The organism is Rhizobium sp. BK312 (assembly GCF_014193605.1).
Taxonomy (GTDB): domain Bacteria; phylum Pseudomonadota; class Alphaproteobacteria; order Rhizobiales; family Rhizobiaceae; genus Rhizobium.
In genome coordinates this window covers 286,005-342,043 of the sequence record NZ_JACHZP010000008.1, presented here as the reverse complement: position 1 = coordinate 342,043, position 56,039 = coordinate 286,005, and the positions used below count along the sequence as shown (strand labels likewise).

Here is a 56,039-nt window from a genome sequence, read left to right as displayed (position 1 = left end):
GCGGCCAAGGCACCGGCTTGGCGGCGCATACCCGCACACATCTTCCGAACCGTGGATTTCTTTCGGCGTATCGCCTACGTACTGACGACGCCGTAAGCCTCGGGTTTTACCAAGTAGTGATCCGCAAGCCCACGCGAATCTCATGGCGCGACAACGCGCCGTCCCGGCCTGCCGTGCCACCGGCGCCTGCAGCCGAATCTGCGGCGGAATAGCCGAATATGTCACCACCCGCGATATGGGAGAAGCGGTAGCCAAGATCGACCTTGATATTCGGCGCAACCTCATAAGCCACACCCGCCATCAACGCGTAGGTCAGGCGCCAGTCACTGTCACCAGGATAGCGTGCGCTGACTGAGGCAGCACCGCCGCAGCCCGACGTGCCATCGACACAGGAGCCGATGGCGTTGACGCTACTCCAGGAAACCCGCGTGGCGCCGAGCCCGGCACCGACATAGGGCGTGAAACCGGCCAGCGTCCCGAGATCGACATAACCATTGACCATCAGGCTGCCGGCCCTGAAGGAAGACCGAGCCCTCGTGGAGCATCCCGTGCCGCCAGCCCCGCCGGAACAAGGCGAATCGCTCGAAATGCGGCCATTGAAATCACCGCTGAAGAAATCGCCCGTCACATCCGCGCGGAACAGATCGTTGAACTGATAGCCGACACCGAGACCGCCGGAAAAATCCCCGCCGAACCGGGTCGAATCAAAGCTGCTCGAACTGTAGTCGCCACCCGCAGGATCATAGGCGCGAAATTTCGTGTCGGTGCGGCTGGCATTGACGGCATAGCCGACATCGCCGCGCACATACCATCCCTTGGCATCCTTGACATTCACCTCCGACATCTTGATTTCCGGCGGTGTCGCATCGGCCGCAAACGCAACACCAGCCGATGCGCCTGCCATCGCCGCGGCCAGCGCCAAAGCGTCAAAACGGATCATTACCCCTCGCCTTCCATCCTCGGGCTCGCGCCCGAATGTCGAACCGGCTAGCTCCCCTTGATATCTCATATGTCTGGGTCTGAGCGGGAAGGCTGCCATTCTCATTTCATTAACCATAAGGAATTCGTGGTTAATGAAGCTTTAAGGCGACGGAGAATTGCTTAACGGGATAGAGGAAAAACAAAAACCGTCCGGCGAGAAACCGGACGGCTTTTCAATAACTTGAATGGATATTGCTTACTTGTAGACCGGTGCCTGGACCGGGATGTCGGCCGGCGGCATGTAGCTTGCCGTCTGGCAGCCTCCGAACGTATAGCGGGCACCGATGCGGGCTTCGTGCAGGTTCAGGCCCTTGTCGTAACCGGGACCGCCATTCTCGTTGTAACCGAACATGTCGCCGCCCTGAACGTGGCGATAACGATAACCGACATCCGCCTTGAGGTTGCAGGTCAGATCGATGGAGGTACCGGCCATCAGCGCATAGGTAAAGCGCCAGCTGCCGCGGCCGTTATGCGAGACCGTTCCGTCGCAGGAATCCGGGTTGGCGTCGGAGCAGGACGTGTTCTTCAGATTGCTCCACTTGACGTAAGTGCCGCCGAGACCGCCGCCGACATAGGGAGTGAAGATACCGTAGGTGCCGAGATCGACATAAGCGTTGGCAAGCAAGCTATAGGCCGTCAGGGAGGCGAGATCGCGCGAGGTTGCCGCAGTCGGAGTAAAGCCCGGGCCGCAGGCACCGCAATCGCCCTTCGTGGAGCCCTTGAAGTCGGACTTGAAGAGATAGTCGAGCGTCAAGTCCGTGCGAAGGTAGTTGTTGATCTGGTAACCGACACCGCCACCGAGCGTGACATTGCCATCCAGCTTGGCGCGATCGAAATCGACTAGGCTAGCATTGGAGCCCTGGAAGTAGTTTGCGCCGCGCAGGTTCGTGAAGGCATAGCCGACATCGCCGCGCAGATACCAGCCGCTGGATTGAGCGACCGTCACTTCCGGCGCCGGCTGTACCGGTTCGGGCGTATAAAGATCAGCAGAAAAGGCCGACGTGCCGACAAGCAAAGTGGCAAGTGCCCCAATCAGGGTTTTCATCATGGCTTTGGCTCCAAATTTCTTGCCCTTGGCACAGCAAAAGCTTGCCAATTGAAATGACATGACGGGAATAATGATGAAAAGGAGTTAAAACCTGATTAACTACGAATATTTACCGTGTTTATTTAGGAATTATACTTTGTTTCATATATTAGAAAAAATTGATACTTGAATGAAGAGAGCGAGATAAGAAGCGGCGTCCACCTCCTTTTTTAACTCAAGCACCGGATCTGTGGATGGAGCCAGAGGCGGCAGTTCCTAAACCGTTTGGCAAGAATCGAACCATTACATTGCTGTCGCCGGAGAGATAACTCAGGAGGAAGTCATTGACTTACCATCGCATAATATCGGCCGGCCTGGGCATTGCTCTCATCTTTCTGAGCTCCGCCGTCATGGCAGGCGCGATGCCCGTAAAGCCGATCGCCGCCACAGCCTCCGCATGGAACAAGGGGCGTGAAACCGGCTTGCCGATCCCGCGCTATGTTTCCCTTCGCGCCCAAAAGGCGCGCATGCGCGTCGGCCCGTCGACGATCTATGCCACGAAATGGATCTATATGAAGCCGGGTCTTCCCCTGGAGATCATCGACGAATACGGCCATTGGCGACAGGTTCGTGACGATACGGGCGTTACCGGCTGGATGCACAGCGCCCTGCTTTCCGGAGCGCGTACGGCCCTGATCGCCCCCTGGCTGGCGAAGAATGCCACGCTGCGCGCCGATCCGAATCCCACCGCCACGACGATCGCTGAGCTACAGCCCCGCGTACTGGTTTCACTGCAATCCTGCACCGGAACATGGTGCCGCGTCTCCGTCCGCGACCACGCCACCAAGGGTTATATCCGGCAGGACAAGCTCTGGGGCGCTTATCCCGGAGAAATGTTCCAGTAGAACTGCCGTCAATCCGAAACTGAAACCATAATGGCCGCCCGATAGGACGGCCATGCTATTTTATCCGCAATTACGTCGTTTGCCTGCTCAGGCAGCCGAACGCACGCTCGAGATCACGTCGATCAATCCGCCGACGATGCGCTCGATCTGGCCGCGATCGTCCCCCTCCGCCATGACGCGGATCAAGGGTTCCGTGCCGGAGGGGCGGATCACCAGCCGGCCGTTGCGGGACAGCTCGCTTTCTGCATCGGCGATCGCCTGGCGCACATGAATATCCTCCAGCGGCTTGCCGCCGGAAATACGGACATTGCGCAGCAGCTGCGGCACCGGCTCGAAACGGCGACAGACTTCGCTGACCGGCTTGCCCGTGCGCTTCACTGCGGCAAGGATCTGCAGCGCAGCCACCAGACCGTCGCCCGTGGTGCCGTAGTCGGAAAGCACGATATGGCCCGACTGTTCGCCGCCGACATTGTAATCGTGCTGGCGCATATGCTCGACGACATAGCGGTCGCCGACAGCCGTGCGCGCAAGCGACATGCCGCGATCGTCGAGGAACCGTTCCAGTCCGAGATTGGACATGACGGTTGCGACAATGCCATTGCCGCGCAACGTCTGACTCTCGGCCCAGCTTTCGGCAATAACGGCCATCAGCTGGTCGCCATCGATGATCGTGCCGGTTTCATCGACAATGATGACGCGATCGGCATCGCCATCCAGCGCAATGCCGATATCGGCACGCACTTCGTCCACCTTCTTCTGCAGGGCGACCGGGCTGGTGGAGCCGCAATTCAGATTGATATTCGTGCCATTCGGCTCATTGCCGATGGTCACGACATCGGCGCCAAGTTCCCAAAGGGCGGCCGGGGCAACCTTGTATGCGGCACCATTAGCGCAATCGATTGCGATCCGAAGCCCCTGCAGCGTCACATCGCGCGGCAGCGTACGCTTGGCATGCTCGATGTAGCGATCGTGGACACCGTCGATACGCTTGGCGCGGCCAATATTCTCCGACTTGGCCAGATGCTCCGACATGTCCTTGTCGAGCATGTCCTCGATCTTCATTTCGAGATCGTCGGAGAGCTTATAGCCATCAGGGCCGAAAAGCTTGATGCCATTATCCTGATAGGGATTGTGCGAAGCCGAGATCATGACGCCGATATCGGCGCGCAGCGAGCGCGTCAGCATCGCGACTGCTGGCGTCGGGATAGGTCCGAGAACGAAGGCATCGACGCCGGCTGCGGTAAAGCCTGCCACTATGGCATTTTCCAGCATATAGCCCGAAAGGCGCGTATCCTTGCCGATGACGACCCGATGGCGATGGCTGCCTCGATGGAAGATCGTGCCGGCAGCGATACCCACGCGCATGGCAAGATCTGGCGTCATCGGATAGATGTTGGATTGACCGCGAATTCCGTCAGTTCCGAAATAACGGCGTTTCATATGCACTCCTGTCGTTGCCGCGTCCTCGCGAGGAATACGGCGGCATCGATATCGCCGCTTGGAAACCCGCGGCACTGCAAACATCGATGCTTCTGGCTCATGCCATAGATTGTAAAATTCGGCACTTAAATTACCGAGAACGCCTATTACACCGCGTTACCATTAATAAGCACTAAAAAACTGCATCACATCGTGACGGACATGGTCCGATCCACAGCCTGCCGCGTCTCCGTTATTTCAGACTGATGTGGCAATATGCAAAGGGTCTGCAGCTCGGCCCATTGCCTCCCCCTGGACCTTTCAGCAAAAAGGCCAACCGCATTTTCATGGGCTGGCCTTTCAATTTCGAGGTTTGAACCTCTCACGCCTTAACGCGGCTGCGGTTCGAAACCGCCTTCGGGCTCGTCACCCTTGGCACCGAGCGAGCCGTCCTTTTTCGCGCCGGTCTTCGGCACGGCCGAGCCACGGCTCGGCGGCGTATCGTCACCGAGATCGCGCGCCGGCTTTTCGCCACGAAGCAGAGCTTTGATTTCGTCGCCACTCAGCGTCTCATATTCGAGCAAGCCCTCGGCGATTGCCACGAAGCCGTCGTGATGCTCCGTAAGGATATCCTTGGCCTGCTGATAAGCCTGATCGATCAGGCGGCGGACTTCATTATCGATCGTCTGCGCGGTCGCCTCGGACACGTTCTTCGACTGCGAAACCGAGTGGCCGAGGAATACTTCCTGCTGGTTTTCGCCATAGGCAACCTGACCAAGCTGATCGGAGAAACCCCATTGCGTGACCATGGCACGGGCAAGCTTGGTCGCCTGCTCGATATCCGAGGATGCACCGGAGGTGATGTTTTCCTTGCCGAAAGTCAGTTCTTCAGCAACGCGGCCACCCATCATGATGCAGAGCCGCGACACCATCCACGTATAGCTCATGGAGTAGCGATCGCCTTCCGGCAACTGCATGACCATGCCGAGCGCACGGCCGCGTGGGATGATCGTCGCCTTGTGCAGCGGGTCGGCGACGGCAACCTTGAGTGCCGTGATGGCGTGACCGGCTTCGTGATAGGCGGTGAGCTTCTTTTCCGCCTCGGTCATGGCCGAAGAGCGGCGCTCGGCGCCCATCATGATCTTGTCCTTGGCGTCTTCGAATTCCTGCATGGTGACCAGGCGCTTGTTGCGGCGGGCGGCCATGAGGGCAGCTTCGTTGACGAGGTTCATGAGATCGGCACCGGAGAAGCCGGGCGTACCGCGAGCGAGCGTCTTCAGATCGACGTTCGGCGCCAGCGGCACGTTGCGGGCATGAACCTTGAGGATGCGTTCACGTCCGACGATATCCGGGTTCGGCACCACGACCTGACGGTCGAAGCGGCCCGGACGCAGCAGCGCAGGGTCGAGAACGTCGGGACGGTTGGTCGCGGCGATCAGGATGATGCCTTCATTGGCCTCGAAGCCGTCCATCTCGACCAGCAGCTGGTTGAGCGTCTGCTCGCGCTCGTCGTTACCGCCGCCAAGACCGGCGCCACGATGGCGGCCGACGGCGTCGATTTCGTCGATGAAGATAATGCAAGGTGCATTCTTCTTGGCCTGCTCGAACATGTCGCGGACACGGCTTGCGCCCACGCCGACGAACATTTCGACGAAGTCGGAGCCGGAGATGGTGAAGAACGGCACATTGGCTTCGCCGGCAATGGCGCGCGCCAGAAGCGTCTTACCAGTACCGGGAGGGCCGACAAGAAGAACGCCGCGCGGGATACGGCCGCCGAGACGCTGGAATTTCTGCGGATCGCGCAGGAATTCAACGATTTCTTCCAGATCCTGCTTGGCTTCGTCGACACCAGCAACGTCATCGAAAGTGACGCGACCATGCGCCTCCGTCAAAAGCTTTGCCTTCGATTTGCCGAAGCCCATGGCACCGCGCGAGCCGCCCTGCATCTGACGCATGAAGAACAGCCAGACGCCGAGGATCAGGAGCATCGGCAACAGCGTGCCGAGATAGCTCAGGAAGCTCGAGGAGCCATCCGATTCCGGACGGCCGACGATGTTGACGTTCTTGCTTTGCAGGCGCTCAAGCAGGCTATCATCCACGACCGGAGCATAGGTCTGGAAGGGCGTGCCGTTTTCGACATAGCTGCCGACGACGCGGTTGCCGGTGACGGTAACGTCACGAACGCGGCCGGAATCAACTTCCCGAAGGAACTGCGAATACGGTATTTCCCTGGAGCCTGTTTGTGCCGGCGCGTTCTGAAACATGCTGAACAGGGCAATCAACAGCAAGGCTATGATTGCCCACAGAGCGAAATTACGAAAATTAGGGTTCATCGAACTCCCCAGCACTGAAACTCCCGCCGTCAAGCGGCGGTATTACTTGATCCCTAACATAGGGTTGCGCCAAGCCCTTGCCAAGGCAAACCGCATCGCCGCATGTTTTTTCCGTCTATAGGACCGAAATCGGCAGCCGCCTATAGGCTTCACGCCCGAAAGCAACTGAGAGGCTGTTGGCAAATGTGAGATCAAATCGTGTCAAAAAGCGGTCGAAGGGCGCGAGACGGGGTAGAAGCGCGACGCTCGCCGCCTTGCCCCCTCCTTCCGGCACGATCGACGGCATCGCCGCCTGAGCGCGTTTCACCACGCCTCCCGGCAGATTTGCCGGAAAAATCGTCGCATTCCCCGCCCCCGGAGCGCTGACGCGGACTGCGGTCGGGCCGAAATTCTCTATTTCAAAGCGGCCATCCCAATTGACTTTTTTCCCAGGCAGGACCGAAACCGGAGCGATATTGCGGCTCTCCCGCATAAGATAAAGCGCATCGCGCCGCAGATCGAAGATCACGCCTCCCGCCGTACGCCGTCCGAGGTTCGCACCGTTCACAAATTCGAGAACACGCTCCATTTGCGTACGCCCCGGCGGATAGGAACTGCCACCGAAGATGGCGGCAAGATAAGACAGGGCATAGGTAACGATCGCTGCATCAGTGGAAAGACCGGGCCGCGCAACGGCGCAGAGCGCACCTGCATGGATTGCGACATGCTCGTCCAGCCACCCCGCAGCCCGCTCGCAAAGCGCGGCACGATCGGCGCCACCATCAGCCGGCATTTCGGCCACCGGCTCCCTTGCAAGCTCCATGCGGGTGCGTACGCGCTCGTACCGCACATCCTCGTTGCTGGGGTCGTCGAGCCAGGATACATCGCGCGTCTCGAGATAGGTCCTGATTTCAGCCCGCCGGCAGGAGAGAAACGGCCTGACAATCCAGATACGCCGATCGAACATAACCGCATCGGCGATGCCCGTGCCATAACCGCCCTGCCCCCGCCGCGCGCCGCGCATGGCAATCGTCTCGCGCTGATCGTCCCACGTGTGGGCGGTTACGATCGCATCGGCCGAAATCTCGGAGGCGAGCTCCGCAAGCAGCGCGTAACGCGCTTCACGTGCTGCAGCCATGATGCCGGTTCCGGGCTTTTCCCCCTCCCAGCGACGGATAAAATGGGAAATACCGCGCGAGGCGCAGAGGGCCGCGACTTCTCGCGCTTCGCCCGCTGATGCGGCACGCAATCCATGGTCGATCGTTGCTGCGGTAAGGGTAATATCGTCGTGAGGATGGGATTTCAGCCGCTCGGCAAGGGCAATCAGAAGCCCGATGGAATCGCTGCCGCCCGAAACGGCGACGAGAATATGAGCAGGCTTCGAGAGAGAATGCAGAAATTCGCTGATTGCGGCTTCAGGCGTAGTGGCTGTGGCATTGCCGGTCACAGCATCAATGGACATGGCGGTCAGCAGGCAAGTCGCTTCTGTTCGCTGGCAACCTTGCCGGTCACAGCCTTAGAGGCCTTCGGGTAACGCTTGGTGACCTCGCGAAGCGTGGCGCAGGCGGTATCCTTGTTGTCGAGAGCGGCCAGGGACATACCGAGCTTCAGGAGCATTTCGGGCGCCTTTTCCGAAGTGCTATATTTCTGATGAGCATTCAGGAAAGTCTTGGCAGCATCATTGTACTTGCCCTGCGAATAAAGCGCTTCGCCGAGCCAGAAATTCGCATCCGCGGCCCGCGAGCTGCTGGGATAACTGTCGAGATATTGGCGGAATTCCTGTTCGGCGACGCTATAGTCGCCGGACAGGACGTGGCCGTAGGCAGCCTTGTATTGATCGTTCTCGCTGCCGAGCGATGCCGTCTGCGAACCGGAGCCTGCACTTGGCGGCGCACCCGAACCGTTGTTGGCCCCTGTAATCGAGGAGCCGATCTGGTCGCCGCCCTGATCGAACTGGATAGAGCCAAGCTCGCTCGGCGGCTTGCCAGCGCCGGCGCCGCGTGCACCGGCAGTGCTGCCATTCTGCGAGTTGCTGATAACGCCGGCAATATCGTCCTGCTTGCCGCCGCTCTGCGCGGGGACATCGGCCTCGCTCTTCTTCATCGTGCCGCCCGATGCGGGCGCGCTGCCACCGCCGCCGCGCTTTTCCAGCTGCTGGAAGCGGAATTCGTTGTCCTCCTGTGCCTTGCGGATCTGCTCCTGCATCTGGAGAAGCTGGTAGCTCATCTCCTCGACGCGGCCGTTCAGCTGGCGCATCTGGTCTTCGAGCTGCTGCAGGCGCATTTCGGCATCGCTGTTTTGAACGTTGATGACAGGTGCTTGGCGGTATTGCGCTTGTCTTTGATTTGCATTGCCGGGAGCTGCCTGCGCGGAGGCATCGCGGCCGCCGAGATGCATTCCAAACAACGACAAGGCAGAAGCATCGCGCTCGCTACCCACGATGGCAGCGAGACAAAGCATGCTCGCCACGACAAGTTTTCTCATATGGATCGTCCTGTCCTATTGATTCTTCGGGCCGGAGGGCTCGAACAGGAGATTTTTACAATTGCTCTCAAAAAGCAACGGAGTTCGGCCAAAGTGTGGTCAAAAAAGTAAAGGCGGCACGAGGCCGCCTTTTGCATTTCGACTGGTCTTTGACGATCAGGAGCCGGCGCCGTTGAGCACGGTGACCGCGCGGCGGTTCTGCGACCAGCAGGACTCGTTGTCGCAGGTAGCGACCGGGCGCTCCTTGCCATACGAAATCGTCTTCATGCGGTTCGCCGGGACACCACGCGAAGCGAGATAGCTTTTCGCGGCGGCAGCGCGGCGCGCGCCGAGAGCAAGGTTGTACTCGCGGGTACCGGTCTCGTCGGCATGGCCTTCGACCGTGATGGAATAGTTCGGATAGCGGGCGAGCCACTGAGCCTGACGATCGAGCGTCTGTGCTGCTTCGGAGCTGATGGAGGAGCTGTCGACAACGAAGAAGATGCGGTCGCCGACATTGACCGTGAAGTCCTGCGGCGAGCCCGGAGTGGCATTGCCGGCACCGTTCAGGCCAAGACCGTTGGCATCGTTCGGCAGACCCTTCTTGGAAGCGCAGCCGGCCAGAGAAAGGCCAACGAAAAGCGCGATCATGATCGGGTTGCGGGCGAGGTTCTGCATATGGCCAACGGCCTGGGTTGCGGTGCGGCTCATGGCCGGTCTCTCCTTAAGTCTCTATCAGGGTTGCCAGACTGTAACCGGGTTCGGTTAATCGGATTCCAACAAGTATGGTTAATGATGTCCTAAAATTGTCGCCAAACGGTCCACTCACAGGACTTTGCGGCGATAACGTGGCGGCCCTTCCCGCTACTCGAGCAGCGGCGACCATGCCGGATCGGAAGCGAAGCCAGGGGTCGGGATCTTCTGCTCGTTATAACCGGTCAGATCGATCGAATAAATTTGCGGTCCGCTCGCACCCGACGGCGCGCGGAAGAACATGATGACGCGGCCGTTCGGCGCCCAGGTCGGTCCTTCGCTGTAGGAGCCGGAGGTCAGGATTCGCTCGCCGGAACCGTCCGGCTTCATGACGCCGATGGAAAAGTTGCCGCCGGCCCGTTTGGTGAAGGCGATCAGATCGCCACGCGGCGACCAGACCGGCGTGGAGTAGGAGCCATTACCGAAGGAGATGCGGCGCTGGTTGGAGCCGTCGGCATTCATGACATAGATCTGCGGCTGTCCACCACGGTCGCTTTCGAAGGCAACCTGCGTGCCATCGGGCGAATAGGATGGCGAGGTATCGATCGCGGCCGTAGACGTCAGACGGGTCGTGGTGCGCGAGCGCAGATCCATCGTGTAGATATTGGCATTGCCTTCCTGCTGAAGGCTCATGATGACGCGCTGCCCGTCCGGCGAGAAGCGCGGCGAGAAGGTCATGCCCGGAAAGTTGCCGACCAGTTCGCGCTGGCCCGTCTGCAGCTGCAGCAGATAGACGCGCGGCTGTTGGTTGGCGAAGGACATGTAGGTCACTTCCTGGCGATTGGGCGAGAAGCGCGGCGTCAATACCAGGTCGCTGCCGTCGGTCAGCATGCGCGCGTTGGCGCCGTCCTGGTCCATAATGCCGAGCTGAGTCTTGCGGGCCGTCTTCGGGCCACTTTCGGCGACGAAAACGACGCGGGTATCGAAATAGCCCTTTTCGCCGGTGATCTTCTGGTAGATCGCATCGGCGATGATGTGCGCGACGCGCCGCCAGTTATCCGGCTGGGCAAAGAACTGCTGACCGATCATCTGGCTGTTGCCGAACGTATCCCAGAGGCGGAATTCGGCGCGAAGGCGGCCGCCTTCCTGCGTCACGCGGCCGGTCACCAGAGCCTGCGCATTGATCGAGGTCCAGTCCTGGAAGCGCGGGGTCGAATCCGGATTGGTAATCTTCTCGATGAAGGCCTGCTTGTTGATCGGAGCGAACAGTCCGGAGCGCTGCAGATCGGCGGCGATGACGCTCGAGATCTGCGGGCCGAGCGTATCATTCGACAGAAGGTCGGTGATAGCGATCGGCATGGGCTGGACGTTGCCCTTGTTGATATTGAGCTCGACCACGGCATAGGCCGGAGTGGATGCCACAGCCATCAGGCCTGCTAGCACCACCAGGAGGCGGACGAAGGATTTTCTGATCATATGTATCAAGCCTTTCAGCATTAATTCGCCGGATCGCTGGCATCGAAGTTGATGATGACTTCTTTCCAGACGTCATACTTATCCATTGGCAGTTTTTTGAAAGGAGCTGCCCTAACCACAGCTCGCAGCGCGCTTGCCGCGACAGCTTTCTGGGCGTTTTCGGGACCGCCAGTCATTGTTACCTTCGGCTTGCCCATAATCGTTCCGGTATGGTCAAGTCTAAACTGGATCCGAACGTAGACCTCTCGGAAGCCAGTGAGATCAACAGGGGCCAGCCAATTTGCCATGATGTCGTTGCGAATACTTTCAATGGCAGAATGTCTCAGGCGATTCTCACCCGCAGCCACATTTGCAGTCTGCGCTGAAGCGGAGCCTGCGAGCATGATCCCCAGGCCCACAGCTAAAGGCAGGCCGATACTGGGACAGTGGTTCGTCGAAAGCTGCGCTCCCCGCATCACATCCCCAGATCCGCTGCACTGAAATTGACGACGACTTCCTGCCAGTCCTCATATTTGTCCGCCGGAAGAATCGTCATGAACTCCGATTGCGCGCGAAGGACCGCGCGTACAGCGGCGGACTGCATGGCACCTTGTGTCGAAGCCGGTCCCCCGTTGGTCGTCGCTTCCGGCTGACCGACGATCTGCCCGGATTTGTCGAGCTTGAAGTGCACCTTGATCCGCACGTCGCCGGCGCCTTCAAGACCAGGCGGGAGGTTCCAGTATTTCTGGATCAGATCGCGCAGGCCATCCTGTTGGCTCTGGCTGAGCTTGCCGGCACCAAGCGACTTCTTGCCGCCAAGCGAAGCGACCTGGGTATCGGCGCCTGCGGAAGCCTGCTGCGATGAGCGCTTCGCACCGCCTTTCGACGAGGTGTTGTTGAGAAGATCGTTGATCTGATCGGCAAGACCATCGTCAAGGCCCTTGCTGGAGGCCTTCGGGGTCTGACGCTTCTTGTCAGCGTCCTTCTTGCCATCGTCGGCCGAGGTATTCTTGCTCGTGCTTTGCGTCGTCGTTTTGTCCGTCGGCTTTGCGTCGGCGACCTTCACGTCCGGCTTCGGCGTCGGCTTAACCTCAAGCTTCTGCTCGGCAGCCTTCGGCGGCGTCGGCTGCGGCTTCACATCCGGTACGGGTACGTTGTTTGGCAGCTGAATTTCAGCCTGGTCGACCGGCTGCTGCGTCGGCGGTGGGGTTGGCGTCGCATCGGCTTTCGGGGTCGGCGGGGTGACATCCGGCTTTGGGGTCGGCGTCACGTCGGGCTTCTGCTGTGGAATGGCGGCGACTTCCTTCGGCGCGGCCTCGGTTTCCTTCTGCTCGATCGTCTTGACGTCGTTCGGCCTCGGATCGTCCTGCGGTACTGGGGTATCCACCTTCTTCGGCGCCAAGGCCGCAGTCTCGCTCTCCGGCCGTTGCGTCGGCACGACCGGGTTCTTGATATCCACCTTGTTCTCGCCGGTACTCTGGGCGTTGGCGACCTGGTCCTGCTTGGTCGTCGGCTTGCGCGCGGCGTGATCTGTGACCGGCGCCTTCTTCTCGCCCTGCTGCAGCTGATCCGCCGTCACGATATCGACATCCATCGCCGTGCTTTCCGGCGTCTCAAGCGGCGCCGGCGCACTCAGCGACACCATGGCGCCGATCAGCACCAGGATGTGAATGACAGCAGATGTAGCAAGACTGCGCTTCATGTCGGTTCGTCAGTGATCCGTTGTCTGCTGCTGCGTAACCAGGCCGATGTTCTTGTAACCGGCTTCCTGAATGCGAGACATAACGTCGGCGATGACGCCGTAAGGCGCCTTGCCGTCGCCACGCACGAAAATGCGCTCGTTATAGCCGGTCGTCGCGATCGCCTTCAGCTTGTCGGCGATCTCGGTCACGTTAATCTGCGTCTCCTGCAGGAAGACCTGGCCATCGGCCTTGATCGAGATCGTAATCGGCTGAGTCTGGGCGTTCAGTGCGCCGGCCTGCGTCTGCGGCAGGTCGATCGGCACGCCCGACGTCATCATCGGCGCCGCCACCATGAAGATGATCAGCAGCACGAGCATGACGTCAACCAGCGGCGTCACGTTAATCTCGGAAATCGGGCCGCCACGACCTCCGCCACGACGACTGCCACGGCGGCCACCGCCGCCACCACTGCCTCCAACAGACATTCCCATGTCAATACTCCGGTTCTGTCCGCGACTTACTGCGCAGCCTGGCGCGGCTGCAGCTTTTCATCGATCTGGCGCGAAAGGATGGCGGAGAATTCATCCGCGAAGCCTTCCATGCGGCCCGAAAGCTTGCCGGCATCGGCCGAGAACTTGTTGTAGGCGATAACGGCCGGAATAGCGGCAACCAGACCGATCGCAGTTGCCAGAAGCGCTTCGGCGATACCCGGTGCGACGACCGCAAGGTTGGTCGACTTCGAACCGGCGATCGCCTGAAACGAGGTCATGATGCCGACGACCGTGCCGAAGAGACCAATGAACGGGCCGGCGGAACCGATAGTGGCAAGCGATCCGAGGCGGGCCGTCAGATGTTCCGATTCACGCGCCAGCGTCACGTCCATCGCGCGGTCGATACGCATCTGCAGACCGATCGGCGAGCGAGCGCCGCGCTCGAACGATTTCTTCCATTCGCGCATCGCCGCGACGAAAATGGCGCCAAGACCTGTATTGTTACGCTCAGAAAGAGTGCGGTAGAGCTCTTCAAGAGACTGGCCGGACCAGAAAACCTGCTCGAAGTGATCGAACTGCCGCCGCGCTCGCGCGTAGCTCAGATATTTGTCGATGACGATCGCCCAGGTCCATACGGACGCTGCCAGCAGGCCGATCATGACGAGCTTGACCACCAGGCCTGCCTGCATGAAGAGCGACCAGAGGGTGATGTCCGGTGTGGTGGCCGCTGCCAATGCTACTTGTTCCATTGATCCAAAATCCCCGAATCCAAACGCCCGGTGCTAGACCGGGCGGCTAAAAGTGATCTCACAAGAATTGTTTGGCAGCCGCCGCTGAACGCCCTGGTCAAGCCTTCCAAGCTTACAACTGCCTTCTTGCCGTCAAATTTGGTCAAAGGAAGGCGTGCACCGCACAAACTCCGACATAATCAGTAAGACACTATTATGGTTAAAAGAATGTTAGCGTCGAAACACGAAGGATTTAACGGCGGCGAAGGTTATTCTCGCTCCAGGGAAGAACTGACCGGACGAAACCGGCGAGAAACGCAGACAAAGCTTGCGCGGCGAATTCCTTCACATAAAACTCAAGTTATTGCAAGCCGCCTCTTGTCGATCATGCTATCCTTATGCAAGGCAGCCCTGATGCGATGAGCATGCCAGGTTACTGATTACCCAGCACTTTCCGACGCCGTGAGCATTTGTGCGGCAAGTTTCTCCGGCAGGCGGCGCGGACGCCCCTTTGCATTGATCACGGCAATGATGACCTTCGCGGCAATCAGCAGTGTCTCGTCGCGCCGGATTTCCTGAGACAGCACCATCTTGGCGCCACCGGCCTTTTCGGTGACTGTGCGGATCATCAGCAGGTCATCCATGCGAGCCGGTCCCTTGAAATCGATCTCCATGCGATGGACGACGAAAACCAGCCCCTCTTCATCCGCATTCAAAAGTTCGCGCTGTTCCACTCCGAGACAACGCAGATAGTCGGTGCGTCCCCGTTCAAGGAAATGCAGGTAGCGCGCGTGATAGACGAGCCCGGAAAAATCCGTATCCTCATAGTAGACTCGCTGCACCAGCCGGTGGCTTCCGGCTTCCAGTTCCCCAGCTATCAGAAAGGGGCTGTTCATCGTTGCCGCATCTCCTTGAATGTCCGGCATCTCTTTGGCCGAAGTTCTGCCATCAAGCAAGCTTTGAACAATTGTCATAAACTCCGACTATCCGGAATCGTGCCGGCTAGCGGATCGGCATAGAAGGAAGATCCTATGAAAATTGCGGTTATGGGCGGTGACGGATTCATTGGTTGGCCAACCTCGCTTCACCTCTCCGACGCCGGTCATGAGATCCACATCCTCGACAATCTCTCCCGCCGCTGGATCGATACCGAGCTGGGGGTCCAGTCGCTGACGCCGATGGATTCGATCCAGGAACGCACCCGCATATGGCACGCCGAAACCGGCCGCCGCATCCATTTCCACCTGATCGATCTCGCCAGGGACTATGAGCTTCTGAAAAAATGGCTGTCCGAGCATCGCCCCGATGCCATCGTCCATTTCGCCGAGCAGCGCGCCGCCCCCTATTCGATGAAGAGCGACCGCCACAAGAACTACACGGTCAACAACAACGTCAACGCCACCCACAACCTCCTGAACGCGCTGGTAGACCTCAGTCTCGACGCGCATCTCGTACATCTCGGCACGATGGGCGTCTATGGCTATTCGACGATCGGCGCTGCCATCCCCGAGGGCTATCTGCCCGTCGGCATCGAGACGACCGATGGTCGCACGGCGAGCCAGGAGATTCTTTACCCCGCCAATCCCGGCTCGATCTATCACATGACGAAGTGCCTCGATCAGCTGCTCTTTCAATTCTATGCCAAGAATGACGGACTGAGGATCACCGACCTGCATCAGGGCATCGTCTGGGGCACGCACACCGAGCAGACGCGCCGGCATGAGCAGCTGATCAACCGGTTCGACTATGACGGCGACTATGGCACGGTGCTCAACCGTTTCCTCATCCAGGCGGCGATCGGCTATCCGCTGACCGTGCACGGCACCGGTGGCCAGACCCGCGCCTTCATCCATATCCAGGATTCCGTACGCTGCATCGAACTCGCTCTGAAGAACCCGCCGGTTCGCGGCGCCCGCGTCGAAATCTTCAACCAGATGACCGAAACGCATCGAGTGCGCGATCTTGCCGATATGATCGCCAGGATGAGCGGCGCGGAAGTTGTGCGCCTGCCCAATCCGCGCAAGGAAGCTCCGGAGAACGACCTGATTGTCAAAAACGACAAGTTCCTCGATCTCGGCCTGGCACCGATCACGCTGGAAGCGGGCCTCCTCGGTGAAATCGTCGATGTCGCTAAAAAATATGCTTATCGCGTCGATCGGTCGCGCGTTCCGGCCATCTCTGCCTGGACCAAGGATCTCGCCGCGACAGTCAACCATGATCCCGAGGGCAAGAGGCTGAAGTCCGTGTCATGATGCCGGGAAGCGAAATGCTGCAGGGTCTGCGTGCACAAACGCGACCGCGTGCCGGGCAGGCATTCGTGACGCTCGTCACGAATGCTGATTACGCCATGGGCGCACTGGCGCTGGCGCGTTCGATCGTCCATAGCGGCACGAAAGCCGATATCGTCGTGCTGCATACGGAAGGGGTTGGCGAAAGCGACCTTGCCCCATTGGCAGCGCTCGACTGCCGGCTGGTGGAAGTTGAGCATCTTCCGCTTTCGGATGCCTTCAATGAGCGGCATGCCCGCGGCAATCTTCATACAGCGGCTCCCTTCACCAAGGGCCGCAAGCCCTCCTTCCACACGCCGCTCGACAACTTCTGCAAGCTCAGGCTCTGGCAGCTGATCGAATACGACACCTGCGTCTTCATCGATGCAGATGCGCTGGTGCTGCGCAACGTCGACCGGCTCTTCGATTACCCGGAATTTTCCGCCGCACCGAACGTCTACGAAAGCCTTGCCGATTTCCACCGGCTGAATTCCGGCGTCTTCGTCGCCAAGCCGTCGCTTGCGACCTTTCGGCACATGCTGGAGCACCTCGATCGCCCCGACGTCTTCTGGCGGCGCACCGACCAGACCTTTCTCGAGGCCTTTTTCCCGGATTGGCAAGGGCTGCCCGTCTTTATGAACATGCTGCAATATGTCTGGTTCAGCATGCCTGAGCTCTGGAACTGGAACAGCGTCTCGATCCTGCATTACCAGTATGAGAAGCCCTGGGAGGAAAATCACCCCAAGGCTGAGCAGCTGAAGCCATTGATCGAGCTATGGCATAGCTTCCATTCAGGTCGGAACATGCCCGATATCGCCACGCTCGCAAATCCGAAAGCGGCGGCATGAAAGTCCTGATTTCAGGCGGAGCGGGTCTCGTCGGCCGATACATCGCTGAAGAGCTGCTGTCGGCCGGTTACAAGGTTGCAATCGGCGGACGGAGCCCCCCGTCACCTGGCTTCTTTTCGCATCCGGTCTCCTTCGTTCCCATGAGCCTCGATCCGGCGGAAAATCAAAGCCGCGCTTTCGACGACGCCTATCTCTTCGTGCACGCGGCCTTCAACCATGTTGCTGGCAAATATCGCGGCGGTGAAGGCGATGATCCGGACGGCTTTCGCCGTCTCAATCTCGACGGTACGGTAAAGCTGTTCGAGACCGCCAGAAAGGCTGGCATCCGTCGCTGCATCTTCCTCTCGTCACGCGCCGTCTATGGCGATGGGATTGCCAAGGAGCCGTTGACCGAGGCGACCAAGCCAGTACCGAGCACGCTCTATGGCGAGGTGAAGCGCGACGCGGAGCACGCCCTGTTTTCCCTGTCAGCATCGGGTTTCATAACCGCGAGCCTGAGGGCGACAGGCGTTTATGGCGAACTGCAGCCGAACAAGTGGGACGAGCTATTCGACGATTACCTGAACGGTAAGCCGGTTCCTTCCCGGGCCGGGACCGAGGTCCACGGCCGCGACCTCGGCCGTGCGGTTCGTCTTCTGCTGGAAACGGAAGCCGGCCGTATGGACGGTGAAGCCTTCAACCTGTCGGATATTCTGACCGACACGCACGAGATCCTTAGCCACCTCCAGAGCGCGACAGGCTGTCCGCACGCGCTGCCGCAGCCTGCGGAGCTCGGCGCGGTCTCTGTCATGGATACGGCGAAAATCCGTGCACTTGGCTGGCAAGCTGGCGGAAAACCCCTGCTCAAGCAAACGATAGAGACACTGGCTAAATCGGGATACCCAAAGGCGGGTATCAGCGCATCAGCTTTGTCTCATCCCAATCGAGCGCCATCAATTCCGCATCCCTGAAGCGTGCATCGTCGGAAACGACGAATTCGTCGAGCTGCGGCGGCGCGACGCTGGTTCCGGCCAGCATGGCATGCACCTGCCCGCGATGATGCGTCTGATGCTGGAACAGATGGTTCAGCACATCGTCCGCCCGCTCGCGCTGAACGCGGCCGTCGCGTTCGATATTGATGATCCGCATCGCGGTCTCCGGCGTCAGCCCCTCACAAAAAGCGACCAGCTTGCGATCGACGTCGGCCTGCTCCTGGCTCAACCCGTCCAGCCGGTCATAAGGCTCCTCGATGTCAAAAGCTTTGAGGCCCAGAGTACCGCCTTCCAGCGCGTCGACGTAGAACCAATCGACCGTCAGGATATGATTGAGGGTTGCCTTGATCGACGGAAAGAAGCTGACACGCTTGGCCTCGAATTCGCCGGGCAGCAGAGCCGCACAAGCCCGATGGAGCCGGACATTCGCCAAGGCATTGTTGTAGGCGAGCTTGCGAAAGCTGCGAACCGGATCGAAAGCGGACATAAGCCTCCCCCTAAGCCTTGTCGAGATCACCATCCCGCCAGACGAGATGGCGAGACGTCAGCGGCAGGTTTTCGATTTCCTCGGCGATGAAATAGGGCGGGATATCGAGCGCAACCAGCGCCTCGCGCGTCGCTCGCACCCATTTGAACTCGAGATCGTTGTCGCCATCCTGGATTCGATGCACGATCTTCGCGGGGTCGAAGGGAAAGTCGGCAGGAATATCCATCAGATAGTAGAGGCCAAGCTCGTGCCAGTCGAGCTGCTCGTAATGGAAGAAATTCTCGACCGACCACAGCAGGCGCCCGACCGTAACGTTAACGCCGATCTCCTCCATCATCTCCCGCCGCAATGTCTCTTCCGAGGTCTCGCCGATCTCCGCGCGACCGCCGGGAAAAGTCCAGAAAGGCTCGTGCACGGCGCGATGCACCAGGACATGGCCGTCGCGAAAGCCAAGGCCTGCGACGCGCATCTGGAAGCGTGTGCGGCCGGCATTCAATCTGATGAGTTTGCGCTTCGGCATGATCCTCTATCCCAGGTCGATCACCAGGATCTCCGGCGGAACGCCGAAGCGTACTGGCGCGATAGAGCAGCCGAGGCCGCCCGACACAATGATATGGCGCGACTCCTCAACGATATGACCGTAGACATACCGGTCACCATAACGCGAGGGCGAATAGGGCGACCAGCCGAAAATCCTCACCTGTCCGCCATGCATATGCCCCGACAAAGTGAGCGACACCCGCTGGGGAACGGCAGGAAAAATATCGGGCTCATGGGCCATAAGGATGACCGGTGCGTCGTCGCCGATCTGCGCCATTGTGCCGCCGAGATCGTCAAGCCCCTTGGTAAGAGGCCTCTTCCAGCGCATGCTGCGACGCAGGGCCAGCTGATCCTCGACGCCTGCAAGCCAGAAGCCTTGTCCATTCTTCTCTAGGCGCGCCGCGCGGTTGGAATAGACTTCGATGCCGACAGCTTCCAATGCCCGATGGCTGAACGTCGGGCCGCGACCGGTTCTCTGGGCCGTCGCGTCATGCCACCAGTCGTGATTGCCGATAATGGCGTGGACGCCAAGCGGCGCCTTCAGCTTTGCCAATTCCGCCGCCCAGATGCGATGATCGACACGGTTGGTAATGAGATCGGTTCCGGACGTATAATCGCCGAGCAGCACGATGATGTCGCCGCCAAGCTCATTGGCATGCGCACAGATCGATGCGATGCGCTCGGCATTCATCCACGGCTCACAGGCATGGAAATCGGCAAGTGCCACCACCCTGAGCTTCAGCCCAGGCGTCCATCCTGGTGGGGTCAGCGCATAGCGGGTAACATTCAGCCGAACGACCGGCTCGTAGCCGAGAGCATATCCCCCGAGTGCCATCAAACCGAATATGCTGCCGCCGAAAAGCTTCAGGAAGGCACGACGGCCAAGCATTCAATCGTCCTCCCGGAACAACCCGAACTGCGCGGCCTCCAGATCCTTGGGCGGCTGCATGCCGAGATGTTTCCAGGCGATCGCGGTCAAAACACGACCGCGCGGCGTACGCTGAATGAAGCCCTGCTGGATCATATAGGGCTCGATAATATCCTCGATCGCATCGCGCGGCTCGGAAAGGCCAGCGGCGATAGTCTCGATACCGACAGGCCCGCCGCCGAAATTGACCGCGATCATGTTCAGATAGCGTTTGTCGAGCTGATCGAAGCCGACATTATCAACGAGAAGCCGTGTCAGTGCCTCGTCGGCAATCTCGCGCGTCACCGCTTCGACTTTCGCAACTTCGGCGAAATCGCGCACGCGCCGCAGCAGGCGGCCGGCAATGCGCGGCGTACCGCGCGCCCGACGCGCGATCTCGCGCGCGCCCTCATCCGTCATGCCAAGACCCATCAACCTAGCACCACGCCGGACGATCAGCTCCAGTTCTTCAACCGTGTAGAAACTCAGACGCACAGGAATGCCGAAACGGTCGCGCAGCGGCGTCGTCAGGAGGCCGAGGCGGGTCGTAGCCGCTACCAGCGTGAACTTGGCGAGATCGATCTTCACCGAACGCGCCGCCGGGCCTTCGCCGATGATGAGATCAAGCTGGAAATCCTCCATGGCCGGATAGAGAATTTCCTCGACAGCCGGATTGAGACGATGGATTTCATCGATGAAGAGCACGTCCCGCTCTTCGAGATTGGTGAGCAGCGCCGCAAGATCACCCGCCTTGGCGATGACCGGGCCGGACGTCGAGCGAAAGTTGACACCGAGCTCCTTCGCCATGATCTGCGCCAGGGTCGTCTTGCCAAGGCCGGGGGGGCCGACGAACAGTACATGATCCAGTGCCTCGCCACGACCCTTGGCCGCCTCGATGAAGACCTTCAGATTGGCGCGCGCTTCCGCCTGGCCGGTAAACTCGTCCAGCGATTGCGGCCTGAGCGTCGCATCGATGTCTTCGCCCCGCTTTTCCGGCGATATCAGACGTGCGGCTTCACTCATGTCAGAGGTTCCATTCCCGGTATGCGTTTTGCGGCTTCTGCGCCGAAGGCGTTATCACATCCACCGCCTCAAAAATACTCTATGACTAAGGAGTGCCGAGGCCCGCTCTCTCAGCTTTGCGACAATAGTCAGGATTGCGGATGGTGCAAAGCCTCACCGCGCGAGTTCCTTGAGACCGAGCCGGATCAGCTTGGCACTGTCCGCACCTTCGCCGGCCGCCTTTATCGCCGCCGCAACGGCGTTGGCTGCTTGATCGCGGGAGTAGCCGAGATTGGTCAGCGCCGAAACGGCATCGGCCACGGGTGCTGCGGCAACGCCTTCGCCCAGCTCCTGCTTGAGCGCGATATTGGCCGCGTCGCCGGCAAAAGCCGGCGCCTTGTTCTTCAGTTCCGTCACGATGCGCATGGCGACCTTGGGGCCGACACCCGGCGCTCGCGAGACGGCGGCGCGATCCTGCAAGGCGATCGCATTGGCAAGCTCGGCCGGCGTCAACGTCGATAGCAGCGCCAGCGCTACCTTCGCGCCCACGCCCTGAACCGTCTGCACGATATTGAACCATTCGCGCTCCAACGCCGTCATGAAGCCGAAAAGCCGGATCTGATCCTCACGAACATAGGTCTCGATGAAAAGAATACAGGCCTCGCCAACCGAACCGAGCTTCGACAGCGTCCGAGCCGAACAATAGGCGACGTAGCAGACGCCGTGCACATCCACGAGCACATAGTCTTCGCCGATCTCTTCGATTGTGCCTTTCAGCTTGCCGATCATGGATGATGTCCGTCAGGGATGGGTTTCTGGGGTGATGAGGTCGAGCGAGGGAAAGTAGGAGCGATAGCCCTTGGGATCTCGTGTTAATATGGAATAGCCACGCACCGCGGCGTGTGCGCCGATCATAAAATCAGGAAGAATGCGTTCTCTCCCACCGCCAGCCTGACGATAAACCCTGAAAGCCGCCGCTGCGGCAAATGCCGCTGACCATGGCAGGCTTTCACGGCGGAATTCGCTTTGCGGCAGCAGTTCGTCCACTTGATCCATACTGCTGTATCGCACCGAGAATTCCGCATAGATGATGGGGTTGATAATGACTGCTCCTCGCTTGAAAGCGGAAAGAACCTGCGCGCTGGACCAACCATGCCAAACTGAACCAGGGATGGCCAAATCAACCAACACATTCGTATCGACGATAGTGACCATGATTACCGGTCACGAGTCATCGACATCAGTGCTTCGGCATCGATCTCCTGATCGCCGGTGCCTTCCAACCGCTTGAGGGTAGCCATAAACCGATCGAGCCGCTGCCGATCCTCGATGTCCCGCTTACCGTTCTTGGGCGAAACAACCAGCTTTCCATCCTCGACGGAAAATATGACTTCGCTATTGAGCTCTATGCCAGCCAACTCGCGCAAGTCGCGGGGGATAGTCACCTGCCCTTTGGATGTCACACGCATTCTTACTCTCCAAACTTAAAGTAAGAATTATCATTACCATGAGAACAAGTCAAGAACAAACTATCCGGCCAGCGCTGCCTGCCGCAGCCGGCTGGCGCCGCGGTTATGAGCGTGACAGACGGCGATAGCGAGCGCATCGGCCGCGTCATTGCCCTTGAACTCGACCTTGGGCATCAGGATCTTCAGCATCATGTGAATCTGCTGCTTCTCGCCGTGGCCGACGCCGATGACGGCCTTTTTGACCGCATTCGGCGCATATTCCGAGACAGGCAGGCCAGCGCGCGCCGGAACCAGCATGACGACGCCGCGCGCCTGACCGAGCTTCAAGGTTGCCACCGCATCCTTGTTGACGAAGGTCTGTTCGACGGCAGCCTCATTGGGCTGATAGCTGTGAACGACCTCGGCAAGTCCGTCATGCAGCTGGCAGAGACGGGACGCGAGATCCATGTCGCCGTCCGAGGTCACGGTCCCCGACGCCACGAAGCGCAGGGAATTGCCAAGCATATCGATGATACCCCAGCCGGTGCGGCGCAGGCCCGGATCGATGCCGATGATGCGAATCGTATTCTGCATAAGCTAACCTATCTTTCAGGCTCGACATGTGCCAGCAAAATGTGAACAAAACAAAAACAAGGGTCTGATTGGATCGCCAAAGCCGCGCTGAAAACATCGTGACGAAATTGCGGCGATGGGTTTGGAATAGGCGGACAGCGCTCCTACATGTGCAAGCGACCCTCCCTTCCACCACGCAGGTTTCTTGCCATGGTCCCCTTTTCCATCCTCGATCTTTCGCCCGTTGCCGAAGGCAGCACCATCAGCCAATCCTTCGACGGCTCGAAGCGCATGGCGCAGAAGGCGGAAGAGCTGGGCTATAACCGATTCTGGCTCGCCGAGCATCACGGCATGCCGGGTGTTGCCAGCGCCGCGACGTCGGTCGTCATCGGCCATGTCGGTGCGGCAACCTCCCGCATCCGCATCGGCTCGGGCGGCGTCATGCTGCCGAACCACTCGCCGCTGGTCATTGCCGAGCAATTCGGCACGCTGGAAGCGCTGTTTCCCGGCCGCGTCGATCTCGGCCTCGGCCGCGCCCCGGGCACCGACATGCGCACGGCGCAGGCCCTGCGGCGCAATATAGATGCCGGCGCGCAGAGCTTTCCTCAGGATATCGTCGAACTGCAGCACCTCTTCAGCCCCGCGGACGACAATCAGATCATCCTCGCCGTTCCCGGCCATGGCGCCAATATCCCTATCTGGCTGCTCGGCTCCAGCCTCTACAGCGCCCACCTCGCCGCTATGCTGGGCTTGCCCTATGCTTTCGCTTCGCATTTCGCCCCGGAAGCCTTGATGGATGCCATCGCCATCTATCGCGAGCGTTTCACGCCTTCGGCCGCGCTCGACAAGCCCTATGTCATGGTCGGCGCCATGGGAGCAGTGGCGGAGACGGACGAGGAAGCGCAGTATCACTTCACCTCCGCGCAGCAGCAATTCGTCAATCTCCGCCGCAACGTGCGCGGCCCCTTCCCCCGCCCGCGCCGTGACATGGACGATTTCTGGACGCCAATGGAAAAACTGAACGTGGAAAATACGCTGCGCTATGCCGTGGTCGGCTCGCCGGCAACGGCGGAGGCGAAGCTTTCGCAATTCATCAAGGATACGGAAGCCGATGAAGTCATCATATCGATGCCGATTCACGATATCGAGGCACGCCTGAAGTCGGTGGAACTCTTCGCGACGCTTCCAAGCTTCAAGAAGGTCTCCTGATCTTCGAAAGCGAACGGTCTAATCCGGTGAGCCGATCCAGCATATACGGCTCACCGGGCGATCGGCGGGCTCAAGCCACGAGCCTCGTCTTCTAATGACGCCGGATGAGCATGTCGAGCGACAGCTTGCCGGCGCCGGCGACGATCAGCGCGAACATGCCGCCCGCGATCGCCAGGTCCTTTTCGAAATGCAGCAACTCATTATGGCTGGCGAAGTTGGTGTGAAAAAGTAGCGCCGTCAGCACACAGAATAGGCCAAGGCCAAATGCCGCAAGGCGCGTCATAAGCCCGAACGCGATGGCGAGGCCGGCGCCAAGCTGCAGCACGATGGTGGCAATGGCGATGGGGGCAGTGACACCAAGCCTCGCCATGGCCTCCAATGCGGTGTCGAGATTGCTGGCAAGTTCGATGCCTTCTTCCAGAAAGAGCAGTGATAGCAGCAGGCGGCCGAACAGCAATGCCATGTCGGCCATATTCACAAGAACGGCACTCTCCTCTTCGAATTCCATGGCCTTTCTCCTTCCTGTCGATATTCGTGCGGCTTCCGATCCTGTCCGGCGGCATCCCCTCGACATGACCGAGTGAAATGCCGCCGGATCGATTGCGGCCGGACTTTAGTTGGTCCCCTTAGCGGCGATTGCCTTGGTCAGGTCCTCAAGCTCCTCGCATCCCGCCGGGCAGAGCTTGGTGAGCACTGCCAGCTGTTCGCGGGCCTTGGGCATATCGTCGGTTTCGACATAGAGCTCGCCGAGATATTCATGCGCGCCCTTGTGATCCGGCTGCAGTTCCAGGGCCTTGGTGTAGTAAGTGAGCGACGTCTTGAAGTCGCCGGTCTTGCGCAGGGTGAAGCCCATCAGATTGTAGACATCGGCCTGCTGGTGCTCCTCGGCGATATCGCGAAGCTCGGCGAGTGCGCCGGCATAGTCCTTCGCATCGATCTTGGTACGCACGGAGGTCAGGTCCGGCGCATCGGTCGATTCCATATTGTCGACGGCGAAAGCGACGCCTGCTGTCGCGGCGGGCAGGATGGCGACGGCGCAAAGGCCGGCGATCCCGAAAATGGCATGTCTGAACATGGTATTTACTCCTCTCTATGGCCGCTCAGGCCTGGATGGTGGGGGTGAATCCGTAGGCATTGCCGTCCTTGACGAAGGTGCCGGAGCCCGGGAATGGGAAATGCGAGCCGCAGATCCTGATCTTGTCGGCAATGACGCGATCGATCAGCCTGCGGCGGGTGGCGACGGCCATCGGGCCATCCTGGTCGTAGGCACCTTCCCATTCGGGATGAGGCGCCAGCAGTGCCGGCACATACATGATGTCAGCCGAGACCATCAGCTGCTCGCTGCCGCCATCGATGAGGAAGACCGAGTGGCCCGGCGTATGGCCGTAAGCGGCAAGCATGTGCACGCCGGGCGCTACTTCGGCATTGTCCTCGACCAGCTTCCAGTTCTTCCACGTCGGGAAGACGGAGGCGATGCGCCGGCCGGCTTCCTTGCGGCCCTCCGCCAGCTTGTCGACGCGGCCGGGATCGGTCCACCACTTGTATTCGGCCGCGTTGACGATCAGCTCGGCATTCGGGAAGACGGCCGCGTTCGTTCCCTTTTCCATCAGGCCCCAGACGTGGTCGGGATGGAAATGCGAGATCATGATCGTGTCGATCTTCTTATAGTCGATGCCGGCGGCAGCCATGTTGGCCGGCAGATGCGTGGCATTGGTCTGCCATTGGCCGACACCGGAGCCGGCATCCATCATGATCTTGCGCCCGCCGATATCGAGAACGACGACGGTCAGCGGAATCGGCATGAAGTCCGTTGTCAGGCCGGCCTTTGAGAGTGCTTCCTTGGTGTCTTCGACGGAAGCATTCTTGATGAAGGCCGGATCGTGCGGCTTGCGCCAGATGCCGTCATAGATGGCCGTGACCTCGATCGAACCGACTTTGTATTTATAGAAGCCGACCGTCGGCTCCAGCTGCGTGGCGGCAAAAGCTTGCGGAATGAATTCGAGCTTCGACGACAGCCCGAAGGCTGCCGCAGCTGCGGCCGTGCCGAGCACGGCGCGGCGGGTCATATCAAACATCGCAATATCTCCTCAGGGTTATGGCTTTTCGGGCCGGGCGGAGGTCGCAAGCAATCGCGGCCGTCCACTGAGGAAGAAGATCGATGGCAATGAGCGCTTATTCCCAATCGCGCGAAAAATTCTCGCAAACCGTTGAAATGTATGAGGTTATTTTTCATGAGACTGGATTGGAGCGGCAGAATGGCGGGCCTCCGCATTCGGCATCTGCGATTTTTGCTTTCGATCGGGAATAAAATCCGCGCGGGCGCGATCTAGTATCGCAGGCAACATTGCAAGCACCGTATCCGAGGCTTACAGTCGGTATCGGCGTTTTGCGGGGATCATGATGACAGACGCCCAATTTATGACTTCGATGACGCTCGGCGAGTTCCCGATATGGGGCTTGCGCCCATCGCAAGACGCCGCGGTTGGCAGGTCGGGTTGGTTTCCAAACTGCCTGCGCGCTTTCCTTGCGGCACTGAAGCCGAGCGGGCACATTGTCCTCACGACTACGGCAGACTCATCGTCGCATGAAATGCCTGCACAGCGTGCGACCGCCTCCCCCGACGAGACTATGCGCCGCTTTCAGCGCACCATCATCCCGCATCTGGACGCCGCCTATAATTTCGCGCGGTTCCTGAGTCGCGATGCCGATGCCGCGCAGGATATCGTGCAGGAGGCATATCTTCGCGCCTATCGTGGCTTTGGCGGCTTTCGCGATGGCGATGCCCGCGCCTGGACCTTCACCATCGTCCGCAACTGCTATCACGCCTGGCTGCAGGAGGGGCGGCGCAAGACTCGCTATGAGCAGCCGATGACGGACGAACGGGATTCGGAGGAAAGCTCGCCCTCCCCTGATCCCGCCTCCGAGGAGGATACGCCAGAAGCAGCCTTCATCCGCAAATCGGAAACGCAACGGGTGCGCGAAGTCATCAACCAGTTGCCCGATGCCATGCGCGAGGTCCTGGTCCTGCGCGAACTCGAGGATCTCTCCTACAAGGAAATCGCGGAGATCATCGATGCGCCGATCGGCACCGTCATGTCGCGCCTCGCCCGCGCCCGCCGTGATTTTGGCGAAATCTGGCGCAGCCTCGAAGGAAAAGGGACGGCACGATGAGCGGCGGGGGACACGATGGTCACGGTGAATGGAACGATCTGCTGCACGGCTTCATCGACGGCGAACTGGACGCAACCAACGCGGCGCGTTTCGAGGCGCATCTGGCGACTTGCCGGGACTGCGCCGGCGAGATGGAGAATGCTCTGATGGTCAAGCGTCTTTCCGCACGCGAGGGCGTCAAATGGCAGGCGCCTGATACCGTTCATGCCCGCGTGCAGGCGGCACTGACGCTGGAGCAATCCATGATGAGGCGCGCAACCACGGCCGCGAGCCAAACGGAGAGCCCGTGGCAGCACGTGTGGCGATTGGTCCGCGAATGGAGTTTCGTGCCGTCGCTTGCCGTCCTTGCGGCAAGCCTCATGCTGGTACTGAACGTGCCGCAGCAGAGCCAGACGATCGAGGATCAGCTTCTCGCAAGCCATGTGCGCTCGATGCTCGCCGACCATCTGACCGACGTGCTGACATCAGACCAGCACACGGTCAAACCATGGTTCAACGGCAAGATCGATTTCTCCCCGCCCGTAGTCGATCTGGCAGCACAGGGCTTCCCTCTCGTCGGCGGCAGGGTGGATTATCTCGATGGTCGGGTGGTGGCGGCGCTGATCTATCGCCGGCATGGTCATGTCATCAATCTCTTCATCTGGCCGGGCGCTGCGGGAGCCAAAACCAATGCCGAGAAGGAGGGCTATAATTTCGTCGAATGGCATGCCGACGGGCTGGTCTTTTGGGCTGTCTCCGATGTCGCCGCACCGGATCTCACCACCTTCCGCGATGATTTTATCCGCGCGACAGCCCCATAACGCAAAAAGCCGGCCGCATCGCTGCAGCCGGCTTTTCTGAATGATCAGAAGGGATCAGGCCGAGAGCTTGGCCATAACTTCGTCCGAAACTTCGAAGTTCGAATAGACGTTCTGAACGTCGTCATCGTCTTCAAGGTTTTCGATGAGCTTCATCAGCGACTGGGCCTTTTCTTCGTCGACCGGCACGTTGTTCTGCGCGCGCCAGATCGCCTTCACGGTTTCGGCTTCGCCGAGCGTCGCCTCGAGCGCCTTGGCGACTTCGCCGAGGGATTCGAAGGCGCAGATGATCACATGGCCCTCTTCATCGCTTTCGACATCATCGGCGCCTGCCTCGATCGCCGCTTCCATGACCTTGTCGGCATCGCCGGCGGTCGGCTTGTAGGTGATTTCGCCGACGTGATCGAAGGAGAAAGACACCGAACCGGTTTCGCCAAGCGCACCGCCGGCCTTCGTGAAGATCGAGCGAACGTTGGATGCCGTGCGGTTGCGGTTGTCGGTCAGCGCTTCGACGATGATCGCCGTACCGCCCGGACCGTAGCCCTCGTAACGGATTGCGTCGTAATTCTCGGTATCGGCACCGGAAGCCTTCTTGATGGCACGGTCGATATTGTCCTTCGGCATCGACTGGGCCTTGGCGTTCTGGATCGCCAGACGCAGGCTCGCGTTCATGGTCGGGTCGGGCAGGCCCGATTTGGCAGCGACCGTAATTTCGCGCGCCAGCTTCGAGAACATTTTCGAGCGCACAGAGTCCTGACGACCCTTGCGGTGCATGATGTTTTTAAACTGTGAATGGCCAGCCATGGCACCCCTGTTCACGTCTTTTGTTGGGAATGGGCTGCCTTATAAGAGCGAAGCGACCCTCATTCAAGTAAAAAGCCGGAAAATGGGGATGAAGAGCGGTCGCGATCGAGAAGGTCTCAAAGGTGATCGCGATGGTCACAGCCCCTTGAGCACATAGATCAGCGGCTTGCGCGGCAAGGTCTTCACCGACACCGTGACGCTCGGCGTCGGTGCATAGGCAATATCGAAGTCGGGGCCGAACAGGGCAAGAAACTGGTCGATCGGCGGACCCCAGCGATGCATGGGCAGGATCAGCGACGAGCGTAGCCTTTTCACCACGCGGCTCATGCTGTCGGCCCCCATGGTCAGACCGCCGTCGACCGGCACCATCACGACATCGAGACGGCCGATCTCGGCATATTGCTGGTCGGTGAGCTCGAAATGCAAATGGCCCAGATGTCCAATGCAAAGGCCCGCCACCTCGAAGATGAAGATCGAATTGCCGTTGGCTTCGATGCCGCCACCCCAGGAGCGAATATCGGTGACCACATTGCGGATCAGCGTATCTCCCACAGTCATGCGGATCTTTGCCGGCTCTCCAGGCACATCGCTCCATCCATGCAGCACATATTTGATCGCCGGGTCCGGCGTCAGCGTGTAGTGGCTCGGATGCGCCTTGTTCATTGTGACGACCTCGGGCGTATAGGGCGGCAGATAGGCACCGCTATAATCCGTGGCGATGGAAACGCCGCCAGGCGTTTCGATGAAAAGCGTGGCGTGGCCAAGAAAGGTGATCTTCACATCACCATTGACCGGATCATTGGCGAGCGTCGGACCGGGAGGAGAAAAGCTGGCGAATGTCGCCTTGGGCAGGGATTGCGCGATCGCCTGGCATTGGCTGGGTTGCGGACGAGAAGGCTTTTGCTGGGCGTCAGCCGCGGTCCACCAAAAAATCATCGCCAGGAAAAACGCGGCAAGGACAGGAAATCGCTGTAACATGCCATCCCCTCAAGCCAGATAGTGGCCGAAGGATGCGGCATGACCGGAAACGGGTCCAGCGGCAATCAGACAGAATTGCTCACAATCGCGTCATCATATGGTGATGCTGAATTACCGGGCAGCGATCAGCGCCAGAAGTCCGGAATGGTCTCCGCAAGCCTTGGGCCAAGCCGGAGCGGGGCGATCTTTTCCGCCAATCCCGTCGCGTCGGAAATCTCGACGCCAACGCCGCAGATGGTGGCTGGCCCCGAAGCCGCCTCGAAACGCCCCTTCGGCATCTTCGAGATGAAGCGGTTGAGCGGCTCTTCCTTTTCCATGCCGAGCGAGGAATCGTAATCGCCGCACATGCCAGCATCCGACATATAGGCGGTGCCACCATTCAGGATCTGTGCATCCGCAGTCGGCACATGCGTATGCGTGCCAATGACGAAGCTCGCGCGGCCATCGACGAAGTGACCGAAACACTGCTTTTCGCTCGTCGCCTCCGCATGGAAGTCGAAGACGATGGCATCCGCCTGCTCTTTCAGCGGGCATGCATCGAGGATGGCTTCTGCCGACTTGAAGGGATCGTCGAGCTCCGGATGCATGAAGACGCGACCCATGATGTTGGCAACGAGCACGCGGGCGCCGTTGCGGGCATAGTAGAGGCCGGAACCGCGGCCGGGCGTGCCGGCCGGATAGTTGGCAGGGCGCAGAAACTGGTCGTGGCGCTCGCAAAAGACGACGGCTTCCTTCTGGTCCCAGACATGGTTGCCCGTCGTCACGACGTCAGCGCCGGCATTGATCGTTTCAAGGAAGATATCCTCGGTGATGCCAAAGCCGCCGGCAGCATTCTCGCCATTGACGATGACGAAATCGAGCTTCAGGTCGGATACGAGGCCCGGCAGGCGGTCCCACACCGCGGTCCGTCCCGTCTTGCCGACCATATCTCCCAGAAAAAGCAGCCGCATTCGCTATCCAATCACTTCCGAAACGAAATTGAGTCCGCTCTCGGTCAAAATCGCGTCAAGACGGACATCATGCGGCTCTGCGGGTACTGATGGCACTTCTTGGCAATCGAATGCAATGCCGATCAGCCGCGGATTCAACCCTTTTTGATGCAGGCGTTCGATCGCACGGTCGTAATGACCGGCGCCATAGCCGATGCGATGGCCGCTCTTATCGAAGGCCGAAAGCGGCACGAGCATGATATCCGGGTCCAGCACTGCCGCTTCAGGTCCCGGACCGGAAGTCCCGAATCCAACCGGAACCAATGGCACCCCGGGAACGAGCTCCCGGAAGACGATCGTGCTGCGATCAAGAATAACAGGCACACAGAGCCGCGCCCCACGCTCCCGCAGACGCGCCATCAATGGCCTTATATCCACTTCCGAACGGATCGGTAGGAAGCCGGAGACGATAGCTCCCGGCCTGATATCGATGGCGTCGCCACCATGCACCACCATGGCCAGGCCCTTTTCAATACGATCTTCTGCCGGAATGGCGTCCCGTGCCGCCAGGCGCTCGTTGCGATATCGGGCTTTCAGCTCTTTGGGAGTCATTGGATCTTCGCGAAAGTTTATATTATCGCAAAAACATAATGAGCCGGCAGCCCATTGCAAAGCGCGAAAGCGACATGCCGTGGTCGCAGAAAGGAGTGGGCTGCATCAGCCTTTGCGGATGATCGACAATTTTCCGTTGCCATCCACATGGGCGCGAACATTTTCATAATTCTGCAGCGTCGTATGATCGGTCTCGATCGGATGCGAGTGCGTCGCCGTGATGACCACTACATCCGCACCAGCCGCCTCGCCCGCCTTGACACCGGCCAAGACGTCTTCAAACACCAGGCATTCCGACGGGCTGAGGCCGAGGCGCTGCGCCCCGAGGATGTAACCTTGCGGATCGGGCTTACCGACCTTCACGTCTTCGGCGGTGACCATGAAGCGCGGAACGGGGATCCCGGCGGCATCCAGCCGCGCCAGCGCCAGCCGATAGGGCGACGAGGTAACGATCGCCCAGCGCTCTGGCGGCAAAGACGCGAGGAAATCGACGGCACCCGGCAGCGCGACGACACCCTCGACATCGGCAATCTCGGCCTCGGTGATCTTCAGCGCTTCCGCGACCGGATCGACGCCAGGCAGATTCAACTGACCGATCGTATCAACCCCGCGCTTGCCATGCATAGTCGGCATGAACTTCTCGACATCAAGACCCTGAGCGCGTGCCCAATTACCCCAGACACGTTCTGCAGCAGCAATCGAATTGATGATCGTGCCGTCCATGTCGAACAGGAAGCCGGAATAGGTCTTTGTGAAGGTGGAATTCGATGCGGCGGACAAGGGCGAACCTTTCTGGATAAGACAATAAGCGGCTGCGGCAGACGCAGCGCTCATGATATGCCCTTCCCGACTAACGGCAGCCGTCGAAAGAAGCAAATAAATGCTGCGCCGAACGCGCAGGAAAAGTCGGCAGGAGACCGTGGAGAAAGGCGAGAAAGGGCGCGCGACAGCAAGACACGCCGCGCGCCATGACCATTATTCGCCGAGGCGGCTCTTTAGTCCATTGATGATGTGGTTCGCCAGAGCTTCGTAATCATCATCGAAATGGTGGCCGCCATCCATCGCGATGACTTCCGCACCCGTGCCCTTCAGCAGCGGGCAGGCGACATCCTCGTCATCATCCTTGCCGTAGACGCATTGCACCATCTTCGGATTGATCGATTTGAGATCGTTGACGGGATCGCCGCCCTTGCCCGCGCTCGAAGCCCCGAGCCAGCCCATGACCGAAATCACATAGTCGACCTTCTGCGACAGGGATAGCAGCGACATCTGGACGATCTTGTCCTTTTCGGCCTGAGGCAGGCGATTGTAGCTCGCCGGCAGCACATCGGCACCAAAGGAATAGCCGACCAGTACCACATGCTTGACCTTGAAGCGTTTGGTGTAGAAGTCGATGATCCGGCCGAGGTCGTTGGCCGTCTGCTGCGGATCCTTCTCCGTCCAGAAATAATGCAGGGTATCGACGCCCACGACCGGGATCCCCTGATCCTGCAGGTAGCTGCCGACTTCCTTGTCGATGTCGCGCCAACCGCCATCGCCCGAATAGACGATGGCGAGCGTGTCTTCAGTCGGCGTCGTCTCCATGATATCAAGGGGCAATCCAAGCGGCGATTTCGAGCTGTCGATCGTCTTCATCAGATCGGCGAGCGAAGCCTCCAGCGTTGCATAGGTATCGGCATTGTCGGAATCCGTGGTCTGGACTTCGGGATGGTCCTTCTGGATGTCTGCAACGTGGTCGCGGCCATCCTTCGGCGCATTCGCCGTGAAGGTCACGAGAATAGGATTGGGCAGCGCGCCTTCCTGCAGACCGAAGGACACCATATCGCCGTCAGTCTTCTTCTCGGCCGGCGTGCAGAGTTCCTGCTTCAGGCCGATACCGGCAGTCGGGTCGACCGCCAGCGTACCGGCAACGGTCGCATCCGGGGTCTGGGCCGCGATCGTCAGCGCCATGGCGCCACCGGCGCCGACACCGGCGATAACAGGCAATTGATAGGTGCTGTCGGCAAAGGAGCGCTGCACCTGCTGGCTGAGCGATTCCAGATCCGAGACGATATAGATGCAGCCGTCATTCTTGCTGACGTCATAATTGTTGAGCGCGGCCAGAAAGGACGGATAGTCGATGCCGATGACGAGTGAGCCATTGGCGACGAGCTTGTCGGCAACAGCCTTCTCCTTGTCGCCCCAGCCGGCGAGATCGGAAATTAGGACAACTTCGTTCGAAACCTTGCCGTGCGGTCGCATGATGTGCGGCGCCGGGATCATGCCCAGATCATATTTTGTATCGTCGGCTTCAGCCCGTGCTTGGCCCGACATCAGCAGGCCCGTCGACAGCACGCATGCGAAAGCCAATGACATTGCGTATTTCAAGATCATTTCCTCACGACCCCCTTAAGTCCGCCCCCGATGAGGAATGTGGCATCCATCAACGCGATCATTGGACTAACCCCTCCCGAAACAGCCAGGTAGCGCGGCTGCCATTCGGGATGGAATTTTGATTTGAAGGCACGAAGCCCTTTGAAATTGTAGAAGCGCTCGCCGTGCTCGAAGACAGTTCCCCCGACCCTGTCCCAAACCGGCGCCGATTCCCGTCTCGACATGCCCGACAGCGGCGCCATGCCAAGGTTGAAACGCTGAAATCCCTCACCCTTGAGGTATTCGAGGATCTGCACGAACAGAAAATCCATCGAACCCTTCGGGGCATCAGGGGAAAAACGCATCAGATCGACGGATCCCTCCTCCTTGGTCTCCGTCATCAGAATATTCGCAAAAGCGACGATCTTACCATCCTTTTTCAACACGCCGACCGGCTGTGAGCACACATAATCCGGATCGAACGCGCCGAGCGAGAAACTCTTTTCCTTGGCATTGTGATCGGCAAGCCATGTATCGGAGACATGCGCGAGCTGATCCAGCACATCGGGTATATCTTGAGGTTCGATAACGGCAAATTCTAGTCCATCGCGCACCGCGCGGCTCGCCGTCTGCCTGAGATTGGCCCATTTGCCGCCCTTGAGCTCGAAATTGGCAAGATTGACCACGGCAAGCTCGCCGAGCTTGAACGCCCGCAGGCCTGCATCGGCGCAGTAGGAGAGAAGCGCCGGCGAGATCTGGTAGAAGACCGAGCGGCAACCGGCAGCGCGCGCCGTCTCGACGAAGCGCCAAATCAGATCGGGCAGCGCCTGGCGCGGGCCGACCGGATCGAACAGGGCGATCCATGAGCGACCCTGCTTGCCATACATGATGAAGGCATCGCCTTTTTCCGAGAACATGATGCTCTTGTCGCCCATGCGTACCAGATTGGCGTCGGCAACGCCCTGCTTGCGCACGATTTCCACGGCGCGCGCCACCGCATCGTCGCTGACGGGCTCCGGCCGCTTCGTTGCCGGACGCAACAGGCTGAAGATCGCGATCGCCGAGGACACGATGGAAATGCCGAGCGCTGCACGAAGCCCGCGCGGCGCCTCATCGGCAAATTCGAACTGCCACCAAAGCTCGTTGCTGTATCCGACATCGCGATAGACGAAGAACAGCACGACGATGGCGCCGATGCAGACGACCGCAATGGCGGTGAGCCAGCCCGCCGTCAGCGTCTGGTTAAGCAGCGAAGCCGGTCGCTTGAACAGGCGACGGCTGACGACAAGGCTAAAGACGAAGAAGGCCAGCAGACCGGCTTCAACGATGGCGATGGCCTTCAACAGCGAAAAGAACAGGGCGAACAGCGCGGAGAAGGTTGAAACCCACCAGGCCCCGTCGAGACGCTGGCTGAGGCCACGGGCGGCCACGATGATCGCCAGCCCCAGAAGGCTTGAGAGGAAATGGGCGCTTTCGACCAAGGACAGCGGCAGATAGTCCGATAGCACGATCAGGTTATGATCTGGCGTCGGCGTCACGCTCGAAAAGACCAGCATCATGCCCAGCAGCAGCGCAAAGGCCGACAGTAGCTGCGGCATCAGGCGCGCGCCGATGCGGCGCATGCTCGAAGCCACCGGGTGATCGACGAAACGGCGCAGCTCCGCGACCGAGATCGCGGCAATGGCGATGACGAGCGGAATGACGTTGTAGATGACGCGATAGAGGACCAGAGAGCTCAGAACGGCATCTTCATTCACGGAACTGCCGAGCCAGGCGATGATGATCGTCTCGAACACGCCGAAGCCGGCCGGAACGTGGCTGAGCACGCCAAGCCCGACGGCGATCGCGTAAATTGCGAAGAAGCCCGGCCATCCGATGGAGGTTTCCGGCAACAGCACATAGAGCACGGAGGCCGAGGCTGCGATATCGAATGCAGTGACCAGAAACTGCCGTGACCAGGTGCGCGAATCCGGCAGACGCACGGCAACCGGGCCGATACGCACTTCGCGGCCATTGCGGCCGGCATAGACTACGAAAGCAAGCGCCGCGAGAATGGCGATAGCGATCAGCCGCAGCCACAAGCCATCGACGCTGATCAGCGGACCGATCTCGTCGGCGATGACCAGAAGCGCCATGGCGCCGACAGACGCCAGGCCGAGACCGAAGGCGAGCGTGACGAAGGCGATGATGCGGGTGATGTCGTCAGGCGACAGCCCCAGCCGGGTATAGGCGCGGTAGCGGATCGCACCGGCGCTGAGCGCGCCGAAACCAGCCGTGTTGCCGACCGCATAGGCGCTGAAGGAGGTCAGCGCGACATGCGGAAACGGCAGCCGCTTGCCGATATATTCGAGCGCATTCTGGTCATAGAAGATCAGGGAGGCGAAACTCAGGCCAGTAAACAGCAGCGCCAGCAGCACCGAGGAGATCTTCGTCGTCGTCAGGGCATGGACGACGTCATCATAGCGCACCTCGGTCGTCAGGTCGTAGATCGCATAGGCGGCGATGCAGAAGACGGCGACTGTAAGAACGGCGACAATCAGCGCGCGATAGCGGTTCAACAGACCGACGATGCCGCCACGCTCTTCCAATTCCTCATCGGCATTTTCCAGATCGATTGGGCTCGACATGCTCTACCTGTTTATAGTGATCTTCGCCGGTTCCGACTGTCCGGATATTCAGTAACATCGACGACGCGTCTTCGAGTTGCCGTATACACTTCTTTCGACAAGCCCGTTGTGACGCGCGCTCCATCGTTCTGAATTTAGGCAATTTTGGCGCAGGCCCCGTCCCGCCAGCAATGAATCTCTTATTATTTAAAGGATTTTGTCATTCACCCGGCTTTTGGGCTTATCCACACACAAAAGTGATATTCCCATCCCATCCTGAGCGCCCCCACCGCCAATACCGCCCTTCTTCCGATTGTCCGAAGCCTACTACAACGTGAGATGGATATCCATCGCACGGCATCAACCGCCCTCCCCGGTAGCAGAATCCGGAAACAGATTGGCCCGGCGCCGAAATCGGCACCGGGCCACTGACCGATAGCCAGGAAAGGGATCGAGACGATAGTGACCGGCGATACGGGTTTGCCGGAACTCAGCGATCAGGCGCTTCCGCCGGCTCGCCGCGCATCTCGCTGAGGAAGAACCCTTCGCGCAGGTTGATCCCGTATTCGACGAAGGCTTTCATGCAGCAGAGCATCTGCGTCCAGCCCTCGCAGTTCAGATAGGTGCCGCGGCGGCCGGCCTCGTCCTCGCGCCAGCCGCTTTCTTCGATGATGACAAGCGTGCCGCCATCCTCCAGCGCATCGAAGGTCATCTCCACTTTGGTTCTGTAACGGACGCCGTCTTCGCCGGTGCCGCCGTCCCAGTGAAAGACGATGCGCTTGTTGGCCTCCACCTCACTGACCTCGACGGGGGCATTCTTCCACCAGATGACGGTCGTTCCCGCCACCAGGGGCGCGCTCGCCCCGCCGACGGTGGTGAAGTAGCTCGAAAGCTTCTTCGGGTTGACGACAGCATCGAAGACTTCATCCACCTTGCGGCCGATCCGTCCTGAAATCCGAACATTCAATGTCATGGCATCTCCTCCAATATTTGTCTGTCGTTATCGCTCCATTGCGAATGGCCCCATTATGTTATAAAAATATAACATGTCAAACGAATCGGATAGCGACCTCATTTTCAAGGCCCTTGCGCATCGGCGGCGGCGCGAAATTCTGGACATGCTCAAGGATGGGCCACGCACGACGGGCATGCTCTGCGAGACTTTCACGGATATGGACCGCTGCACCGTGATGCAGCATCTGAAAGTGCTGGAAGAAGCTGATCTCGTGATTGCCAAGAAGGATGGTCGCGAGCGCTGGAACCATCTGAACAGCCTGCCGATCAAGCAGATCCATGATCGCTGGATCAGCGCCTATGCCGGCCATGCCCTCTCCATCCTCGATCAGCTGAAGAACGATCTGGAGAGCTAAAATAGACGGTTGGGTTCGGAGAAAGCCGGATTACGCTGCGCTGGCGCGGCCCAACAGACGTTTCAGCCTGTCGCTCGTCCCGTCTTCTTCGAGCGGTGTATAAACGACCAGCTTCATGTCGGCACGGTCCATGACGGCAAGCGCGGTATATTCGAATGTCATCAAGCCGCCCTCCGGATGGCGCAGACGCTTGTGACCCGTCAGCGGCCGCAGCACATCCTGCCTCGGCCACCAGGCGCGAAATTCGGGGCTCGCCTGCATCAAGGTAGCGATCAGCCGCTCGAAATCAGGATCGCCGGCGTAACGGGCACTGTCGACGCGAAACATCGCCAGCGAATTCGCCGCCACGATCTCCCAATCGACAAGAAGCTGCCGGTGGGCAGGGTCGGTAAACACCCGATGGACGCTGTTGCGCGCATCCCCCTGCAGCAGGGCATAATCACCGAAAACTGCAACAGCCGCGGCATTCCAGGCCAGCACATCCCAACGGCGGCCGAGAACATAGGCGGGCTGGCCGGCAAGGCTTGCAAGCATGCGCACAAGCGCATCCGGCACCTCCTCAGGCCCGCGCGACGGGGTGTCAACAGATGGCCGATCACTCAGCGTAAAGAGATGCCGCCGCTCGACCGGATCGAGCCGCAGCGCGTCGGCCAGCGCCGATAGAACCTCTGCGGAGGGACGAACGTCCCGCCCCTGTTCCAGCCAAGTGTACCAGGTGGTGCCGACACCCGCGAGCAGCGCCACTTCCTCGCGCCTGAGCCCCGGCGTGCGCCGCCGGAACCCCTCCGGAAGCCCGACGCTGGCGGGCGTCAGCTTTTCCCGGCGGGAGCGCAGAAAGGCGCCGAACTCGCGACGCCTGGCTTCGAGAATGGTCTGGCTCTGGTTGATGGTCATGCCCTATCATAGCAGGATCAATACTAGGATAAAGTCAGAACTGTTTGCCGCGTCTGTAAGCTGCCAAATATCATCATGCAGACAACGAGAAGGCGGTTGCTATGGATATGAGCGGCAAGACGGTTCTGATTACAGGCTCGACGGATGGTGTCGGGCGCAGGGTTGCAGAACGACTGGCAGCGGCAGGTGCTAGGCTGATCGTTCACGGCCGTGACAAGATCCGCGCGGAAGAACTGGTCTCCAGCATTCAGGACAAGAGCGGCAAAGCGACCTATTACCTCGCCGACCTTTCCTCACTGGAAGAGGTCCGCACTCTGGCCGACGCCATCGAGCGCGACTACGATCGCCTCGATGTTCTGATCAACAATGCCGGCATCGGCACCAGTGGCGGCGGCACAGGGCGCCAGGTAAGCCGAGACGGATACGAGCTGCGCTTCGCGGTGAATTATCTTGCCGGCTTCCTGCTGACGCGCCGGCTCCTGCCTCTGTTGAAGGCAAGCACTCCCGCCCGCATCGTCAATGTATCTTCCGTCGGCCAGCAGGCCATCGACTTCTCCGATGTCATGTTGACGCGCGGCTATAGCGGCGTGCGCGCCTATTGCCAGAGCAAGCTGGCGCAGATCATGTTCACTTTCGATCTCGCCGAAGAGCTTGCCAGCTCCGGCGTCACCGCCAACTGCCTGCACCCGGCGACCTATATGGACACGACCATGGTGCGCCAGGCAGGCGTTGCGCCGCTAAGCACAGTCGAGCAAGGGGCCGATGCCATCCTCAATCTGGCCGCCGGCACCGCTCTGGAAGGACACACCGGCCTCTATTACGACGGACTGCGCCCATCGCGCGCCTCTGCTCAAGCCTATGACGCAACTGCGCGCAGCAACCTGCGAACACTCAGCCAAAGCCTTACCAGCCTGGTCTGAGACCTTATTCCTTGCCCCTCCCCAGCCTCTAGAAAGGAGACATCCATGTCGTCTCAACACGTAGCTATTGTCGGCGGCTCCTCCGGTATCGGTCTTGCGACTGCCGCCCATCTTCTCGAAAAAGGCTATCGCGTCACGATCACTGGCCGCGATAAGGCGAAACTCCAGGACGCCGCACAAAGCCTGAACGGCGATTTCACTGCCGTCGCCATTGACGCCGCCGACCTTTCGGGCCTTGCGGAAGCCTTTGAGGCAATCGGCCCTCTCGATCATCTCGTCCTGGCATTGGGCGGCGGCAATGGCGCCGGACCTTTCGCCACGGTCGATCTTGCCGACGTCAGGAAAGGTTTCGAGCAGAAGACGATGGCGCATTTCGCCTGTGCCCAGGCCTGCCTACCCTATCTGTCGAAGCAAGGCAGCATCACCTTCGTCTCCGCCGTATCGGCACAGGCGGCGATGCCCGGAACCGCAGGGCTCGGAGCCATCAATGCCGCCATTGCCGCCTTGGCGCCGATTCTCGCCGTCGAGCTCAAGCCGATCCGGGTGAACTGCGTTTCACCGGGAGTTGTCGACACCCCCTGGTGGGACTTCCTGAGCGCAGATCAGAAAGAGCCGACGTTTGCCGGCTTCGCAGCGCGCACACCCGTCGGTCGTGTCGGCCAGCCCAAAGAAATAGCCGAAGCCATCGCCTTCCTGATCGGCAACGGCTTTACGAGCGGCCACACGCTGATTTGTGACGGCGGCATCCGCCTCGGTCAATAATCTCCAGAGCCATCGCCAGCCGGCAGCGGCGATGGCGTCCTCAGCTGTTTTGAACGCCCGCCCGCAAATGCGTGACGATTTCAACCAGATGGATCGAGCTGAGCCGCTGAGGAACCTTCGAAGCGGGGCGCGACTAAAGGGCGGTCGCGCGCCTGGTGGGCTTGATTGCTCACCAAGATCTGCCGCTGCTGCGCAGCGCAAGCATTCGCACCGAACTTGAACGCGGTGCCTATCTGCGGACGAAAGTTGCCAGCGCGGCGATAGAGCTGCGCGGCGCTTTCCTTGGCAATCGTCCAGAAAATTGAAGAGCGATCCACGACGACCGATGGATGTTTACGATCCTGGGTGCCTACAAACGTAGGTGGGCACCGTGTGTCCAGGCCCACGGGCCTAGTCAGGGACAGCTCCCTTTGGATCGAGTATGGCCCCAGGGATTGTGGTTCCTGTCGGGAAGCGCAGACCGCCTGAACTATATAGAGCGAATTGTGCCGCTGCACCAGAGGGCCGCATCGGGCATCCGCAGAAATAACTCAAAGCATATCGCGCAAAAGTGAGCAGCGGTTTTGCGCGACATGCGTAAAATCGAATCTAAAGCGAGAGAAGCGAGGCTGAAAGCTCGCGATGCGCTTTAGACCTGCTCGATGCCCGGCCGCTCCAGGAGCTTCTCGGTGATGCCGTGGATGCGTGTCGTCACCTCGTCGATCACACTGGCGAGCGTTTCCTCCGCGCGGGCATTGGCAGCGAGCGTCGTATCACGATTGCTGGTCAGGGACTCCAGTTCGGCTTCCAGCGCGGAGACCCGTCGCGTCAATTCCGATACCTCGTCCATGATCATGATCCCGGCCATGACAGTCAGCCTGAGATCGCCGATTTCACCGAACTGGCTCTTCAAATGCAGGACATAGCGGTCGAAGCGATTGGCAAGATCCGTCAGATGGTCTTCCTGCCCCTCTTCGCAGGCCATCCGGTAGGCTTTGCCGTCGATCGTTACCGTTACTTGCGCCATTCGACTTTCCGATCACTGCCGCTCCGGCACGGCTGCCTCCCGAGGGATCAGCGGTCCAGCACGGCTCTTATGGTTTCCATCGCCGTAACCAGCCGGCGCGACACTTCACGATTGACTTCTTCGAGCCGGTTCGCCCGGAACTCGGCCTGATCCAATTCCTGGGCAAGGCGCGACCGATCGGCGTGAACCCTGCGGACCTCGCCTTCTATATCGCTCTGCGCCCGTTCCCGCTCGAACCGTCCGTCGACGGCACTCTCCAAAGTCGAAAGCGCCTGGCGTAACTGGGCGAGCGCCGCGTCCACCGTTTTGCCTGAAGGTGTCATACCCTTCGCTTCTCCGCGCAAGGCCCGAATCAAAACATCCGGCCACTTGTCTGATTTCGCAACAATATTCAACTCGGCAACAGCACGTCAATAAAGGCTGTCATGTGGCAGGGCCCCTATTCTGTGGATGAATGCCGCCTTTGCCGTCTGCACAGGCCTTGTCGCATGATTGTCGTCTTTTGTAAAAGTGAACGGGCAAATGTTAAAAAATTGCCGCAAGGGAGTCGGATTGAGCCCTCGATTTGTTGACTTGCTCGCCCTAACTGCTATGTCTCGACCGCCTGAGGCGACGTTGGAAATGGCGTTCGGAAGAGCGCCTCACTTCACCCGCCTTTAACCGATGGCCTCCCTCCCAAGCGTGCGGCCATCCCCCGAACCCGGAACACTGCGGAAAAACCCATGAACTCTCGCGAACAACACGACCGGATGGCAAATGCGATCCGTTTCCTTGCCATGGATGCTGTCGAGAAGGCCAATTCCGGTCACCCCGGTTTGCCGATGGGGATGGCTGATGTCGCCACCGTTCTCTTTAGCAAATATCTGCGCTTCGACCCGAAGAACCCGCTTTGGCCGGATCGTGACCGTTTCGTTCTGTCGGCTGGCCACGGCTCGATGCTGCTTTATTCGGTTCTCTACCTCACCGGCTATCCGGACATGACGGTCGATGAGCTCACACGCTTCCGCCAGCTCGGCTCCAAGACCGCCGGCCATCCGGAATATGGTCACGCCACCGGCATCGAAACCACCACCGGCCCGCTCGGCCAGGGCATTGCCAACGCTGTCGGCATGGCGATCGCCGAGCGCAAGCTGCGCGAAGAGTTCGGCGCCGAGCTTCAGGATCACTACACCTACGCCATGTGCGGCGACGGCTGCCTGATGGAAGGTATCAGCCATGAAGCGATCGCGCTGGCCGGCCACCTCAAGCTCAACAAGCTGATCCTGTTCTGGGACAACAACTCCATCACCATCGACGGCGCCGTCTCGCTTTCGGACTCGACCGACCAGATCATGCGCTTCAAGGCCGTTCACTGGAATACGATCGAGGTCGACGGCCACGACCAGGCCGCCATCAGCGCCGCCATCGAAGCCGCTCACAAGTCCGACCGCCCGACGCTGATCGCCTGCAAGACGATCATCGGCTTCGGCGCTCCGAACAAGCAGGGCACCCACAAGGTCCACGGCTCGCCGCTCGGCGCCGAGGAAATCGCCGCGACCCGCGTTGCGCTCAACTGGCCTTATGAGCCCTTCGTCATTCCGAACGACATCCTCGGCGAATGGCGCGCTGCCGGCGAACGTTCCGTCGGCACCCGCGAAGCCTGGGAGGGCCGCCTCGCTGCCGCCGACCCGGCCAAGAAGGCAGAGTTCACCCGCCGCTTCGATCATAAGCTGCCTGCCGGCTTCGACGCCGCCATCAGCGACTACAAGAAGAAGCTCGCGGAAACCAAGCCGACACTCGCAACCCGAAAGGCATCGGAAGATGCGCTGGAAATCATCAACGGCTTCATTCCGGAAACGCTCGGCGGCTCCGCCGACCTGACGCCGTCGAACAATACCAAGACCAGCCAGATGAAGTCGATCACCCCGACCGATTTCTCCGGCCGCTACATGCACTGGGGTATCCGCGAACACGGCATGGCTGCTGCCATGAACGGCATCGCGCTCCACGGCGGTCTCATCCCCTATAGCGGCGGCTTCCTGATCTTCTCGGATTATTGCCGTCCGCCGCTGCGCCTCGCCGCTCTGATGGGCATCCGCGCCATCCACGTCCTGACGCATGATTCCATCGGCGTCGGCGAAGACGGCCCGACCCACCAGCCGGTCGAGCAGGTCGCCAGCCTGCGTGCTATCCCGAACTTCCAGCTCTTCCGCCCGGCGGACGCAACGGAAACGGCCGAATGCTGGCAAATCGCCATCAAGACGACCAACCGTCCGTCCGGCCTTGCTCTGACCCGTCAGAACCTGCTGGCCGCCCGTACCGAGTACAGCGAGAAGAACCTCTGCGAACTCGGCGCCTACACGCTGGCCGGCAATGCCGATGCCAAGGTGACGATCTTCGCTTCGGGCTCCGAAGTCGAACTCGCCGTTGCCGCCCGCACCGTTCTTGAAGGCAAGGGCGTCTCTACGCGCGTCGTTTCGGTTCCCTGCACCGAGCTCTTCTTCGAGCAGCCGGACGCCTACCGCAAGGAAGTCATCGGCAACTCGCCGGTCAAGGTTGCCGTCGAAGCCGGCGTTCGCGAAGGCTGGGATGCGTTCATTGGACCGGAAGGCGCCTTTATCGGCATGAAGAGCTTTGGCGCTTCGGCTCCATACAAGGACGTCTACAAGCACTTCGGCATCACCACCGAGGCTGTTGTCGCCGCCGCTGAGGCAAAGCTTTCCTGAGGGCGCTGACAAGCGCTCTCAAATCCAATAGATAAACACCCTGAATGAAAGGGAGTGACATTCATGACTGTAAAAGTAGCCATCAACGGCTTTGGCCGCATCGGCCGTAACGTCCTGCGTGCAATCGTCGAATCCGGCCGTACCGACATCGAAGTCGTTGCCATCAACGACCTCGGCCCGGTCGAGACCAATGCTCACCTGCTGCGTTACGATTCCATCCACGGCAGGTTCCCCGCCGAAGTGAAGGTCGAAGGCGACTCGATCATCGTGGGCGGCGGCAAGCCGATCAAGGTCACGGCGATCAAGGACCCCGCAACCCTGCCGCACCGCGATCTCGGCGTCGACATCGCCATGGAATGCACGGGCATCTTCACCGCCCGCGACAAGGCTGCCGCTCACCTGACGGCCGGCGCCAAGCGCGTCATCGTTTCGGCTCCTGCCGACGGTGCCGACCTGACCGTGGTTTTCGGCGTCAACCATGACCAGCTCACCAAGGAGCACCTGGTCATCTCCAACGCATCCTGCACCACGAACTGCCTGGTGCCGGTGGTCAAGGTTCTCGACGACGCCGTCGGCATCGATCACGGCTTCATGACGACGATCCACTCCTACACCGGTGACCAGCCGACGCTCGACACCATGCACAAGGACCTGTACCGCGCCCGCGCCGCAGCCCTGTCCATGATCCCGACCTCGACGGGCGCCGCAAAGGCTGTCGGTCTCGTTCTGCCGCACCTCAAGGGCAAGCTCGACGGCACGTCGATCCGCGTTCCCACGCCGAACGTCTCGGTCGTCGACTTCAAGTTCGTGTCCAAGAAGGCAACGACGGTCGGCGAAATCAACGAAGCCATCAAGGCTGCATCGAACGGCAAGCTGAAGGGCATCCTCGGCTACACCGACGAGCCGCTGGTTTCCCGCGACTTCAACCATGACAGCCACTCGTCGATCTTCGCGACCGACCAGACCAAGGTCATGGAAGGCAACTTCGTGCGCGTCCTGTCCTGGTACGACAACGAGTGGGGCTTCTCCAGCCGCATGTCCGACACGGCCGTTGCCTTCGCAAAGCTGATCTGACCATGGCCTTCCGCCCGCTCCTTCCGACGACAGTCCGCTGGCGTCCCATGGAAGGAGATGGGCTGGAGCACCTCACGATCGCTCCTATCGACAATGCCGGCGCTGCGGTTATCCGCGCCGCCGGCATTATTATTGGTGGCCGCGGCGGCACACCCTATGGCGTCTCTTATCGTATCGATTGCTCCGCCGGCTGGGCCGTTCTTTCCTTCTCGGTCGAAACCACCGACGGACGCCGTCTCGCGCTGGTCTCTGACGGCAAGGGACGTTGGCGTACCGAGGATGGCGTGGCCCTGCCGCAGTTCGATGGCTGCGTCGATATCGATCTTTACGGTTCGCCCTTCACCAACAGCCTGCCGATCCGCCGGCTGGAGATGACACCGCAAGACGGAACCGCCAAGCTCTCCATGCTCTATATACCGTTCGACACCTTCGAGCCGGTGCGCGACGGACAACATTACACCTGCATCGTGCCAGGGAAACTTTATCGCTATGCCGCCGAAGACAGGGATTTCACCGTCGATCTTCCGGTCGACGAAGATGGGCTGGTAATCGATTATCCGATCTATTTCAGGCGCGTCGCCGTCTGAGCGCCCGCTAATGTGCGCTCGTGCATCCTCTTAAAAACATTTCGATTTTTCATCCTCCTGCCCTGCTATGGTCCAGATTTACCAGTAAATTTTGAATCAGGACGTCTTCCAGGCTATTTCACGCCGCTTTGCCGTTCTGGCAAGGCGCATCACACCATGACGATGCAGTCGTCGGAAAGAGTTTCATTGTCTGAACTCTGCTCCGAACGATTTCCGTGTTTGCCAATTTGCCAGGCGCGGCGGCATGATGGACACTGGGGGTTTCCGGCATTCGGGGCTTTAGCCCCAGCAGCGGCGCACGGAAAGGGGAAAAGGTGGAGGCATTTTACATTATCGTGCTGATCAGCACGGTTCTCATACTCATTGCAGCCTTCTCCAGCCTCCTCGCCTTCCGTTTCGGCGCGCCTTTGCTGCTGCTCTTCCTCATGATCGGCCTTGCCGCCGGGACCGACGGGCTCGGCATCGAATTCTCCAACAATTATCTCGCCTATATCCTCGGCTCCCTGGCGCTTGCCATCATTCTTTTCGACTCCGGCTACGGCACGCCGATCCAGGCCTTCAAGCTTGCTGCGGCACCCGCGCTGACCATCGCCTCTGTTGGCGTCATCGTAACCGCCGCATTGTTCGGCCTCGCCGCCACCTGGCTGCTCGGCTTCACCTGGCTGCAGGGCCTGCTGCTGGGCTCCATCGTCGCCTCGACGGATGCGGCCGCCGTCTTCTTCCTTCTGCGCATCGGCGGCATCAATATCCGTGACAAGGTGCGCTCGACGCTGGAAGTCGAATCCGGCACCAACGATCCGATGGCAATCTTCCTGACACTCGCATTGGTCGAGCTCCTGGCAAGCGGCGAAGGCTATGCCGGCATCAACCTCGCCATGCTCGCGACATTTGTCCAGCAGATGGGGCTGGGCGTCATTCTTGGCCTGCTCGGCGGCATGATGATCGTCCTCATCGTCAGCCGCCTGGAGACGGATCGCGGCCTGACGCCCATCTTCGTACTGGCGCTGGCGCTCCTCGTCTTCTCGTTTACCGGTGCCGTCGGCGGCAGCGGCTTCCTGGCCGTTTATGTCGCAGGCATCTATGCCGGCAATCGCAAGCTGCCAGCCTCCGCCTCGATCAAGCGTTTCCAGGATGGCATGACCTGGCTGGCGCAGATCATCATGTTCCTCGTGCTCGGCCTGCTCGCCACCCCATCGGAATTTCCGGCAATCGCCATCCCGGCCGTGGCGCTGGCGCTGTTCCTGATCTTCGTTGCCCGGCCGATCGCCGTGTGGCTGTGCGTGCTGCCCTTCGACTATACGCAGCGGGAAACCGGCTTCGTCGCCTGGGTCGGTCTGCGCGGCGCCGTCTCCATTCTTCTGGCGATCATGCCGATCCTCGGCGGCCTGCAGGCGGGCCAGACCTATTTTAACGTTGCCTTCATCGTCGTGCTGGTGTCGCTGCTCGTACAGGGCTGGACCATCAAACCCATGGCGCGCCGGCTTGGCCTCATCGTTCCCCCGCGCATGGGTGCGATCGACAAGGTCGAAGTCGACCTGCCGGGCACGGTCAACCACGAACTCCTCTCCTATCGCGTCGTGAAGGACAGCCCGGTCCTGCGCGGCGAACGCATTCCGCGTTGGGCGACACCGTCGCTCATCGTTCGCGACGGCAAGTCCATGCGCTATCAATATGCCGGCCGCCTGCGCGAAAACGATATCGTCTATCTTTTCGTCTCTCCCAATTATTCGCGCCTTCTCGACCGCATCTTCGCCAGCCGCGCGCCGGTCGATCCCGAGGATGCCGAATTCTTCGGTGCCTTCTCGATATCGCCGTTGCGCCCCGCCGCCGATCTCGACGCTGCCTATGGACCAGAATTGCTGAGCGAACAGGAGAAGGGGCTGACCATAGCGGAGCTCATGCGCCATCGCCTCGGTGGCAAGGCCGACTATGCGGATCGCGTTCGTCTGGGCGAGATTATCCTCATCGTCCGCGATCTCGACGAGAACGATCATATCCAATCCGTCGGCATGTCGCTCGAGGCGGTGGAACCGCCCGTCATCATGCCGATCTTCATCAATCTCCATGATATTTTGAAGAGCATCCGGGCTTATCTGCAGAAGCGCCGCGAGCGCACGCATGAAGCCGTTTCGGACGAATCAACACCGGGTAAAAACGACGCCTGAATGCCCTGAGCAATCCCTGGAAAAATGCGCGGCGGTTTTCCGTTCGGAATTGTGAAAACCGAAGGAGATAGAACCGTTCGGCAATCCCGGGAAACGCCGAACGGTTCTTGCGTCTCCGATCATCCGTAGTATGGTCGGCGCGCTTTTCGCCACCAACATATCGGATCCTCCCATGGCAGCCTTCAAAACTCTCGACGATCTTACCGACATCTCCGGCAAGCGCGTACTCGTACGCGTTGACCTCAACGTGCCGGTCAAGGATGGCAAGGTCACCGATGCGACCCGCATCGAGCGTGTCGCCCCGACGATTCTCGAACTGTCCGAAAAGGGCGCCAAGGTCATTCTGCTTGCCCATTTTGGCCGCCCGAAGGATGGCCCCTCCCCGGACCTTTCGCTCGGCCTCATCGTGCCGACCGTCGAGGAAGTTCTGGATCATGCCGTTCTCTTTGCCTCTGACTGCATCGGCACCCCAGCTGCCGACGCCGTTGCCAAGATGAACAATGGCGACATCCTGCTGCTGGAAAACACCCGCTTCCACAAGGAAGAGGAAAAGAACGACGCAGCCTTCACCAAGGCGCTCGCCGTCAATGGCGATATCTACGTCAACGACGCTTTCTCGGCCGCGCACCGCGCCCATTCCTCGACCGAGGGCCTCGCCCACCTGCTGCCGGCCTATGCAGGCCGCACGATGCAGGCAGAGCTTGAAGCCCTGGAAAAGGGCCTTGGCAATCCGGTCCGCCCGGTCGTCGCCATCGTCGGCGGCGCCAAGGTTTCCACCAAGATCGACCTTCTGATGAACCTGGTGAAGAAGGTTGATGCGCTTGTCATCGGCGGCGGCATGGCCAACACCTTCCTCGCTGCGCGCGGCACTAATGTCGGCAAATCGCTCTGCGAACACGATCTCGCCGAGACCGCGAAGCAGATCATGATCGAAGCCGCCACGGCCGGCTGCGCGATCGTGCTGCCGGAAGACGGCGTCATCGCTCGCGAATTCAAGGCCGGCGCAGAAAACGAAGTCGTCGCGATCGAAGCGATCCCCGCCGATGCCATGGTACTCGATGTCGGCCCGAAATCGGTCGAAGCGATCAACAACTGGATCGGCCGCGCCACCACGCTCGTCTGGAACGGCCCGCTCGGCGCCTTCGAAATCACGCCTTTCGATGCAGCAACGGTCGCGGCAGCCAAATATGCCGCCGAATGCACCAAGGCCGGCAAGCTGACCTCGGTCGCCGGCGGCGGCGACACGGTTTCGGCGCTGAACCACGCCGGCGTTGCCGATGACTTCACCTATGTCTCGACGGCGGGCGGCGCGTTCCTCGAATGGATGGAAGGTAAGGTCCTTCCCGGCGTCGCTGTTCTGCAGGCCGGCAAGTAAATCAGCCGGCACTTCGAATGAATGAAGAGCCCCGGTCGTGATGCGGCCGGGGCTTTTTGCTTTATGGCAATAACGTCCGACGTTCAGAACAGAGCAAGTTACATATGCCACAATGACAAGATCAGCTTTGCTGTGATATCGGAAAGCAAACCGTGTCAAATGGATGTTACAAAAGCGCGGCACTAGGTCCGATTATAATGAAGGGCCGAATAGAGGGGTTGCCATATGCTGGCCTGGCGCAGTTTTATCGCCGTTCTTGCTGTAGTCCTGGTCGCTCAAACAGATATTGCTCAAGCCCAACAGGTGCGTGCAGCTGTTCCCGTGTTTTCTCCGACTGGACCGGATGCGGAAGCTTACGGTGAGAAACTCGGCTATCCCGTCGGCCTGCCGCTCAGCGAACAACGCAACATGATCGGCAACTTCACCCATGCCGATCAGCTTGCGCCAACGCACACGATCGCCCCCGCCGAGCATCCGTTACAGCTTTTACGCGCCCCGTCCGAGATTTCGGTGAAGTTCACGTTCGGCGCTGAGACCGCCTCCCTGTCGAAATATCTCGATACCAATCCCACCACGGGATTGCTGATTGCTCGCAACGACACGATCCTGTTCGAACATTATCAATACGGCCGCACCGATCACGACCACTTTGTCTCGCAATCCCTGGCAAAGACATTGACCGGCATGATGATCGGGATTGCAATTTCCGAAGGTGCCATCCGTTCGATCGACGATACGGTTGAGACCTATGTGCCGGAGCTGAAAGGCACGGAGATGGGCGTTACGCCGATCCGCGCATTGCTGCACATGGCCTCCGGCATTGCCTTCACGGAAAACTTCGGCAACCCCGACGACAACGTTCACCTCAGCAATTCCCTGCTGGGCCCGGAAAAGCTCGACCCCATCACAGCCATATCCCGCTTCAATAAGCGGGTGGCGCCTCCCGATACGGTCTGGCACTACAGCAATCTCGATACCGAAGGATTGAGCCTCGTCCTGACCCACGCCACCCATATGAGCATGGCGGACTATCTTCAGTCCCGGATATGGCAGCCGATGGGCGCCGAAGCCAGCGCGAACTGGCAGGTCGACAAAACAGGTCAGGAAGTCGGCTACTGCTGCTTCAGCGCGACGCTTCGCGACTATGCCCGCTTCGGCATGCTGCTCGCCCATGACGGAGCCTTGAACGGGCGGCAGATCATCCCGCGTCAATGGCTATTGGATGCGACGGAACCGGTAAAGCAGGGCTCGTTCCTCGCTGTCAATCACGAAACGAACCCCTGGGGCTACGGCTATCAGACCTGGCTGATGCCCGGTCCGCGCCGAACGTTCTTTCTGGACGGACGAGCCGGCCAGCGCATTCTCGTCGATCCGGCAACACATCTGGTCCTGGTGCACACTGCGGTCCGTGCCAAGCCCGGCGATGCAGGCAGTGCGGAGCTTGTCGAGCTCTGGTCCAGCGTGCTCAAGCAGTTTCAGAACAATTGACGCGATCGCCATCGCGTGACCCGGCTTTCAAGTTGATACGCGAAGCCCGGCCTCCAAAGGAGACCGCTGGTGAAGTTGTCACCGGCACAAGTTCCCGCTTCCAGCATCCGCCGAGCAGCGGCTAAATCCTCGCAGATCTGCAAAAGCTCTGGGGCCGCCATGAACACTATCGCCTATGCCACCGTCGATGTCTTCACGTCCGAACGCTTTGTCGGCAATCCGCTGGCGGTCATCCCCGATGCGCGTGGCCTCAGCGGCGACGCCATGCAGAAGGTCGCGGCCGAGTTCGGTTATTCGGAAACGACCTTCGTGCTGCCGCCCGAAAACGCCGAGCACACCGCGCGCGTTCGCATCTTCACGCCGACATCAGAAATTCCCTTCGCTGGCCACCCGAATGTCGGCACCGCCTTCGTTCTCGGTCAGCAGCGGGCGATCTTCGGAAGGCCTACGGGCGACAGACTGATTTTCGAAGAGGATGCCGGCCTTGTGGAAGTGACGTTGTTGCGCAACGATGGCGTGGTCTCGAGCGCAAGCATTCGCGCGCCGGGCCGACTTTCAGTCGGCGAGACGATTGCCGACGAACTCATTGCACGCTGCGTACAGATCGACCCGCAATCGATCCGCCATACGACGCATACTCCGACCTTCGCATCCGTCGGCCTGCCTTTCGCCTTTGCCGAGCTGGACAGCCTGGAAACGCTTGGCAAAGCATGGCCGAATGCCGCCGTTTTTGCCGAAGCAGCTGCGCGACACAAAGAGGACAAGACCGGTTTCTCGCTCTTTCTCTACGTGCGCTCCGCCGAAAATCCATGGGCTATCCGCGCCCGCATGTTTGCGCCGCTCGACAATGTCACGGAAGACCCGGCGACCGGCAGCGCCTCCGCCGCAATTGGCGCCTATCTGACGTCCCTGCTGCCGGCACAGGATGCAGAGGTAAAAATCACCATTGAACAGGGCGTGGAAATGGGAAGACGCAGCGTCATCGGCGTCGACGTCAAAAAATCTGCCGGTACGGTAAATGAAGTCTTGCTGTCCGGCAGCAGCGTCTTCGTCATGCGCGGAGAGATCCGGGTATAGGAAGCGACGCATGCCGGAGCTGAAGCCCCGAAATCGATCTGAAATGCCCTAAAACACCTCGTTGATGACGAGCGCCACCGTCCAGATGGCAAAGGCGAAGAGGGCGATCTTCCAGAAATCAGCCCTGCGCCTCAGGCCCGGCAGCCCCAAAGGCTTGATGATGTGCACCGCCATGGCGAGCAGGAGCAGCACCGCTATGGCTTTTGTCACGCTATTTTTCCCCATTTATGCAAGAGTGAGAGCAGCCGCGACCAAAAACCGCTGCACGCCTTTCGCGATCATGCTCTAATCGTCATACGACGGACATTTTTCCGCGCCAACAGACTGTTTCTACACGCCGATAGCGGCAATCCGGGACACAATCAATAGCGAATACAGGCAGGGCGCGATCCTGTCTTTCGGGCTCCCAAACGGAGCCGCGTGAAGGTGGGGAGCATGAAAAGAAACATATTGCCGGTACTCGCTCTGCTGTTCGGCACGCTGTTCCTGTTTACGGGCAATGGTCTGCACAGCCTGCTGCTGCCTGTGCGCGGCACGGCCGAAGGCTATGCGACGACGACCCTCGGCCTGCTGGGCACGACGTGGGCGACGGGCTTCGTGCTCGGCTGCCTGACGGCGCCGAAACTGGTCCGACGTATCGGCCATGTGCGCGCCTTTTCGGGCTTCATCTCCGTCATCGCCATTATCGCGCTTCTGACCGGCATCATCGTCGACCCAATCTGGTGGGTGGCGCTGCGTGCCGTGACCGGCTTCTGCACGGCCGGCACCTCGATGATCATCGAGAGCTGGCTCAACGAACGCGCCACCAATGAAAGCCGTGGCGCGATCTTCTCGCTCTATATCGGCATCACCCTCATCGGCGCCGTCGCCGGCCAGATGATGGTGCCCTTTGCCGATGTCCATACGCCCATCCTCTTCATGGTGTGCGGCATCTGCTATTGTATCGCCATGCTGCCGACCACGCTGTCGACCGCCGCCTCGCCGCAGCCGCTGAAGGCCGTCAGCCTCGATCTGAAGGCGCTCTACCGCAATTCGCCGGTCGCCTCGATCGGTATCCTGCTTGTCGGCATCGCCAATGGCGCATACGGCACGCTCGGCGCCGTCTTCGGCGCTAAGGCCGGCCTTTCGCAAAGCGATATCGCGCTGATGATGAGTTCGACGATCTTTGCCGGCGCCGTCATGCAGCTGCCGGCCGGCCGCCTGTCCGATCGCATCGACCGCCGCTATGTGCTCGCGGGCATGGCGGCGATCGCAGCCCTCGACGGCCTGCTGCTCTTCCTGTTGAAGCCGGGCAGCCCGGCTTTCCTCATCAGCATGGTCGTCATCTATGGCGCCGTCGCCAACACGCTCTATCCGATCGCCGTCGCCCATGCCAACGACTTCGCTGCGCCCGAGGATTTCGTCAAGGTTTCGGGCGGCCTGCTGCTGCTCTACGGCATCGGCACGATCATCGGCCCGACGTTGAGCGGCCCGGTCATGTCCTCCATCGGCCCCTACTCATTGTTCTTCGTCACGGCCATCGCCCACGTGCTGATTACCTCCTATTCGATCTTCCGCAGCCGCATGCGCGCCGCAAAGCCGGCAGGCGATCGCGATGCCTATACGACCATGCCGTCGGCCAACGCGCAGATGATCACGCCGGAGAGTATGTCGCTCGCGCGGAGCGAGACTTCAAAAAAGGACGATATAACTGTAAATTACGGCACTTGATCCCTCTTGAAGGGAAGGAGGAGCCGAAATGAGCGTATTCGATGATGATCGTCCCAAGCAGCCGTCCGCCCACGAGATCGGCAGCGACCTGTCGTTACTATCGGTCGATGAGCTGAAAAGCCGCGTTGCATTGCTTCAGGGTGAGATCGCCCGGCTGGAAGAGGAAATCGCCACCAAGACCTCCGGCCGCAAGGCGGCGGATAGCCTTTTCCGCTTCTGAGACATCGTTCCAAGGTGCATCGCCGCAGCACAAAATTTGGGCGGCGCTGTCCTGGATCAAGGCATGGTCAACTGAATATTAAGCTTTACGACATATTACTAGGACCATCCAGATTCGCTCTGGACTCAGACAGTTCCTCCACTTGGCGAATTGGTCTGATTTTTCTCCCTGTTTTACCTTGAGAGCCGCTTTTGCGGCTCTTCTTTTTTGTCCTGTATCACGGACCTTGCCGAAACTGTGGAGATTAACCCTTTCTTAAGAATCGCCTTGCGAATTTCAGTTAAAACAACCATCTTAAAGTCATAAAAGCGGATGCCGAAAGCTCTTAGGGACTTGACCGGCCTTTCCTGAACAAAAGTGTTGCGTGAAGCAGGGATTTATTCGATGTCGGAACTTGGATTGAACACGATCAGCTTTGCTGGCCACGCCGCATCGTCGGCGCAGTTCAGGGCGCTCTATTCTGAAGGCATGTCGCTGGTCGAAGAAACTGCCGGCTATCTCGACGGCCAGGGCCGCGCCGCTTCCAAGGTTCTGCCGCGCATGGCCTCCGTACTCTACGCCGCCGAATCTATGCGGCTGACGACCCGTCTTATGCAGATGGCCTCCTGGCTGCTGCTCCAGCGCGCCGTCAACAATGGCGAAATGTCGCGCGATCAGGTGCTGGCCGAAAAGAACAAGGTTCGCCTCGACGGCTTCAACGTCGACCGCACGGCACCCGGCTGGAATGACCTGCCGGAATCCTTCCGCGATCTCGTCGAGCGTTCGCTGCGCCTGCAGAACCGCGTCGCCATCCTCGATCGCGAGATCTATCGTCCTACGGAAGCGGCCATCGTTCCGGACAACCAGAATAGCGTCAAGGCACAGCTGACCCTGCTGCAGACCGCATTCGGCGGCAACTAAGCCCTACCATCGGCTATGAATTCGAACCGGTCGCGCACTGCGCGGCCGGTTTTGTTTTGAGCAGTCATTCATCTCTTCGAAAAGCCGTGCGCGGGGAGTTAAACCGCAAGTAGCAAGCGGGCAAAGCTTGACGATCTCAGCGAAACCTCTGTAAAAAGAGAGTGCCTGCCTCTCTCAAGGGGTGGGCGAGCCGATATCGAATGTGCGTGGAGGACCCAATGCGCCGACTCACTTCTCACGAAAATCAAATCCGAAATTCTGAGAAGATGATGAACCATGCGCACATTGAATCTGGGCATCCTCGCCCATGTAGACGCGGGCAAGACTAGCCTCACGGAGCGACTCCTTTTTGATACCGGCATAATCGACAAGCTCGGCAGCGTCGACGCCGGCAGCACGCAGACAGATAGCCTCGAACTCGAAAGGCAGCGCGGTATCACCATTGCCGCCGCGGTGGTCTCGTTTACCGTCGGTGACGTCACGGTGAACCTCATCGATACGCCGGGACATCCGGACTTCATTGCCGAGATCGAACGGGTGCTGCAGCTGCTCGATGCGGCCGTGGTCGTCATTTCGGCAGTCGAGGGCGTGCAATCGCAGACCCGCGTGCTCGTCAGGGTATTGCGCCGCCTCAGCATCCCTTTCATCTTCTTCATCAACAAGGTCGACCGCCTCGGCGCCCGCTATGATGAGGTGCTTCAGGATATTGCGAGCCAGCTGGCGGTTCGCCCCATTGCGATGTCGATCGTCCATGATGCCGGTAGCAGGCTCGCCACGGTGGAAACCGCCGATCTCGGAAGCGATCCGCATTTCTCGCGCGTCTGCGAAGCCCTTTCGGTCAACGACGAGCTCTTCCTGGAGGATTATGTTCTAGCTCCCGAGCGCCTGACACGGCAGAGGCTGGAGCAAGCCCTTGTCGATCAGGTGAGGAAGTCTCTGATTCATCCGGCATTCGCCGGCGCGGCGACACGGGGCCTCGGCATCCCTACCCTGATTTCGGCGGTCCAGGCTTTGCTGCCCAGCCGTCAGCCGAACCATGACGGTCCGGTTTCCGGGACGATCTTCAAGATCGAACGCGGATGGGGTGGCGAGAAGCTCGCCTATCTCTATCTGGCGTCTGGCACGATCG

The 56,039-nt window shown here is 59.9% G+C and carries 58 protein-coding genes and 1 other RNA gene (1 of these 59 only partly in view); 22 read left to right on the top strand and 37 right to left on the bottom strand.

Annotation, left to right across the window (positions count from 1 at the left end):
* Positions 1-106 precede the first annotated feature (106 nt).
* Positions 107-940 carry an outer membrane protein gene (locus tag FHT85_RS23120; RefSeq protein WP_183774343.1) on the bottom strand — a complete coding sequence of 278 codons (834 nt, stop codon included), beginning with the start codon at positions 938-940 and terminating at the stop codon, positions 107-109.
* A 237-nt stretch (positions 941-1,177) separates the two neighbouring features.
* Positions 1,178-2,029, bottom strand: coding sequence for an outer membrane protein (locus FHT85_RS23115; RefSeq protein ID WP_015340974.1), 852 nt, complete (start codon positions 2,027-2,029; stop codon positions 1,178-1,180).
* A 323-nt stretch (positions 2,030-2,352) separates the two neighbouring features.
* Here FHT85_RS23115 and FHT85_RS23110 point away from each other — a divergent pair, with 323 nt between their 5' ends.
* A complete protein-coding gene (locus FHT85_RS23110) occupies positions 2,353-2,913 on the top strand; it encodes an SH3 domain-containing protein (protein WP_112335046.1) in 561 nt (186 codons plus the stop codon).
* A gap of 87 nt (positions 2,914-3,000) precedes the next feature.
* Here FHT85_RS23110 and glmM read toward each other — a convergent pair whose 3' ends face one another.
* From glmM to ybgC, 11 genes are all read right to left on the bottom strand, one after another.
* Positions 3,001-4,353, bottom strand: a complete 1,353-nt coding sequence (glmM, locus tag FHT85_RS23105; RefSeq protein WP_112335047.1) for a phosphoglucosamine mutase — start codon at positions 4,351-4,353, stop codon at positions 3,001-3,003.
* Positions 4,354-4,721: 368 nt separating this feature from the next.
* The gene (gene ftsH / locus FHT85_RS23100) at positions 4,722-6,665 is read right to left on the bottom strand and encodes an ATP-dependent zinc metalloprotease FtsH (protein WP_041677649.1); all 1,944 of its coding nucleotides are present in this window, start codon (positions 6,663-6,665) and stop codon (positions 4,722-4,724) included.
* 115 nt (positions 6,666-6,780) lie between these two features.
* Positions 6,781-8,106, bottom strand: coding sequence for a tRNA lysidine(34) synthetase TilS (gene tilS, locus FHT85_RS23095; protein WP_112409987.1), 1,326 nt, complete (start codon positions 8,104-8,106; stop codon positions 6,781-6,783).
* Between the two features lie 5 nt (positions 8,107-8,111).
* Positions 8,112-9,128, bottom strand: coding sequence for a tol-pal system protein YbgF (ybgF, locus tag FHT85_RS23090; RefSeq protein ID WP_112409988.1), 1,017 nt, complete (start codon positions 9,126-9,128; stop codon positions 8,112-8,114).
* A 156-nt stretch (positions 9,129-9,284) separates the two neighbouring features.
* On the bottom strand, positions 9,285-9,818 hold the full coding sequence (pal, locus tag FHT85_RS23085; protein WP_015340980.1) for a peptidoglycan-associated lipoprotein Pal: 534 nt from the start codon (positions 9,816-9,818) through the stop codon (positions 9,285-9,287).
* Between the two features lie 153 nt (positions 9,819-9,971).
* On the bottom strand, positions 9,972-11,297 hold the full coding sequence (gene tolB, locus FHT85_RS23080; RefSeq protein WP_405047986.1) for a Tol-Pal system beta propeller repeat protein TolB: 1,326 nt from the start codon (positions 11,295-11,297) through the stop codon (positions 9,972-9,974).
* Positions 11,297-11,731 (bottom strand): cell envelope integrity protein TolA, encoded by a 435-nt coding sequence (locus FHT85_RS23075; RefSeq protein WP_112409989.1) that lies wholly within the window; start codon positions 11,729-11,731, stop codon positions 11,297-11,299. The genes tolB and FHT85_RS23075 overlap by 1 nt, the downstream gene beginning before the upstream one ends.
* Positions 11,731-12,957 (bottom strand): hypothetical protein, encoded by a 1,227-nt coding sequence (locus FHT85_RS23070; protein ID WP_112409990.1) that lies wholly within the window; start codon positions 12,955-12,957, stop codon positions 11,731-11,733. The genes FHT85_RS23075 and FHT85_RS23070 overlap by 1 nt, the downstream gene beginning before the upstream one ends.
* A 9-nt stretch (positions 12,958-12,966) precedes the next feature.
* A complete protein-coding gene (gene tolR / locus FHT85_RS23065) occupies positions 12,967-13,428 on the bottom strand; it encodes a protein TolR (protein WP_112399315.1) in 462 nt (153 codons plus the stop codon).
* Between the two features lie 26 nt (positions 13,429-13,454).
* The gene (gene tolQ / locus FHT85_RS23060) at positions 13,455-14,177 is read right to left on the bottom strand and encodes a protein TolQ (protein WP_041677650.1); all 723 of its coding nucleotides are present in this window, start codon (positions 14,175-14,177) and stop codon (positions 13,455-13,457) included.
* A 419-nt stretch (positions 14,178-14,596) separates the two neighbouring features.
* Positions 14,597-15,052, bottom strand: coding sequence for a tol-pal system-associated acyl-CoA thioesterase (ybgC, locus tag FHT85_RS23055; protein WP_112410125.1), 456 nt, complete (start codon positions 15,050-15,052; stop codon positions 14,597-14,599).
* A gap of 135 nt (positions 15,053-15,187) precedes the next feature.
* Between ybgC and FHT85_RS23050 the strand changes: the two genes are divergently transcribed.
* The 3 genes from FHT85_RS23050 to FHT85_RS23040 are packed head-to-tail and all read left to right on the top strand — an operon-like array spanning position 15,188 to position 18,221.
* A complete protein-coding gene (locus FHT85_RS23050) occupies positions 15,188-16,408 on the top strand; it encodes an NAD-dependent epimerase/dehydratase family protein (protein ID WP_112409991.1) in 1,221 nt (406 codons plus the stop codon).
* A complete protein-coding gene (locus FHT85_RS23045; protein WP_246780068.1) occupies positions 16,408-17,271 on the top strand; it encodes a glycosyltransferase in 864 nt (287 codons plus the stop codon). The genes FHT85_RS23050 and FHT85_RS23045 overlap by 1 nt, the downstream gene beginning before the upstream one ends.
* Positions 17,268-18,221, top strand: a complete 954-nt coding sequence (locus FHT85_RS23040) for an NAD-dependent epimerase/dehydratase family protein (protein WP_112409992.1) — start codon at positions 17,268-17,270, stop codon at positions 18,219-18,221. The genes FHT85_RS23045 and FHT85_RS23040 overlap by 4 nt, the downstream gene beginning before the upstream one ends.
* Here FHT85_RS23040 and FHT85_RS23035 read toward each other — a convergent pair.
* The 8 genes from FHT85_RS23035 to ruvC all read right to left on the bottom strand — a co-directional run bounded on the left by FHT85_RS23035 (position 18,166) and on the right by ruvC (position 23,220).
* A complete protein-coding gene (locus FHT85_RS23035) occupies positions 18,166-18,729 on the bottom strand; it encodes a DinB family protein (protein WP_112409993.1) in 564 nt (187 codons plus the stop codon). The two genes, FHT85_RS23040 and FHT85_RS23035, sit on opposite strands and share 56 nt — an antisense overlap.
* 10 nt (positions 18,730-18,739) lie before the next feature.
* A complete protein-coding gene (locus tag FHT85_RS23030; RefSeq protein WP_181476129.1) occupies positions 18,740-19,249 on the bottom strand; it encodes an NUDIX hydrolase in 510 nt (169 codons plus the stop codon).
* 6 nt (positions 19,250-19,255) lie between these two features.
* Complete coding sequence (locus tag FHT85_RS23025; protein WP_183774340.1) at positions 19,256-20,158, bottom strand: metallophosphoesterase; 903 nt, start codon at positions 20,156-20,158, stop codon at positions 19,256-19,258.
* Positions 20,159-21,199, bottom strand: coding sequence for a Holliday junction branch migration DNA helicase RuvB (gene ruvB, locus FHT85_RS23020; RefSeq protein WP_112335057.1), 1,041 nt, complete (start codon positions 21,197-21,199; stop codon positions 20,159-20,161).
* Between the two features lie 153 nt (positions 21,200-21,352).
* Positions 21,353-21,967 carry a Holliday junction branch migration protein RuvA gene (gene ruvA / locus FHT85_RS23015; RefSeq protein ID WP_112409994.1) on the bottom strand — a complete coding sequence of 205 codons (615 nt, stop codon included), beginning with the start codon at positions 21,965-21,967 and terminating at the stop codon, positions 21,353-21,355.
* Positions 21,968-21,979: 12 nt separating this feature from the next.
* Complete coding sequence (locus tag FHT85_RS23010) at positions 21,980-22,393, bottom strand: type II toxin-antitoxin system VapC family toxin (protein ID WP_112335059.1); 414 nt, start codon at positions 22,391-22,393, stop codon at positions 21,980-21,982.
* 2 nt (positions 22,394-22,395) lie between these two features.
* A complete protein-coding gene (locus tag FHT85_RS23005) occupies positions 22,396-22,647 on the bottom strand; it encodes an AbrB/MazE/SpoVT family DNA-binding domain-containing protein (protein WP_112335060.1) in 252 nt (83 codons plus the stop codon).
* A gap of 60 nt (positions 22,648-22,707) precedes the next feature.
* Positions 22,708-23,220, bottom strand: coding sequence for a crossover junction endodeoxyribonuclease RuvC (ruvC, locus tag FHT85_RS23000; RefSeq protein ID WP_112409995.1), 513 nt, complete (start codon positions 23,218-23,220; stop codon positions 22,708-22,710).
* 189 nt (positions 23,221-23,409) lie between these two features.
* Here ruvC and FHT85_RS22995 point away from each other — a divergent pair, with 189 nt between their 5' ends.
* Positions 23,410-24,408 carry an LLM class flavin-dependent oxidoreductase gene (locus FHT85_RS22995; RefSeq protein ID WP_112409996.1) on the top strand — a complete coding sequence of 333 codons (999 nt, stop codon included), beginning with the start codon at positions 23,410-23,412 and terminating at the stop codon, positions 24,406-24,408.
* 91 nt (positions 24,409-24,499) lie between these two features.
* Here the strand turns inward: FHT85_RS22995 and FHT85_RS22990 are convergent, their stop codons facing one another.
* The 3 genes from FHT85_RS22990 to FHT85_RS22980 all read right to left on the bottom strand — a co-directional run bounded on the left by FHT85_RS22990 (position 24,500) and on the right by FHT85_RS22980 (position 26,483).
* Positions 24,500-24,916, bottom strand: coding sequence for a DoxX family protein (locus FHT85_RS22990; RefSeq protein WP_112409997.1), 417 nt, complete (start codon positions 24,914-24,916; stop codon positions 24,500-24,502).
* A gap of 105 nt (positions 24,917-25,021) precedes the next feature.
* Entirely contained in the window at positions 25,022-25,483 is a 462-nt protein-coding gene (locus tag FHT85_RS22985; RefSeq protein ID WP_112409998.1) for a tetratricopeptide repeat protein, read from the bottom strand.
* Positions 25,484-25,508: 25 nt separating this feature from the next.
* Complete coding sequence (locus FHT85_RS22980) at positions 25,509-26,483, bottom strand: MBL fold metallo-hydrolase (RefSeq protein ID WP_112409999.1); 975 nt, start codon at positions 26,481-26,483, stop codon at positions 25,509-25,511.
* Positions 26,484-26,808: 325 nt separating this feature from the next.
* Between FHT85_RS22980 and FHT85_RS22975 the strand changes: the two genes are divergently transcribed.
* Positions 26,809-27,579, top strand: coding sequence for a sigma-70 family RNA polymerase sigma factor (locus tag FHT85_RS22975; protein WP_246780060.1), 771 nt, complete (start codon positions 26,809-26,811; stop codon positions 27,577-27,579).
* A complete protein-coding gene (locus FHT85_RS22970; protein WP_112335066.1) occupies positions 27,576-28,379 on the top strand; it encodes an anti-sigma factor family protein in 804 nt (267 codons plus the stop codon). Before FHT85_RS22975 ends, FHT85_RS22970 begins: the two co-directional genes overlap by 4 nt.
* 54 nt (positions 28,380-28,433) lie before the next feature.
* Here the strand turns inward: FHT85_RS22970 and FHT85_RS22965 are convergent, their stop codons facing one another.
* From FHT85_RS22965 to FHT85_RS22930, 8 genes are all read right to left on the bottom strand, one after another.
* A complete protein-coding gene (locus tag FHT85_RS22965) occupies positions 28,434-29,180 on the bottom strand; it encodes a YebC/PmpR family DNA-binding transcriptional regulator (protein ID WP_112410001.1) in 747 nt (248 codons plus the stop codon).
* 135 nt (positions 29,181-29,315) lie between these two features.
* Complete coding sequence (locus tag FHT85_RS22960) at positions 29,316-30,158, bottom strand: MBL fold metallo-hydrolase (RefSeq protein WP_112410002.1); 843 nt, start codon at positions 30,156-30,158, stop codon at positions 29,316-29,318.
* Positions 30,159-30,283: 125 nt separating this feature from the next.
* The gene (locus FHT85_RS22955; protein WP_112335069.1) at positions 30,284-31,108 is read right to left on the bottom strand and encodes a YmdB family metallophosphoesterase; all 825 of its coding nucleotides are present in this window, start codon (positions 31,106-31,108) and stop codon (positions 30,284-30,286) included.
* A gap of 3 nt (positions 31,109-31,111) precedes the next feature.
* Positions 31,112-31,699, bottom strand: coding sequence for a 5-formyltetrahydrofolate cyclo-ligase (locus FHT85_RS22950; RefSeq protein WP_112410003.1), 588 nt, complete (start codon positions 31,697-31,699; stop codon positions 31,112-31,114).
* Positions 31,700-31,804: 105 nt separating this feature from the next.
* Positions 31,805-32,479 (bottom strand): HAD family hydrolase, encoded by a 675-nt coding sequence (locus tag FHT85_RS22945; protein WP_183774346.1) that lies wholly within the window; start codon positions 32,477-32,479, stop codon positions 31,805-31,807.
* 195 nt (positions 32,480-32,674) lie between these two features.
* Positions 32,675-34,072, bottom strand: a complete 1,398-nt coding sequence (locus tag FHT85_RS22940; RefSeq protein WP_112399329.1) for a virulence factor — start codon at positions 34,070-34,072, stop codon at positions 32,675-32,677.
* Positions 34,069-36,678: a bifunctional lysylphosphatidylglycerol flippase/synthetase MprF gene (gene mprF, locus FHT85_RS22935; RefSeq protein WP_112335072.1), complete on the bottom strand. Its 2,610-nt coding sequence runs from the start codon at positions 36,676-36,678 to the stop codon at positions 34,069-34,071. Before mprF ends, FHT85_RS22940 begins: the two co-directional genes overlap by 4 nt.
* 469 nt (positions 36,679-37,147) lie before the next feature.
* Entirely contained in the window at positions 37,148-37,630 is a 483-nt protein-coding gene (locus FHT85_RS22930; protein WP_112410004.1) for an SRPBCC domain-containing protein, read from the bottom strand.
* 73 nt (positions 37,631-37,703) lie between these two features.
* On the opposite strand from FHT85_RS22930, the gene FHT85_RS22925 reads away from it, so the two are divergent.
* A complete protein-coding gene (locus FHT85_RS22925) occupies positions 37,704-38,027 on the top strand; it encodes an ArsR/SmtB family transcription factor (RefSeq protein WP_112410005.1) in 324 nt (107 codons plus the stop codon).
* A gap of 30 nt (positions 38,028-38,057) precedes the next feature.
* On the opposite strand, the gene FHT85_RS22920 is transcribed toward FHT85_RS22925, so the two are convergent.
* The gene (locus tag FHT85_RS22920; protein ID WP_112410006.1) at positions 38,058-38,921 is read right to left on the bottom strand and encodes a helix-turn-helix transcriptional regulator; all 864 of its coding nucleotides are present in this window, start codon (positions 38,919-38,921) and stop codon (positions 38,058-38,060) included.
* A 101-nt stretch (positions 38,922-39,022) separates the two neighbouring features.
* On the opposite strand from FHT85_RS22920, the gene FHT85_RS22915 reads away from it, so the two are divergent.
* From FHT85_RS22915 to FHT85_RS22905, 3 genes are all read left to right on the top strand, one after another.
* Positions 39,023-39,841, top strand: a complete 819-nt coding sequence (locus FHT85_RS22915) for an SDR family NAD(P)-dependent oxidoreductase (protein WP_112410007.1) — start codon at positions 39,023-39,025, stop codon at positions 39,839-39,841.
* A 45-nt stretch (positions 39,842-39,886) separates the two neighbouring features.
* Positions 39,887-40,603: an SDR family oxidoreductase gene (locus FHT85_RS22910; protein ID WP_112335077.1), complete on the top strand. Its 717-nt coding sequence runs from the start codon at positions 39,887-39,889 to the stop codon at positions 40,601-40,603.
* 155 nt (positions 40,604-40,758) lie between these two features.
* Positions 40,759-40,908, top strand: a complete 150-nt coding sequence (locus tag FHT85_RS22905; protein WP_162701009.1) for a hypothetical protein — start codon at positions 40,759-40,761, stop codon at positions 40,906-40,908.
* Position 40,909: 1 nt separating this feature from the next.
* Here the strand turns inward: FHT85_RS22905 and ssrS are convergent.
* The 3 genes from ssrS to FHT85_RS22890 all read right to left on the bottom strand — a co-directional run bounded on the left by ssrS (position 40,910) and on the right by FHT85_RS22890 (position 41,932).
* Positions 40,910-41,068, bottom strand: a non-coding RNA gene (ssrS, locus tag FHT85_RS22900) — 6S RNA.
* 163 nt (positions 41,069-41,231) lie between these two features.
* The gene (locus tag FHT85_RS22895) at positions 41,232-41,609 is read right to left on the bottom strand and encodes a cell division protein ZapA (RefSeq protein WP_015341017.1); all 378 of its coding nucleotides are present in this window, start codon (positions 41,607-41,609) and stop codon (positions 41,232-41,234) included.
* A gap of 47 nt (positions 41,610-41,656) precedes the next feature.
* Positions 41,657-41,932 (bottom strand): DUF4164 domain-containing protein, encoded by a 276-nt coding sequence (locus FHT85_RS22890; RefSeq protein ID WP_015341018.1) that lies wholly within the window; start codon positions 41,930-41,932, stop codon positions 41,657-41,659.
* Between the two features lie 399 nt (positions 41,933-42,331).
* Between FHT85_RS22890 and tkt the strand changes: the two genes are divergently transcribed.
* The 7 genes from tkt (at position 42,332) to FHT85_RS22855 (ending at position 52,080) form a co-directional block, all read left to right on the top strand.
* Positions 42,332-44,314 carry a transketolase gene (gene tkt, locus FHT85_RS22885; protein ID WP_112335079.1) on the top strand — a complete coding sequence of 661 codons (1,983 nt, stop codon included), beginning with the start codon at positions 42,332-42,334 and terminating at the stop codon, positions 44,312-44,314.
* Positions 44,315-44,377: 63 nt separating this feature from the next.
* Positions 44,378-45,388 (top strand): type I glyceraldehyde-3-phosphate dehydrogenase, encoded by a 1,011-nt coding sequence (gene gap / locus FHT85_RS22880; protein WP_041677653.1) that lies wholly within the window; start codon positions 44,378-44,380, stop codon positions 45,386-45,388.
* 2 nt (positions 45,389-45,390) lie between these two features.
* Positions 45,391-45,975, top strand: a complete 585-nt coding sequence (locus FHT85_RS22875) for a putative glycolipid-binding domain-containing protein (RefSeq protein WP_112410008.1) — start codon at positions 45,391-45,393, stop codon at positions 45,973-45,975.
* Between the two features lie 314 nt (positions 45,976-46,289).
* Entirely contained in the window at positions 46,290-48,140 is a 1,851-nt protein-coding gene (locus FHT85_RS22870; protein ID WP_112410009.1) for a potassium/proton antiporter, read from the top strand.
* Positions 48,141-48,258: 118 nt separating this feature from the next.
* Positions 48,259-49,515 (top strand): phosphoglycerate kinase, encoded by a 1,257-nt coding sequence (locus FHT85_RS22865; protein WP_409527348.1) that lies wholly within the window; start codon positions 48,259-48,261, stop codon positions 49,513-49,515.
* 321 nt (positions 49,516-49,836) lie between these two features.
* The gene (locus FHT85_RS22860) at positions 49,837-51,003 is read left to right on the top strand and encodes a serine hydrolase (protein WP_312861355.1); all 1,167 of its coding nucleotides are present in this window, start codon (positions 49,837-49,839) and stop codon (positions 51,001-51,003) included.
* Between the two features lie 159 nt (positions 51,004-51,162).
* Entirely contained in the window at positions 51,163-52,080 is a 918-nt protein-coding gene (locus FHT85_RS22855) for a PhzF family phenazine biosynthesis protein (RefSeq protein ID WP_112335084.1), read from the top strand.
* A gap of 48 nt (positions 52,081-52,128) precedes the next feature.
* On the opposite strand, the gene FHT85_RS22850 is transcribed toward FHT85_RS22855, so the two are convergent.
* A complete protein-coding gene (locus FHT85_RS22850) occupies positions 52,129-52,290 on the bottom strand; it encodes a hypothetical protein (protein ID WP_015341025.1) in 162 nt (53 codons plus the stop codon).
* A gap of 225 nt (positions 52,291-52,515) precedes the next feature.
* Here FHT85_RS22850 and FHT85_RS22845 point away from each other — a divergent pair, with 225 nt between their 5' ends.
* The 4 genes from FHT85_RS22845 to FHT85_RS22830 form a co-directional block, all read left to right on the top strand.
* Positions 52,516-53,790: an MFS transporter gene (locus FHT85_RS22845; RefSeq protein WP_112335085.1), complete on the top strand. Its 1,275-nt coding sequence runs from the start codon at positions 52,516-52,518 to the stop codon at positions 53,788-53,790.
* Between the two features lie 28 nt (positions 53,791-53,818).
* Positions 53,819-54,010: a DUF1192 domain-containing protein gene (locus tag FHT85_RS22840; protein WP_112335086.1), complete on the top strand. Its 192-nt coding sequence runs from the start codon at positions 53,819-53,821 to the stop codon at positions 54,008-54,010.
* A 384-nt stretch (positions 54,011-54,394) separates the two neighbouring features.
* On the top strand, positions 54,395-54,910 hold the full coding sequence (locus tag FHT85_RS22835) for a DUF1465 family protein (protein WP_069611865.1): 516 nt from the start codon (positions 54,395-54,397) through the stop codon (positions 54,908-54,910).
* A gap of 276 nt (positions 54,911-55,186) precedes the next feature.
* Positions 55,187-56,039: the beginning of an elongation factor G gene (locus tag FHT85_RS22830; protein WP_112410012.1), read on the top strand. The gene runs 1,085 nt beyond the window's last position; only the first 853 of its 1,938 coding nucleotides appear in the window; it begins with the start codon at positions 55,187-55,189; its stop codon lies beyond the right edge, outside the window.

Coding starts and splice junctions, on each gene's coding strand:
- FHT85_RS23120 (WP_183774343.1), bottom strand. CDS start 940: ATGATCCGTTTTGACGCTTTGGCGCTGGCCGCGGCGATGGCAGGCGCA.
- FHT85_RS23115 (WP_015340974.1), bottom strand. CDS start 2,029: ATGATGAAAACCCTGATTGGGGCACTTGCCACTTTGCTTGTCGGCACG.
- glmM (WP_112335047.1), bottom strand. CDS start 4,353: ATGAAACGCCGTTATTTCGGAACTGACGGAATTCGCGGTCAATCCAAC.
- ftsH (WP_041677649.1), bottom strand. CDS start 6,665: ATGAACCCTAATTTTCGTAATTTCGCTCTGTGGGCAATCATAGCCTTG.
- tilS (WP_112409987.1), bottom strand. CDS start 8,106: ATGTCCATTGATGCTGTGACCGGCAATGCCACAGCCACTACGCCTGAA.
- ybgF (WP_112409988.1), bottom strand. CDS start 9,128: ATGAGAAAACTTGTCGTGGCGAGCATGCTTTGTCTCGCTGCCATCGTG.
- pal (WP_015340980.1), bottom strand. CDS start 9,818: ATGAGCCGCACCGCAACCCAGGCCGTTGGCCATATGCAGAACCTCGCC.
- tolB (WP_405047986.1), bottom strand. CDS start 11,297: ATGCTGAAAGGCTTGATACATATGATCAGAAAATCCTTCGTCCGCCTC.
- FHT85_RS23075 (WP_112409989.1), bottom strand. CDS start 11,731: ATGCGGGGAGCGCAGCTTTCGACGAACCACTGTCCCAGTATCGGCCTG.
- FHT85_RS23070 (WP_112409990.1), bottom strand. CDS start 12,957: ATGAAGCGCAGTCTTGCTACATCTGCTGTCATTCACATCCTGGTGCTG.
- tolR (WP_112399315.1), bottom strand. CDS start 13,428: ATGGGAATGTCTGTTGGAGGCAGTGGTGGCGGCGGTGGCCGCCGTGGC.
- tolQ (WP_041677650.1), bottom strand. CDS start 14,177: ATGGAACAAGTAGCATTGGCAGCGGCCACCACACCGGACATCACCCTC.
- ybgC (WP_112410125.1), bottom strand. CDS start 15,052: ATGAACAGCCCCTTTCTGATAGCTGGGGAACTGGAAGCCGGAAGCCAC.
- FHT85_RS23050 (WP_112409991.1), top strand. CDS start 15,188: ATGAAAATTGCGGTTATGGGCGGTGACGGATTCATTGGTTGGCCAACC.
- FHT85_RS23045 (WP_246780068.1), top strand. CDS start 16,408: ATGCCGGGAAGCGAAATGCTGCAGGGTCTGCGTGCACAAACGCGACCG.
- FHT85_RS23040 (WP_112409992.1), top strand. CDS start 17,268: ATGAAAGTCCTGATTTCAGGCGGAGCGGGTCTCGTCGGCCGATACATC.
- FHT85_RS23035 (WP_112409993.1), bottom strand. CDS start 18,729: ATGTCCGCTTTCGATCCGGTTCGCAGCTTTCGCAAGCTCGCCTACAAC.
- FHT85_RS23030 (WP_181476129.1), bottom strand. CDS start 19,249: ATGCCGAAGCGCAAACTCATCAGATTGAATGCCGGCCGCACACGCTTC.
- FHT85_RS23025 (WP_183774340.1), bottom strand. CDS start 20,158: ATGCTTGGCCGTCGTGCCTTCCTGAAGCTTTTCGGCGGCAGCATATTC.
- ruvB (WP_112335057.1), bottom strand. CDS start 21,199: ATGAGTGAAGCCGCACGTCTGATATCGCCGGAAAAGCGGGGCGAAGAC.
- ruvA (WP_112409994.1), bottom strand. CDS start 21,967: ATGATCGGCAAGCTGAAAGGCACAATCGAAGAGATCGGCGAAGACTAT.
- FHT85_RS23010 (WP_112335059.1), bottom strand. CDS start 22,393: ATGGTCACTATCGTCGATACGAATGTGTTGGTTGATTTGGCCATCCCT.
- FHT85_RS23005 (WP_112335060.1), bottom strand. CDS start 22,647: ATGCGTGTGACATCCAAAGGGCAGGTGACTATCCCCCGCGACTTGCGC.
- ruvC (WP_112409995.1), bottom strand. CDS start 23,220: ATGCAGAATACGATTCGCATCATCGGCATCGATCCGGGCCTGCGCCGC.
- FHT85_RS22995 (WP_112409996.1), top strand. CDS start 23,410: ATGGTCCCCTTTTCCATCCTCGATCTTTCGCCCGTTGCCGAAGGCAGC.
- FHT85_RS22990 (WP_112409997.1), bottom strand. CDS start 24,916: ATGGAATTCGAAGAGGAGAGTGCCGTTCTTGTGAATATGGCCGACATG.
- FHT85_RS22985 (WP_112409998.1), bottom strand. CDS start 25,483: ATGTTCAGACATGCCATTTTCGGGATCGCCGGCCTTTGCGCCGTCGCC.
- FHT85_RS22980 (WP_112409999.1), bottom strand. CDS start 26,483: ATGTTTGATATGACCCGCCGCGCCGTGCTCGGCACGGCCGCAGCTGCG.
- FHT85_RS22975 (WP_246780060.1), top strand. CDS start 26,809: ATGACAGACGCCCAATTTATGACTTCGATGACGCTCGGCGAGTTCCCG.
- FHT85_RS22970 (WP_112335066.1), top strand. CDS start 27,576: ATGAGCGGCGGGGGACACGATGGTCACGGTGAATGGAACGATCTGCTG.
- FHT85_RS22965 (WP_112410001.1), bottom strand. CDS start 29,180: ATGGCTGGCCATTCACAGTTTAAAAACATCATGCACCGCAAGGGTCGT.
- FHT85_RS22960 (WP_112410002.1), bottom strand. CDS start 30,158: ATGTTACAGCGATTTCCTGTCCTTGCCGCGTTTTTCCTGGCGATGATT.
- FHT85_RS22955 (WP_112335069.1), bottom strand. CDS start 31,108: ATGCGGCTGCTTTTTCTGGGAGATATGGTCGGCAAGACGGGACGGACC.
- FHT85_RS22950 (WP_112410003.1), bottom strand. CDS start 31,699: ATGACTCCCAAAGAGCTGAAAGCCCGATATCGCAACGAGCGCCTGGCG.
- FHT85_RS22940 (WP_112399329.1), bottom strand. CDS start 34,072: ATGATCTTGAAATACGCAATGTCATTGGCTTTCGCATGCGTGCTGTCG.
- mprF (WP_112335072.1), bottom strand. CDS start 36,678: ATGTCGAGCCCAATCGATCTGGAAAATGCCGATGAGGAATTGGAAGAG.
- FHT85_RS22930 (WP_112410004.1), bottom strand. CDS start 37,630: ATGACATTGAATGTTCGGATTTCAGGACGGATCGGCCGCAAGGTGGAT.
- FHT85_RS22925 (WP_112410005.1), top strand. CDS start 37,704: ATGTCAAACGAATCGGATAGCGACCTCATTTTCAAGGCCCTTGCGCAT.
- FHT85_RS22920 (WP_112410006.1), bottom strand. CDS start 38,921: ATGACCATCAACCAGAGCCAGACCATTCTCGAAGCCAGGCGTCGCGAG.
- FHT85_RS22915 (WP_112410007.1), top strand. CDS start 39,023: ATGGATATGAGCGGCAAGACGGTTCTGATTACAGGCTCGACGGATGGT.
- FHT85_RS22910 (WP_112335077.1), top strand. CDS start 39,887: ATGTCGTCTCAACACGTAGCTATTGTCGGCGGCTCCTCCGGTATCGGT.
- FHT85_RS22895 (WP_015341017.1), bottom strand. CDS start 41,609: ATGGCGCAAGTAACGGTAACGATCGACGGCAAAGCCTACCGGATGGCC.
- FHT85_RS22890 (WP_015341018.1), bottom strand. CDS start 41,932: ATGACACCTTCAGGCAAAACGGTGGACGCGGCGCTCGCCCAGTTACGC.
- tkt (WP_112335079.1), top strand. CDS start 42,332: ATGAACTCTCGCGAACAACACGACCGGATGGCAAATGCGATCCGTTTC.
- gap (WP_041677653.1), top strand. CDS start 44,378: ATGACTGTAAAAGTAGCCATCAACGGCTTTGGCCGCATCGGCCGTAAC.
- FHT85_RS22875 (WP_112410008.1), top strand. CDS start 45,391: ATGGCCTTCCGCCCGCTCCTTCCGACGACAGTCCGCTGGCGTCCCATG.
- FHT85_RS22855 (WP_112335084.1), top strand. CDS start 51,163: ATGAACACTATCGCCTATGCCACCGTCGATGTCTTCACGTCCGAACGC.
- FHT85_RS22845 (WP_112335085.1), top strand. CDS start 52,516: ATGAAAAGAAACATATTGCCGGTACTCGCTCTGCTGTTCGGCACGCTG.
- FHT85_RS22840 (WP_112335086.1), top strand. CDS start 53,819: ATGAGCGTATTCGATGATGATCGTCCCAAGCAGCCGTCCGCCCACGAG.
- FHT85_RS22835 (WP_069611865.1), top strand. CDS start 54,395: ATGTCGGAACTTGGATTGAACACGATCAGCTTTGCTGGCCACGCCGCA.